The organism is Lysobacter soli, from assembly GCF_003382285.1.
In the GTDB taxonomy this organism is placed as follows: domain Bacteria; phylum Pseudomonadota; class Gammaproteobacteria; order Xanthomonadales; family Xanthomonadaceae; genus Lysobacter_J; species Lysobacter_J soli.
Genome location: NZ_QTJR01000003.1, coordinates 1 through 57,671, shown reverse-complemented (window position 1 = coordinate 57,671; position 57,671 = coordinate 1). Strand labels below are relative to the sequence as shown.

At 67.3% G+C, this 57,671-nt stretch carries 44 protein-coding genes and 1 pseudogene (1 of these 45 running past the window's edge); 31 read left to right on the top strand and 14 right to left on the bottom strand.

The window, feature by feature from the left end; translation table 11 throughout:
- Positions 1–70: the final stretch of a ferric iron uptake transcriptional regulator gene (fur, locus tag DX912_RS05765; RefSeq protein WP_115841544.1), read on the top strand. Its footprint begins 347 nt before the window's first position; 70 of the gene's 417 nt are visible here — the last part of the coding sequence; the start codon falls outside the window, past its left edge; it ends in the stop codon at positions 68–70.
- Between the two features lie 66 nt (positions 71–136).
- On the opposite strand, the gene recN is transcribed toward fur, so the two are convergent.
- Positions 137–1,804 (bottom strand): DNA repair protein RecN, encoded by a 1,668-nt coding sequence (recN, locus tag DX912_RS05760; RefSeq protein WP_115841543.1) that lies wholly within the window; start codon positions 1,802–1,804, stop codon positions 137–139.
- Positions 1,805–1,976: 172 nt separating this feature from the next.
- Between recN and hrcA the strand changes: the two genes are divergently transcribed.
- The 11 genes from hrcA to recJ all read left to right on the top strand — a co-directional run bounded on the left by hrcA (position 1,977) and on the right by recJ (position 16,207).
- The gene (gene hrcA, locus DX912_RS05755) at positions 1,977–3,029 is read left to right on the top strand and encodes a heat-inducible transcriptional repressor HrcA (RefSeq protein WP_115841542.1); all 1,053 of its coding nucleotides are present in this window, start codon (positions 1,977–1,979) and stop codon (positions 3,027–3,029) included.
- A 186-nt stretch (positions 3,030–3,215) separates the two neighbouring features.
- A complete protein-coding gene (gene grpE, locus DX912_RS05750) occupies positions 3,216–3,743 on the top strand; it encodes a nucleotide exchange factor GrpE (RefSeq protein ID WP_115841804.1) in 528 nt (175 codons plus the stop codon).
- Positions 3,744–3,867: 124 nt separating this feature from the next.
- On the top strand, positions 3,868–5,790 hold the full coding sequence (gene dnaK / locus DX912_RS05745; protein ID WP_115841541.1) for a molecular chaperone DnaK: 1,923 nt from the start codon (positions 3,868–3,870) through the stop codon (positions 5,788–5,790).
- Between the two features lie 122 nt (positions 5,791–5,912).
- On the top strand, positions 5,913–7,034 hold the full coding sequence (gene dnaJ, locus DX912_RS05740) for a molecular chaperone DnaJ (protein WP_115841540.1): 1,122 nt from the start codon (positions 5,913–5,915) through the stop codon (positions 7,032–7,034).
- Between the two features lie 119 nt (positions 7,035–7,153).
- Positions 7,154–7,879: a 4-hydroxy-tetrahydrodipicolinate reductase gene (gene dapB, locus DX912_RS05735; protein ID WP_115841539.1), complete on the top strand. Its 726-nt coding sequence runs from the start codon at positions 7,154–7,156 to the stop codon at positions 7,877–7,879.
- Between the two features lie 205 nt (positions 7,880–8,084).
- Positions 8,085–9,209 carry a glutamine-hydrolyzing carbamoyl-phosphate synthase small subunit gene (gene carA / locus DX912_RS05730; protein WP_115841538.1) on the top strand — a complete coding sequence of 375 codons (1,125 nt, stop codon included), beginning with the start codon at positions 8,085–8,087 and terminating at the stop codon, positions 9,207–9,209.
- On the top strand, positions 9,206–9,649 hold the full coding sequence (locus DX912_RS05725; protein WP_115841537.1) for a DUF6973 domain-containing protein: 444 nt from the start codon (positions 9,206–9,208) through the stop codon (positions 9,647–9,649). Before carA ends, DX912_RS05725 begins: the two co-directional genes overlap by 4 nt.
- Positions 9,650–9,657: 8 nt before the next feature.
- Positions 9,658–12,906, top strand: a complete 3,249-nt coding sequence (gene carB, locus DX912_RS05720; protein ID WP_115841536.1) for a carbamoyl-phosphate synthase large subunit — start codon at positions 9,658–9,660, stop codon at positions 12,904–12,906.
- 145 nt (positions 12,907–13,051) lie between these two features.
- The gene (gene greA, locus DX912_RS05715; protein WP_115841535.1) at positions 13,052–13,528 is read left to right on the top strand and encodes a transcription elongation factor GreA; all 477 of its coding nucleotides are present in this window, start codon (positions 13,052–13,054) and stop codon (positions 13,526–13,528) included.
- 10 nt (positions 13,529–13,538) lie between these two features.
- Entirely contained in the window at positions 13,539–14,492 is a 954-nt protein-coding gene (locus tag DX912_RS05710; protein WP_115841534.1) for a phosphoglycerate mutase, read from the top strand.
- Positions 14,489–16,207 carry a single-stranded-DNA-specific exonuclease RecJ gene (recJ, locus tag DX912_RS05705; RefSeq protein WP_115841533.1) on the top strand — a complete coding sequence of 573 codons (1,719 nt, stop codon included), beginning with the start codon at positions 14,489–14,491 and terminating at the stop codon, positions 16,205–16,207. Before DX912_RS05710 ends, recJ begins: the two co-directional genes overlap by 4 nt.
- 22 nt (positions 16,208–16,229) lie before the next feature.
- On the opposite strand, the gene DX912_RS05700 is transcribed toward recJ, so the two are convergent.
- Positions 16,230–20,150, bottom strand: a complete 3,921-nt coding sequence (locus tag DX912_RS05700; protein ID WP_181902723.1) for an ATP-binding protein — start codon at positions 20,148–20,150, stop codon at positions 16,230–16,232.
- Positions 20,151–20,207: 57 nt separating this feature from the next.
- Here DX912_RS05700 and DX912_RS05695 point away from each other — a divergent pair, with 57 nt between their 5' ends.
- From DX912_RS05695 to DX912_RS05665, 7 genes are all read left to right on the top strand, one after another.
- Positions 20,208–20,834: a response regulator gene (locus DX912_RS05695; protein WP_115841803.1), complete on the top strand. Its 627-nt coding sequence runs from the start codon at positions 20,208–20,210 to the stop codon at positions 20,832–20,834.
- 107 nt (positions 20,835–20,941) lie between these two features.
- Entirely contained in the window at positions 20,942–21,559 is a 618-nt protein-coding gene (locus DX912_RS05690) for a response regulator transcription factor (protein ID WP_115841531.1), read from the top strand.
- A gap of 296 nt (positions 21,560–21,855) precedes the next feature.
- A complete protein-coding gene (locus DX912_RS05685) occupies positions 21,856–22,494 on the top strand; it encodes a YkvA family protein (RefSeq protein WP_115841530.1) in 639 nt (212 codons plus the stop codon).
- 90 nt (positions 22,495–22,584) lie between these two features.
- Positions 22,585–23,713 (top strand): peptide chain release factor 2 gene (gene prfB / locus DX912_RS05680; protein ID WP_115841529.1). Its coding sequence is split into 2 segments (ribosomal slippage): positions 22,585–22,659 and positions 22,661–23,713, totalling 1,128 coding nucleotides; the frame shifts between segments, so codons are not numbered across the junction.
- A gap of 168 nt (positions 23,714–23,881) precedes the next feature.
- Entirely contained in the window at positions 23,882–25,405 is a 1,524-nt protein-coding gene (gene lysS / locus DX912_RS05675) for a lysine--tRNA ligase (protein ID WP_115841528.1), read from the top strand.
- Positions 25,406–25,656: 251 nt separating this feature from the next.
- Complete coding sequence (gene rpfG / locus DX912_RS05670) at positions 25,657–26,715, top strand: cyclic di-GMP phosphodiesterase response regulator RpfG (RefSeq protein WP_115841527.1); 1,059 nt, start codon at positions 25,657–25,659, stop codon at positions 26,713–26,715.
- Between the two features lie 6 nt (positions 26,716–26,721).
- Positions 26,722–28,893, top strand: coding sequence for a response regulator (locus tag DX912_RS05665; protein WP_115841526.1), 2,172 nt, complete (start codon positions 26,722–26,724; stop codon positions 28,891–28,893).
- A 107-nt stretch (positions 28,894–29,000) separates the two neighbouring features.
- Here the strand turns inward: DX912_RS05665 and DX912_RS05660 are convergent, their stop codons facing one another.
- Positions 29,001–29,876 carry a crotonase/enoyl-CoA hydratase family protein gene (locus DX912_RS05660; protein ID WP_115841802.1) on the bottom strand — a complete coding sequence of 292 codons (876 nt, stop codon included), beginning with the start codon at positions 29,874–29,876 and terminating at the stop codon, positions 29,001–29,003.
- 165 nt (positions 29,877–30,041) lie between these two features.
- The gene (locus DX912_RS05655; protein WP_115841801.1) at positions 30,042–31,721 is read right to left on the bottom strand and encodes a long-chain fatty acid--CoA ligase; all 1,680 of its coding nucleotides are present in this window, start codon (positions 31,719–31,721) and stop codon (positions 30,042–30,044) included.
- A gap of 219 nt (positions 31,722–31,940) precedes the next feature.
- Between DX912_RS05655 and DX912_RS05650 the strand changes: the two genes are divergently transcribed.
- Positions 31,941–32,351, top strand: coding sequence for a nuclear transport factor 2 family protein (locus DX912_RS05650; RefSeq protein ID WP_233433500.1), 411 nt, complete (start codon positions 31,941–31,943; stop codon positions 32,349–32,351).
- Between the two features lie 286 nt (positions 32,352–32,637).
- On the opposite strand, the gene acnA is transcribed toward DX912_RS05650, so the two are convergent.
- A complete protein-coding gene (acnA, locus tag DX912_RS05645) occupies positions 32,638–35,403 on the bottom strand; it encodes an aconitate hydratase AcnA (RefSeq protein WP_115841524.1) in 2,766 nt (921 codons plus the stop codon).
- A gap of 235 nt (positions 35,404–35,638) precedes the next feature.
- Here acnA and DX912_RS05640 point away from each other — a divergent pair, with 235 nt between their 5' ends.
- The 3 genes from DX912_RS05640 to acnB are packed head-to-tail and all read left to right on the top strand — an operon-like array spanning position 35,639 to position 38,989.
- On the top strand, positions 35,639–35,884 hold the full coding sequence (locus DX912_RS05640; RefSeq protein ID WP_115841523.1) for an AbrB/MazE/SpoVT family DNA-binding domain-containing protein: 246 nt from the start codon (positions 35,639–35,641) through the stop codon (positions 35,882–35,884).
- A 4-nt stretch (positions 35,885–35,888) separates the two neighbouring features.
- Positions 35,889–36,353 (top strand): type II toxin-antitoxin system VapC family toxin, encoded by a 465-nt coding sequence (locus DX912_RS05635; RefSeq protein WP_115841522.1) that lies wholly within the window; start codon positions 35,889–35,891, stop codon positions 36,351–36,353.
- 38 nt (positions 36,354–36,391) lie between these two features.
- Positions 36,392–38,989, top strand: a complete 2,598-nt coding sequence (gene acnB, locus DX912_RS05630; RefSeq protein ID WP_115841521.1) for a bifunctional aconitate hydratase 2/2-methylisocitrate dehydratase — start codon at positions 36,392–36,394, stop codon at positions 38,987–38,989.
- Positions 38,990–39,385: 396 nt separating this feature from the next.
- Here the strand turns inward: acnB and hflD are convergent, their stop codons facing one another.
- The 4 genes from hflD to DX912_RS05610 are packed head-to-tail and all read right to left on the bottom strand — an operon-like array spanning position 39,386 to position 42,112.
- Positions 39,386–39,988, bottom strand: coding sequence for a high frequency lysogenization protein HflD (gene hflD, locus DX912_RS05625; RefSeq protein ID WP_115841800.1), 603 nt, complete (start codon positions 39,986–39,988; stop codon positions 39,386–39,388).
- Positions 39,989–40,002: 14 nt separating this feature from the next.
- Positions 40,003–41,136 carry a tRNA 2-thiouridine(34) synthase MnmA gene (mnmA, locus tag DX912_RS05620; RefSeq protein ID WP_115841520.1) on the bottom strand — a complete coding sequence of 378 codons (1,134 nt, stop codon included), beginning with the start codon at positions 41,134–41,136 and terminating at the stop codon, positions 40,003–40,005.
- Positions 41,133–41,612: an NUDIX hydrolase gene (locus DX912_RS05615; RefSeq protein ID WP_115841519.1), complete on the bottom strand. Its 480-nt coding sequence runs from the start codon at positions 41,610–41,612 to the stop codon at positions 41,133–41,135. Before DX912_RS05615 ends, mnmA begins: the two co-directional genes overlap by 4 nt.
- A complete protein-coding gene (locus DX912_RS05610) occupies positions 41,612–42,112 on the bottom strand; it encodes a YbjN domain-containing protein (RefSeq protein ID WP_115841518.1) in 501 nt (166 codons plus the stop codon). The genes DX912_RS05615 and DX912_RS05610 overlap by 1 nt, the downstream gene beginning before the upstream one ends.
- 134 nt (positions 42,113–42,246) lie before the next feature.
- Between DX912_RS05610 and clpS the strand changes: the two genes are divergently transcribed.
- Both clpS and clpA read left to right on the top strand, forming a co-directional pair.
- Positions 42,247–42,567, top strand: coding sequence for an ATP-dependent Clp protease adapter ClpS (gene clpS / locus DX912_RS05605; protein WP_115841517.1), 321 nt, complete (start codon positions 42,247–42,249; stop codon positions 42,565–42,567).
- Between the two features lie 139 nt (positions 42,568–42,706).
- Positions 42,707–44,992: an ATP-dependent Clp protease ATP-binding subunit ClpA gene (gene clpA, locus DX912_RS05600; protein WP_115841516.1), complete on the top strand. Its 2,286-nt coding sequence runs from the start codon at positions 42,707–42,709 to the stop codon at positions 44,990–44,992.
- Between the two features lie 91 nt (positions 44,993–45,083).
- Here clpA and DX912_RS05595 read toward each other — a convergent pair whose 3' ends face one another.
- The 5 genes from DX912_RS05595 to trxB all read right to left on the bottom strand — a co-directional run bounded on the left by DX912_RS05595 (position 45,084) and on the right by trxB (position 49,814).
- Entirely contained in the window at positions 45,084–46,415 is a 1,332-nt protein-coding gene (locus DX912_RS05595) for an aminotransferase class V-fold PLP-dependent enzyme (protein WP_181902722.1), read from the bottom strand.
- 133 nt (positions 46,416–46,548) lie between these two features.
- Positions 46,549–46,767: a translation initiation factor IF-1 gene (infA, locus tag DX912_RS05590; RefSeq protein ID WP_031372296.1), complete on the bottom strand. Its 219-nt coding sequence runs from the start codon at positions 46,765–46,767 to the stop codon at positions 46,549–46,551.
- A gap of 98 nt (positions 46,768–46,865) precedes the next feature.
- A complete protein-coding gene (gene aat / locus DX912_RS05585; RefSeq protein WP_115841515.1) occupies positions 46,866–47,636 on the bottom strand; it encodes a leucyl/phenylalanyl-tRNA--protein transferase in 771 nt (256 codons plus the stop codon).
- Positions 47,633–48,790, bottom strand: a complete 1,158-nt coding sequence (locus DX912_RS05580) for a GNAT family N-acetyltransferase (RefSeq protein WP_115841514.1) — start codon at positions 48,788–48,790, stop codon at positions 47,633–47,635. Before DX912_RS05580 ends, aat begins: the two co-directional genes overlap by 4 nt.
- A 70-nt stretch (positions 48,791–48,860) precedes the next feature.
- Positions 48,861–49,814 (bottom strand): thioredoxin-disulfide reductase, encoded by a 954-nt coding sequence (gene trxB, locus DX912_RS05575; RefSeq protein WP_115841513.1) that lies wholly within the window; start codon positions 49,812–49,814, stop codon positions 48,861–48,863.
- A gap of 297 nt (positions 49,815–50,111) precedes the next feature.
- On the opposite strand from trxB, the gene DX912_RS05570 reads away from it, so the two are divergent.
- From DX912_RS05570 to DX912_RS05545, 6 genes and pseudogenes are all read left to right on the top strand, one after another.
- Positions 50,112–51,182 (top strand): alanine dehydrogenase, encoded by a 1,071-nt coding sequence (locus tag DX912_RS05570; protein ID WP_115841512.1) that lies wholly within the window; start codon positions 50,112–50,114, stop codon positions 51,180–51,182.
- 247 nt (positions 51,183–51,429) lie between these two features.
- The gene (locus tag DX912_RS05565; RefSeq protein WP_232338402.1) at positions 51,430–53,790 is read left to right on the top strand and encodes a DNA translocase FtsK; all 2,361 of its coding nucleotides are present in this window, start codon (positions 51,430–51,432) and stop codon (positions 53,788–53,790) included.
- 92 nt (positions 53,791–53,882) lie between these two features.
- Positions 53,883–54,509, top strand: coding sequence for an outer membrane lipoprotein periplasmic chaperone LolA (lolA, locus tag DX912_RS05560; protein ID WP_115841511.1), 627 nt, complete (start codon positions 53,883–53,885; stop codon positions 54,507–54,509).
- 95 nt (positions 54,510–54,604) lie between these two features.
- Positions 54,605–55,300, top strand: a complete 696-nt coding sequence (locus DX912_RS05555) for a hypothetical protein (protein ID WP_115841510.1) — start codon at positions 54,605–54,607, stop codon at positions 55,298–55,300.
- A 149-nt stretch (positions 55,301–55,449) separates the two neighbouring features.
- A complete protein-coding gene (locus DX912_RS05550; protein WP_115841797.1) occupies positions 55,450–56,769 on the top strand; it encodes a replication-associated recombination protein A in 1,320 nt (439 codons plus the stop codon).
- 434 nt (positions 56,770–57,203) lie between these two features.
- A pseudogene (locus tag DX912_RS05545) lies at positions 57,204–57,671 on the top strand (hypothetical protein); the annotation flags it as partial.

Sequence of the window (57,671 nt, the reverse complement as noted above, 5' to 3'; positions counted from 1 at the left end):
CGGCTACGAGATCGAGGAGCACTCGCTCGTCCTCTACGTGCGCCGGAAGAAGGGCGCGCCGGCGGTCTGACCTGCCGGGTTCCGCGAACGAAAAAGCCCGCCGATGGCGGGCTTTTTTTGTGGGCGATGAGCGCCGTTACACCACGTCGGCCAGCAACCGCTTTGCGGCCGCACGCGCCTCGCGCGTGAGTTCGACGCCGCCGAGCATGCGCGCCAGTTCCTCCTCGCGCTCCTTCGCCTTGAGCAACTGCACCGCGCTCTGCGTGACGCCTTCGCTCTTGGCCTTGCTCACGCGGTAATGCGCATGGCCCTGCGCCGCCACCTGCGGCAGATGGGTGACGCACAGCACCTGCCGGCTCGCTCCAAGCGCGCGCAGCTTCTGGCCGACGATCTCCGCCACGGCGCCACCGATGCCGGTATCGACCTCGTCGAAGACCATCGTCGCCACGGTATCGAGCCCCAGCGCCGCGACCTCGATCGCCAGCGAGATACGTGACAGTTCGCCGCCCGACGCCACCTTGCGCAGCGGACGCGCCGGCTGCCCCGGGTTCGCCGCCACCATGAATTCCACGCGCTCGGCGCCCTGCGGATCGGGGCGTTCGGATTCGAGCGGCTCCAGCTCGACGTCGAAGCGTCCGCCGCCCATGCCGAGTTCGCCGATCAGCGCGCTCGTGCTCGACGCCAGGTTCGCCGCGGCCTCGCGGCGCCGCGCGCTCAACACCTGCGCGACCTCACGCCACGCGGTGCGGGCCGTTTCGATCTCGCCATCGAGTTTTGCCAGTCGCACGCCCGCGCCACGCAGGACGTCCAGTTCGGTCGCGATGGCGTCGCGATGCGAGGCGAGTTGTTCTGGCGTGACGCGGTGCTTGCGCGCCAGCTCGTGCAGGCGGCCAAGGCGGTGTTCGAGCGCGTCGAAGGCCGACGGGTCCAGGTCCAGTTCGCTGCGCACGCGGTCGAGCAGGGCGAGCGCTTCGTCGATCTGGATGGTCGCCGCATCGAGCATGCCGTCGACTTCGGAAAGCCGCGGCTCGTGCTCGGCGACACGTGCAAGATCCGATCGCACGTGCTGGAGCGTGCGCGAAAGCGACGGGCCGTCCTCGCCGCCGAGTTGCGCGAACGCGCCGTCGCAGGCGGCGATCAGCCCCGCGGCGTGCGCGTGACGACGGTGATCGGACAGGAGGCGCGCGATGGCCTCGGGCGCGAGCTCCTCGCGATCGAGCTCGGCGTGCTGGTGTTCGAGCCAGTCGATGCGGTCGGAGACGTCGCCCTGCGCGAGCAGCGTTTCGCGTTCGGCCAGCAGCGCGCTCCAGCGGGCCGCGGCGGCTTCGACGGCGCGACGCTCGGCATCAGTGCGGCCGAACGCGTCGAGCAGCGCGAGCTGGCTCGGGCGCGAGAGGAGCGCCTGGTGTTCGTGCTGCCCGTGGATTTCGACGAGCAGCGCGGCCAGCTCGCCGAGCTGCCCCAGCGTGACCGGGCGGCCGTTGACCCAGGCGCGCGAGCCGCCGTCGGCTCGGATGACGCGACGGATCTGGCAGGCGTCGTCCTCGTCGAGTTCGTGCTCGCGCAGCCATGCGGCGGCGAGCGGGACATCGTCGAGGGTGAATTCGGCCGCCAGTTCGGCGCGATCGGCGCCGTGGCGCACGACGCCGCTGTCGGCGCGCAAGCCGGAGATCAGGCCCAGCGCGTCGACCAGCAGCGACTTGCCCGCGCCGGTTTCGCCGGAGATGACGGTCAGGCCGGGACCGAAGGCCAGTTCGGCTTCGGTGACGACGGCGAATTGCTTGAGGGACAGGTGGACGAGCATCGGAGCGCGATTGTGCCCTGTGTGGGTTGCGGCTTGATAGCGGTGGGGCGTCTCACGGGTGGAGATCGCGACCGGGGTTCCGCTTCGTGCGCTGGCGCCGCGTGCGGCTCCGGGCGGAGGGCTCCGTGCGTCCCGACTTGCGCCCCGTACCCAGCCGTCATATATCGCCGACATGAGCCGCAAACCCGCCGATCCCAGCCTCGACCCGCGCGCACGCCAGTTGTTGCGCACCTTGATCGGCCGCTACATCCGCAGCGGCGAGCCGATCGGGTCGCAGACGCTGGCGCGCCACGCGGGGCTGGACGTCAGCCCGGCGACGATCCGCAACATCCTCGCCGACCTGGAAGACGCCGGGCTGCTCAGCGCCCCGCATTCCTCGGCCGGGCGCGTGCCGACGCCGCAGGGCTACCGGCTCTTCGTCGACTCGCTGCTGCAGGTGCGCCCGTTGCCTGAAACCGACGTCGCGCGCCTTCGCGGCGAGCTGCCGGCGGGGTCGGGGACGCAGGCGCTGCTGGGCAGCGCGTCGGAGCTGCTGTCGGCGATGACCCATTTCGTCGGCGTGGTCAGCGTGCCCAAGCGCGAGCAGTTCGCCTTCCGGCGCATCGACTTCGTGCCGCTGGACGGCTCGCGCGTGCTGGCGATCCTGGTCTTCGCCGACAACGAGGTGCAGAACCGCATCGTGCTCACGCGCCGGCCGTTCGATGCCGGCGAACTGGAGCGCGTGGCGAACTACCTCAATGCACACTTCGCCGGGCGCACGGTGGCCGACATCCGCGCCACGCTGGTGCGGGAACTGCGCAGCGCGCAGGACGAGATGCAGCTGCTGCTGGCGCAGTCGGTCGAACTGGCCGAGCAGGCGCTCGCGCCCGGCGGCGACGACATGGTGCTGGCCGGCCAGACGCGCCTCATGGGCGTGCAGGAGCTGGCCGACCTGGACCGCCTGCGCGACCTGTTCGACACCTTCTCGCGCAAGCGGGAGATCCTCCAGCTGCTCGAACGCACCGTGCAGGCGCCGGGCGTGCGCATCTTCATCGGCGAGGAAACCGGCCTGGCCCCGCTGGAAGGCATGTCGCTGGTGACCGCCCCGTACGTGGCCTCCGGCTCGGGGACGGTGCTGGGCGTGCTGGGCGTCATCGGCCCCACGCGCATGGCCTACGACCGCGTGATCCCGGTGGTGCAGGCCGCGGCGGACGCGCTCGGTGCAGCGCTGAACCCGGACTCGTAACGGGCCACGCGTATCCCGTTGAGGAGGCCGCTGGCCGGCATCCGCCGGAGCGCTCGTGTTGGACATTGCCGTCTTGAATCCGGCAGGGGCGGGCCCCATTGCTGCCCTGACGCGCCTGTGAGCGCGGCTGCAAGACCTTGAATTCCAGCATGTTTGAGCGCCCATGGCGCAGGGATGGAGCACCGCATGACCGCTAGCACGCCTTCCGGCGAACCCAACCAGACCGCCGAAGCAGCCCCCAACACCGAGACCCCCGACGCGCTCGCCACGCAGCTCGAAGGCCTCCAGGCCGAGCTGACCCAGTTGCGCGAGGAGACGCTGCGCGAGCGCGCCGAGCTGGAAAACCAGCGCAAGCGCATGGCGCGCGACGTCGACATGGCGCGCAAGTTCGCCAACGAACGCCTGCTCGCCGAGCTGCTGCCGGTGATCGACAGCCTCGAAGCCGGCCTCGCCGTGCAGGCCGATACCGCCGCCCACCTGCGCGAGGGCATGGAGCTGACGTTGCGCCAGTTGCTGAAGGTGGTGTCGGAAAACGGCCTGACCATGGTCGACCCGGTCGGCCAGCCGTTCGACCCCGAACGCCACCAGGCCATGAGCATGGTCGATCCCGCCGGCCACGCGCCCGGCGACGTCGTGCAGGTCTACCAGAAGGGCTGGGTGCTGAACGATCGCCTCCTGCGCCCGGCGCTGGTCGTGGTGGCCAGGCACGACTGACGCCTTGAAGCGGGGCCGCGAGCCCCCCAGATAACGCACATCGGCGGCACGTGGCCGCCATCAACCTTCAAGCAGGCGGCCTCGCGCCGCCGCACAGTCAAAAGATCAGAGAGGGAGCAACACCATGGGCAAGATCATCGGTATCGACCTGGGCACGACCAATTCGTGCGTGGCGATCATGGAAGGCGGCAAGCCGCGCGTCATCGAGAACGCGGAAGGCGATCGCACCACCCCGTCCATCGTCGCCTTCACCAAGGACGGCGAAGTCCTCGTCGGCGCCAGCGCCAAGCGCCAGGCCGTCACCAATCCGAAGAACACCTTCTTCGCCGTCAAGCGCCTCATCGGGCGCAAGTTCACCGACGCCGAAGTCCAGAAGGACATCGGCCTGGTCCCGTACAAGATCACCCAGCACGAGAACGGCGACGCCTGGGTCGAGACCTCCGACGGCAAGAAGATGGCCCCGCAGCAGATCTCGGCCGAAGTGCTGGCCAAGATGAAGAAGACCGCCGAGGCCTACCTGGGCGAGACCGTCACCGAAGCCGTCATCACGGTGCCGGCGTACTTCAACGACAGCCAGCGCCAGGCGACCAAGGACGCCGGCAAGATCGCGGGCCTGGACGTCAAGCGCATCATCAACGAGCCGACCGCGGCCGCGCTGGCCTACGGCATGGACAAGAAGGGCGGCGACCGCAAGGTCGCGGTCTACGACCTCGGCGGCGGCACGTTCGACGTGTCGATCATCGAGATCGCCTCGGTCGACGGCGAAATGCAGGTGGAAGTGCTGTCCACCAACGGCGACACGTTCCTGGGCGGCGAAGACTTCGACAAGCGCGTCATCGATTACCTCGTCGAGGAATTCCAGAAGGACCAGGGCATCGACCTGCGCAAGGATCCGCTGGCCCTGCAGCGCCTGAAGGACGCCGCCGAGCGCGCCAAGATCGAACTGTCCAGCGCGCAGCAGACCGAAGTGAACCTGCCGTACGTGACGGCCGACGCCTCGGGCCCGAAGCACCTGAACATCAAGCTGACCCGCGCCAAGCTCGAGGCGCTGGTGGACGACCTGGTCAAGCGCACGATCGAACCGTGCCGCATCGCGCTGAACGACGCCGGCCTGCGCGCCAGCGAGATCAGCGAGGTGATCCTGGTCGGCGGCCAGACCCGCATGCCGAAGGTGCAGTCGGCCGTCGCCGAGTTCTTCGGCAAGGAACCGCGCAAGGACGTCAACCCCGACGAGGCCGTGGCGCTGGGCGCCGCGATCCAGGGCGGAGTGCTGGCCGGCGACGTCAAGGACGTCCTGCTGCTCGACGTGACCCCGCTGTCGCTGGGCATCGAAACCCTGGGCGGCGTCTTCACCAAGATCATCGAGAAGAACACCACCATCCCGACCAAGGCCTCGCAGGTGTTCTCCACCGCCGAGGACAACCAGTCGGCCGTTACCGTGCACGTGCTGCAGGGTGAGCGCGAGCAGGCCCGCTACAACAAGTCGCTGGCCCGCTTCGACCTGACCGGCATCGAGCCGGCGCCGCGCGGCATGCCGCAGGTGGAGGTGTCCTTCGACATCGACGCCAACGGCATCCTGCACGTGTCGGCCAAGGACAAGAAGACCAACAAGGAACAGAAGGTCGAGATCAAGGCCGGTTCGGGCCTGTCCGAGGAAGAGATCGCGAAGATGGTCTCCGACGCCGAGGCCCACCGCGAGGAAGACCAGAAGTTCCACGAGCTGGTGCAGGCCCGCAACCACGCCGACGCGCTGATCCACACCGCGCGCAGCGCCATCAAGGACAACGGCGACAAGGTGGCCGGCGACGTCATCGGTCGCACCGAAGGCGCGATCGCCGAACTCGAAACCGCGATGCGCGGCGACGACAAGGGCCAGATCGAGGCCAAGTCCAAGGCGCTGGAAGAGGCCGCGCAGTCGCTGTTCGCGGCGGCGTCGGCCGCTGGCCAGCCGGGCGGTCCGGACGCCGGTGCAGGCCCGTCGGGCGGCGCCAAGTCCGACGACGTGGTCGACGCCGAGTTCACCGAAGTCAAGGACGACAAGAAGTAAAGCCGGGATTCGGGAATGGGGATTCGGGATTCGGAAAAGCAGTTTCCGTGCCCGGATCCCTTTCCTGTGTCTGAGCCGCCGTTGTTTTCACGAATCCCGAATCACGAATCCCGAATCGCTCCATGAGCAAACGCGACTACTACGAAGTGCTGGGCGTGGCCCGCGACGCCAGCGACGAAGACCTGAAGAAGGCCTATCGCCGCTGCGCGATGAAGTTCCATCCGGACCGCAACCCTGGCGATGCCGCCGCGGAAGCTTCGTTCAAGGAGTGCAAGGAAGCCTACGAAGTCCTGTCTGACGGCAACCGCCGTCGCGCCTACGACCAGCACGGCCACGCCGCGTTCGAGCACGGCATGGGCGGTGGCGGCGGTCAGGGCTACGCCGATATGGGCGACATCTTTGGCGACATCTTCGGCAACATCTTCGGTGGCGGCGCCCAGCGCGGCCCGCGTCGCGGCGCCGACATCGGCTACGTGATGGAGCTGTCGCTCGAGGAAGCCGTCTTCGGCGCCGAGAAGACCATCGAGATCCCGACGCTCGACGAATGCGAGACCTGCGACGGCTCGGGTTCGGCCGACGGCAAGACCGAAACCTGCCAGACCTGCCATGGCCGCGGCCAGGTGCGTTTCCAGCGCGGCATCTTCTCGATGCAGCAGGCCTGCCCGCATTGCGGCGGTCGCGGCAAGACGATTCCCAACCCGTGCGCCGACTGCAACGGCCAGGGCCGTGTCGAACGCACCAAGACGCTGCAGGTGAAGATCCCCGCCGGCGTCGACAACGGCGATCGCATCCGCTTGGCGGGCGAGGGCGAAGCCGGCCCGGCCGGTTCGCCGCCGGGCGACCTGTACGTCGACGTGCGCGTGCGCGAGCACGAGATCTTCCAGCGCGACGGCGACGACCTGCACTGCGAAGTGCCGGTGCGCATCGGACAGGCGGCGCTCGGCGACACGATCCGCGTGCCGACGCTGGAAGGCGAAGTCGAACTGCGCATTCCCGCCGAAACGCAGACCGGAAAGCTGTTCCGCCTGCGCGACCGCGGCGTGAAGTCGGTCCGCAGCCGCAAGCCGGGCGATCTGTATTGCCGTGCCGTGGTGGAAACGCCGGTCAACCTCACCGCCGAGCAGCGCGAGTTGCTGGAGAAGTTCGAAGCGACCTTCGCCGGCGATGGCGCACGTCGTCATTCGCCGCGTGCGTCGACCTTCCTCGATGGCGTGAAGGGCTTCTGGGATCGGATGACGTCCTGACGCTCGCACGGATCGAAACACCTGAAAGCCGCGGCATCGTCCGCGGCTTTTTTGTCTGGAAGTTAGTGCCTGATGCCCGGGCGCTTGTCGCGACGCAGACCCGCCTTCAGACTGCCCGCATGAGCGATCACACTTCTCCGCAGACCCGAATCCTCGTTCACGGCGCATCCGGCCGCATGGGGCAGGCGCTGCTGCGCCTGGCGTCCGAACGCAACGACGTCGTGGTTGTCGCCGCCGTGCAGCGTTCGCAGCCGGCTCAGCGCGTGGTGGACGGCGTGGCGCATTTCGCCGCGTCCGAACTGCATGGCGCGCCGGCGTTCGACGTCGCCATCGATTTCAGCCTGCCGCAGGGCTTCGATCCCATCCTTGCACTGTGCGAGGAGCGCGGTGCGGCACTGGTATCGGGCACCACGGGTCTGGAAGCGCCACAGTTGTCCGCGCTGGAATCCGCATCGCAGCGCATCCCGCTGCTGTGGGCGGCGAACTTCAGCCTGGGCGTGGCGATCCTGAGCGAACTGGTCGAACGCGCCGCCCAGGCGCTGCCGGGCTGGGATTGCGACATCGTCGAATCGCACCACGTGCACAAGAAGGACGCGCCGTCGGGCACCGCGCTGGCGCTGGGCGCGAGTGCGGTGCTGGGCGGGGCGTCGCCTCGCTACGCCTCGCTCCGGGCCGGCGACATCGTCGGCGAGCATCTGGTGCAGTTCACCGCGCCGGGGGAGCGGATCGAACTGGTCCATCGCGCCACCAACCGCGACATCTTTGCCCGCGGCGCGCTCCACGCGGCCGCGAAGCTCGCCGGGCGCGCGCCGGGCCGCTACCGGCTGCGCGATCTGCTTGCCTGAACGCGGCAGGCGGAATCGGGCCGATTGCCCGCCTCGATGCACATGACGCTGGCGTTACCCGGCCCGGGCCGCTAGAATTCCGGCTCGCCTGAACCCCTTCCGTCGGACCGGTCCCGCACCGCGTCCGCGCTTTGCTGCAGCCCGGATTTATTGGCGACTGCGCGACGGGAAGGGTCAGCACCCCCCGGCAGCCAAGGCGATCCCCGTGACCCAACCCGCAATCCTCGCACTCGAAGACGGCACCCTCTTCGAGGGCGTTTCCGTAGGCGCGCCCGGCCTTTCCGTCGGCGAAGTCGTCTTCAACACGGCCATCACCGGCTACCAGGAAATCGTCACCGACCCGTCGTATGCGCGTCAGCTGGTGACCCTGACGTACCCGCACATCGGCAACACCGGCTGCACCGACCACGACGACGAAGCCGCTCGCTGCTTCGCCTCGGGCCTGATCGTGCGCAACGTGCCGCGCCGTCCCAGCAACTGGCGCAGCCAGGTCTCGCTGCCGGAATGGCTCAACGCTCGCGGCATCGTCGCCATCTCCGACATCGACACCCGCAAGCTCACGCGCATCCTGCGCGAGAAGGGCGCGCAGAACGGTGCGCTGATGGCGGGCGAGATCGATGTCGACAAGGCCTTCGAGGCCGCGCGCAAGTTCCCCGGCCTGAAGGGCATGGACCTGGCGAAGGAAGTCAGCGTGCGCGAGTCGTACGAATGGACCGACGGCCAGCTCGACCTGGACAACAACGCGTTCGTTTGCGCCGAGCCGAAGTTCCACGTCGTCGCGTACGACTACGGCGTCAAGTTCAACATCCTGCGCATGCTCGCCGAGCGCGGCTGCAAGCTCACGGTGGTTCCGGCACAGACGCCGGCATCGGACGTGTTCGCGCTCAAGCCCGACGGCGTGTTCCTGTCCAACGGCCCGGGCGACCCGGCGCCGTGCGATTACGCGATCGCGGCGATCAAGGAGTTCATCTCCGCGAAGATCCCGACGTTCGGCATCTGCCTGGGCCACCAGCTCCTGGCGCTCGCCGCCGGCGCGCAGACGGTGAAGATGGGTCACGGCCACCACGGCGCGAACCATCCGGTCCAGGACCTCGACACGGGCCGGGTGATGATCACCTCGCAGAACCACGGCTTCGCGGTCGACGAAGCGACGCTGCCGGCCAACGTGCGCGTGATCCACCGCTCGCTCTTCGACGGCACCAACCAGGGCATCGAACTCACCGATGCGCCGGCGTTCTCCTTCCAGGGACACCCGGAAGCGAGCCCCGGTCCGCACGACGTGGCGCCGCTGTTCGACCGGTTCGTGACCATGATGCAGCAGGCCAAGTGAGCCACGCGGCCACCAAGCCCGCCCGCAAGCGCCACTGGCGCAGGTTGTTCGTTGTTGCGGTCGTGCTGGGCGCCTACCCGGCGTTCGTGATGGTGGCCACGTACTCGCAGTTCTTCGCCGCCGGATTGCCCGGCGGTCGCAACGGCCCGGCCGATGCGTACCGCCACTCGCTCGCCAGCGCCATCGTCGCCTACACCTCGTCGCCGCGCTGCGTCGACCTGGTCACGGCGGTGATGGAACGCGGCGGGCAGGGCAACGCGGCGCGTGCGATGGATGCGCACAACAACCGGCTCGGCGCGCGCATCGGCGCGGCCGCCGACAGCTGGACCGCCATGCAGCAGGCCGTGCTTGCTGCCGTGAACGAAGGCGCGATCGACGCCCGATCGCCCGACCAGATCACCTGGCTCGCGCCCGACGCGTGGCAGGAACGACTTTACTGAGGACCCCCATGCCCAAGCGCACCGACATCAAAACCGTCCTGATCATCGGCGCCGGCCCGATCGTGATCGGCCAGGCCTGCGAGTTCGACTACTCCGGCGCGCAGGCGTGCAAGGCGCTGCGCGACGAGGGCTACCGCGTGGTGCTGGTCAACAGCAACCCGGCCACGATCATGACCGACCCGAACATGGCCGACGCCGTGTACATCGAGCCGATCAACTGGCAGACGGTCGAGAAGATCATCGCGAAGGAAAAGCCCGACGCGCTGCTGCCGACGATGGGCGGCCAGACCGCGCTCAACTGCGCGCTGGACCTCGCCGACAACGGCGTGCTGGAGAAGTACAACGTCGAACTGATCGGCGCCTCGCGCGAAGCCATCCGCATGGCCGAGGATCGCGAGCTGTTCCGCGTCGCGATGGCCGAGATCGGACTTGAATGCCCGAAGGCCGAAGTCGCCCGCAACTTCGAGCAGGCGATCGAGATCCAGGCGAAGGTCGGCTACCCGACCATCATCCGCCCCTCGTTCACCCTCGGCGGCACCGGCGGCGGCATCGCCTACAACAAGGAAGAGTTCGAGGAGATCGCCAAGCGCGGCCTGGAACTCTCGCCTGTGCACGAAATCCTCGTCGAGGAATCGGTGCTGGGCTGGAAGGAATTCGAGATGGAAGTGGTCCGCGACAAGGCGGACAACTGCATCATCGTCTGTTCCATCGAGAACTTCGACGCGATGGGCGTGCACACCGGCGACTCGATCACCGTCGCGCCGGCGCAGACGCTCACCGACAAGGAATACCAGCGCCTGCGCGATGCCTCTATCGCCGTGCTGCGCAAGATCGGCGTGGACACCGGCGGCTCGAACGTGCAGTTCGGCATCAACGCCAAGAACGGCCGCGTCGTCGTCATCGAAATGAACCCGCGCGTGTCGCGTTCGTCGGCGCTGGCGTCGAAGGCGACGGGCTTCCCGATCGCGAAGGTCGCTGCGAAGCTCGCCGTCGGCTACACGCTGGACGAACTGAAGAACGAGATCACCGGCGGCCTCACGCCGGCGTCGTTCGAGCCGAGCATCGACTACGTCGTCACCAAGATCCCGCGCTTCGCGTTCGAGAAGTTTCCGCAGGCCGACGCGCGCCTGACCACGCAGATGAAGTCCGTCGGCGAGGTGATGGCGATGGGCCGCACGTTCCAGGAATCGCTGCAGAAGGCGCTGCGCGGGCTGGAAACCGGCAAGGTCGGCCTCGATCCGACGGGCCTGGACCTGGCCAGCGAAGACGATCTGACGAAGCTGCGTCGCGAACTCAAGGAGCCGGGTCCGGAGCGCATGTTCCACATCGGCGACGCGTTCCGCGCGGGCATGAGCGTGGAAGACGTGCACGCGCTGTCGTTCGTCGACCCCTGGTTCCTCGACCAGATCGAGGAACTCATCGCCGCCGAGCAGGACGTCGCGGCGGCCGGGCTGTCGTCGCTCGACAAGACGCGCATGCGCGAACTCAAGCGCATGGGCTTCTCGGATGCGCGCATCGCGCAGCTGACCGGCACCGACGAGACCGCCGTGCGCACGCTGCGCCGCGCGTTCGGCGTGCGTCCGGTGTACAAGCGCGTGGACTCGTGCGCGGCGGAGTTCGCCACGACCACCGCGTACATGTACTCGACCTATGAAGACGAGTGCGAAGCCGAGCCGACCAACCGCAACAAGATCATCGTGCTCGGCGGCGGCCCGAACCGCATCGGCCAGGGCATCGAGTTCGACTACTGCTGCGTGCACGCGGCGCTGGCGCTGCGCGAGGACGGGTTCGAGACCATCATGGTCAACTGCAACCCGGAAACCGTCTCGACCGACTACGACACCTCCGATCGCCTGTACTTCGAGCCGCTGACGCTGGAAGACGTGCTGGAAATCTGCGATCTGGAGAAGCCCAAGGGCGTGATCGTGCAGTACGGCGGCCAGACGCCGCTGAAGCTGGCGCGCGCGCTGGAAGCCAACGGCGTGCCGATCATCGGCACCTCGCCGGACAGCATCGACCTGGCCGAAGACCGCGAGCGCTTCCAGAAGCTGGTGCAGGACCTGGGCCTGGCGCAGCCGCTGAACCGTACCGCTCGCAATCCGGAGGAAGCCATCGTGCTCGCCTCGCAGATCGGCTACCCGCTGGTCGTGCGCCCGAGCTACGTGCTGGGCGGCCGCGCGATGGAAATCGTCCACGCGGACGCCGACCTGCATCGCTACATGCGCGATGCGGTGAAGGTCTCCAACGACTCGCCGGTGCTGCTGGACCGCTTCCTCGACAACGCGGTGGAAGTCGACGTCGACGTCATCGCAGACAAGGACGGCAACGTACTGGTCGGCGGAGTGATGGAGCACATCGAGGAAGCCGGCGTGCACTCGGGCGACTCCTCGTGCTCGCTGCCGCCGTATTCGTTGAGCGCGGCCGTGCAGGACAAGCTGCGCGAGCAGGTCGTCGCGCTGGCCAAGTCGCTGAAGGTCGTGGGCCTGATGAACACGCAGTTCGCGATCACCTTCGACGACGAGGGCCGCGAAACCATCTACCTGATCGAAGTGAACCCGCGCGCCTCGCGCACCGTGCCGTTCGTGTCGAAGGCCACCGGCATGGCGCTGGCGAAGATTGCCGCGCGCTGCATGGTCGGCAAGACGCTGGCCGAGCAGGGCGCCGTGAAGGAAATCGTGCCGGAGTACTACTCGGTCAAGGAAGCGATCTTCCCGTTCGCCAAGTTCCAGGGCGTCGATCCGATCCTTGGGCCGGAAATGCGCTCGACGGGCGAAGTGATGGGCGTCGGCCGCAACTTTGGCGCCGCAATGGCGCGCGCGCAGGAAGCCGGCGGCATCAAGGCGCTGCCGGAAGGCGGGAAGGTGTTCGTGTCGGTGCGCGATCCGGACAAGAAGCGCGTGCTGCCGGTCGCGCAGGACCTGGTCAAGCGCGGCTACACGCTGGTGGCCACCGAAGGCACGCACAGGTTCTTCACCGAGAACGGGCTGGCCTGCGAGCGAATCAACAAGGTGACCGAAGGCCGTCCGCACATCGTCGACCTCATCAAGAACGGCGAGATCGCCTACATCGTGAACACCACCGAGGGTCGCCAGGCGATCAACGATTCGTTCTCGATCCGCCGCGAGGCGCTGCAGCATCGCGTCACGTACTCGACCACCGTGTCGGGCGCGCGTGCGCTGGTGAACTCGCTGGAATACCGCGGCACCGGCCCGGTCTGGTCGCTGCAGGAACTGCACGCCGAAGTGCAGGGCGCCTGAGCCCTGCCTTGGCCGCCCGGGACGCGAATCGCGCCCGGGTCGCCGGCGGGGCCGCCGGGCGGGTTCACCCCGGCGCCCATCTGATACAGAATCCGCATATCGCCACCGCCGGGCTCCCGCGCCCGGCGCACAGGAAGAACAAGCAATGCGAGCACCCATTACCCTTCAGGGCGCGCAGCGTCTGCGCGCCGAGCTGGAAGAATTGAAGTCGGTCAAGCGCCCGGCGGTGATCAACGCGATCGCCGAAGCGCGCGCGCACGGCGACCTCAAGGAAAACGCCGAGTACCACGCCGCCCGCGAACAGCAGGGCTTCATCGAAGGCCGCATCAAGCAGCTCGAATCCGAGCTGTCGCACGCGCAGGTCATCGACGTGGCCTCGCTCAATGCCGGCTCGCGCGTCGTCTTCGGCGCCACGGTCGAGCTGGCCGACACCGAGACCGACGAAGAGCGTCGCTACCAGATCGTCGGCGACCTGGAAGCGGACATCAAACTCGGCCTGATCGCCATTTCGTCGCCGGTCGCGCGTGCGCTCATCGGCAAGCACGAAGGCGACACGATCACCATCGACGCGCCTGGTGGCACGCGCGAATACGAGATCGTCGGCGTCAGCTACGCCGGCTGATTCCCTTTCGATGATCACCTTGCTGCTGCCGCCGCGCGAACGCTTCGGCGGCCAGCGCCTGTCTGCCGATACCGGTCGGGCGCTCGCGCGCGGCGATCGCAGCGAACGCAGCGGCGATCAGCTGTCGAACGTGCTCGACGTGCTGCCGCGTGGCTGGCCCGTCGCCGCGGCGGCGCGCCAGCGCGATGCCGGCGATGCGGCGAACGCCGCCTGGCTTCGTGCCGACCCGGCCTACGTTCGTCCCGACATCAACGGCGCGCGCCTGCTGTCCTATGGCGAAGCGCTCGGCCTGACCGCGCAGGACGCCGCGGCGCTGCTCAAGCCGCTCAAGCCGCTGTTCGGCGATGCGGGGTTTCCGATCGACGCGCCGGTGCCGACGCGCTGGTATCTGCAACTACCCCTCGGCGCGAAGCTGCCTGACTTCACTTCGCCGGAGCAGGCCCTCGGTGCAGACCTGTTCGACGAACTGCCGCAGGGGCCAGAAGGCCGCCGCTGGCGTGCGCTGCTGAGCGAGGCGCAGGTCGTCCTGCACAACCATCCGCTCAATGCGCAGCGCGCCGCTGCCGGGCTCGCCCCGGTCAATTCGCTGTGGTTCTGGGGCGCGGGTGCGCTGCCGGACCACGTGCGCTCGAACTACACGCACATCGTGAGCGACGACGAGAGCGTCACTGCGCTTGCTGCGTTGGCCGGCGTCGAGGTCGCGCCCAAAGCAGCGTCATGGAGCGGCCGCGTTGAAGAGGGCGATTCGTTGATCGACCTGCGCGATGCGCGCGATCTCGCGGTGCTTGAACGCAACTGGTTCGCGCCGCTCCTGGACGCGCTGGTGCGTGGCGAACTGAAGCAGCTGCGTTTCGATTTCGACGATGGCGCGCGCTACGACATCGCGCGCTCGCAGCGCTGGCGTTTCTGGCGCCGCCCGCTGATGTCGTTCGTCGGCGCCACTGCCGTCAACGGGGCCGCATGAAGCCAGTCGCACGACTGCGTCGCCGCGATTGCGTCGACCCCGGCCTCTGGCCCGACTCGATGCCATTGCTGCTGCGCCGGCTGTACGCGTCGCGCGGCGCGACGACGCTCGAACTCGCGCAGCCGCGCCTGGCGCAGCTGCATCCGCCTGAACTGCTCGGCGGCCTCGACGCGGCGACGGCGCTGCTCGCCACGGCGATCGCCGAAGACCGCCACATCGTCGTGGTCGGCGATTTCGACTGCGATGGCGCCACCGCCTGCGCCGTCGGCGTGCGCGGGCTGCGCATGTTCGGCGCGAAGCGCGTATCGCATGCCGTGCCCAATCGCATCGTGCATGGCTACGGCCTGTCGCCCGCGCTGGTGGACGAGCTCGCCGCGTTGCAGCCGGACCTGCTGGTCACGGTCGATCACGGCATCGCCTGCCATGCCGGCATCACGGCGGCGAAGGCGCGCGGCTGGCAGGTGCTGGTCACCGACCACCACCTGCCGGGCGAACACCTGCCGCCGGCTGACGCAATCGTCGATCCGAACCTGCGCGGCGACGCCTTCCCGAGCAAGTGCCTGGCCGGCGTCGGCGTGATGTTCTACGTGCTGCTCGCGCTGCGCCGGCATCTGCGCGAGCGCGGCGCTTTCGCCGGGAAGGAACCGGACCTGCAGGTGCTGCTGGATCTGGTGGCGGTCGGCACGGTTGCCGACGTCGTGCCGCTGGATGCGAACAATCGCGCGCTCGTGGCCGCGGGCCTGCGGCGCTTGCGAGCCGGGCAGGGCAGTGCCGGCCTGCGTGCGCTGATCGAGGTGTCGCAGCGCGATCCCGCCCGCCTTACGGCGACCGACATCGGCTACGCCGTCGGCCCGCGCCTCAATGCGGCGGGGCGCCTGGAAGACATGTCGCTGGGCATCGAATGCCTGCTCACCGACGACCTTGCACGCGCGCGTGACATCGCCGCGACGCTCAACGAGATCAACAGCGAACGCCGCGCCGTGCAGCAGCAGATGACGGACGACGCCGAACGCGCGCTCGCCCGCGTCGCGCTGGGCGACAGCGCACCGCCGGCGGCGATCTGCCTGTTCGACGCCGAATGGCATCCGGGCGTCGTCGGTCTCGTGGCGTCGAAGATGAAGGAGCGGCTGCATCGACCGGTCATCGCATTCGCACCAGCCGAGCCCGGCAGCGACTCGTTGCGCGGCTCGGCTCGTTCGATCCCGGGTTTCCACATCCGCGACGCGCTCGCCGATGTGCACGCGCGGCATCCGCACCTGATCGAGCGCTTCGGCGGCCATGCGATGGCGGCGGGACTGTCGCTGCGCATGGAGGCCTTTGCCGCATTCGCCGAGGCGTTTCGCGATTCCGCCGCCACGTTGCTGACGCCTGAGCTGCTGCAGGCGGAACTGCTGAGCGACGGCGAGCTGTCCGCCGACGACTTCTGCCGCGCCAGCGCCGAAGCGTTGCGCGACGGCGGGCCGTGGGGGCAGGGCTTCGCCGAACCGCAGTTCGATGGCGAGTTCGATGTGCTTGGTTGGCGCGTGGTCGGCGAGCGGCACCTCAAGCTCGAACTCGGCCTCGCCGGGCGTAGGCTAAACGCGATCGAGTTCGGCGGTTGGGGTGGCCTCGCGCCGCCGCCGCGCGTGCGCATCGCCTATCGCCTGGAAACCGACGATTACCGCGGCGGCGAAGCCGTGCAGCTGGTCGTCGTGCACCGCGAAGCCGTGGCCTGACGGTTCGCGATACGCCGGCGGTTCAATCGACGCCGGCCTTGCTCTTCGTCACGAACTCGCCGAGTTCGGACAACGTGCCATCCACGCGTCGCAGCAAGCGCGCGATCTCGTGCGGCGATACCAACGTTCCGGCTTCCGCGGTGCGCGTGGCGATGCGCAGGTCCGCCGCCAGGTTGCGGTAGCCGAACGTTCCAAGCGCGCCGGTGATCCGGTGCAGGGCACGGCCCATCCGCTCGGCGTCGCGTTCGTCGTTCGAACGTCGTAGGTCGTCCAGGTCGCCCGGCAGGTTTGCGAGCAGATCCTCTGCGACGAGGCACACCGTTTCGCGCGAGCCGAAGCTGCGGGTCAGCATCGCGAGGTCAAGCGGTTCGAGGGGCGGCTCCAGTGGCGGAGCAGGACGGGGCGACGCCGCGACCGCATCGATGGGAATGGCGTCAGGATCGACGACGTCCGCCTTATCGTCGAGGTCCACAGCGGGCTGGCGCGGAAGCCAGCGCTCGAGTTCGCGCATCATCTCGTCGAGTCCGATCGGCTTGCGCAGGTGGCCGTCCATGCCGGCCTCACGGCAGCGCGCTTCGTCTTCCGACAGTACGCCCGCGCTCAGCGCGACGATGGGGAGGCGTGCTCGTCCTTCGGCGGCCTCGGCGGTTCGGATCGCTCGCGCAAGCGCGAAGCCGTCCATCCCCGGCATCTGCAGGTCGGTGATGAGCAGATCGAAGTGCTCGGTCGCCAGCGCCGCGAGCGCCTGTTCGCCGCTCGACACCACGCGGCAGCGAAACCCGAGTTCGCCCAGTTGCCGCTGCACCAGCAGGCGGTTGGTGGAATGATCCTCGGCTACCAGGACGTGCCCGGCATGTGCCGACGTCGTCGTGCTTCGGGACGCTTCAGCGCGTGTGCCATCGTCCAGCGCCAGTGCGCACGCGCGTTGCACGTGCGTGGGAAGCAGCGGCTCGACGACGATGGCCGTGCGCGGAGCGTCGGGGCTGTCTTCGACCAGCGGGATGTAGCGCGCGGGCGAGGTCGAGGTGGGCGGAGCCTCCGAGAGGATCAGATCCGCCTTCGACGCGTCGGACACCACACACGCGCCGAACGCTTGCAGGGTCGAGGTGAGTGCGTCAGCAACATCGGCGTTGTCGCTGCGCACGAGCATGTTGCGTCCGGCGAGCGCGCGATCGGACGCGCTGTGCCTCGCGACCTCGACGTCCAGCGTCAGCGAAATGCGCGTGCCGACGCCCGGCGTGCTCTCCAGTTCAAGTGCAGCCTCCATGCGTTCGGCCAGGCGCCGGGAAATCGCCAGCCCCAGTCCGCTGCCGCCATACGTGCGTGTGGTGCTCGCGTCGGCCTGCTTGAACGGCTGGAACAGCTTGCCCTGTTCCGACTCCGGGATGCCGATGCCGGAGTCCGTAACGCTCAGACACAAGGTCTGCTCATCGTCGCCGTTGCCGAGCACTACCAGCGACACGGCCACATAGCCGCTGCTGGTGAACTTGATCGCGTTGCTCAGCAGGTTGAGCAGGATCTGCCGGAGCCGCGTCGGATCGGCCACCACCAGGCCAGCCAGCGTCGGATCGATATGGCAGAGGCAGCGCAGCTGCTTGCGACGGCTGAGGTCCAGCACCAGCTCGATTGAGTTCGACACGAGCACGCGCAGGTCGGTCTCGACCGGTTCCAGTTCGATCGCTCCCGCCTCGATGCGCGACATGTCGAGCACGTCGTCGAGGATCGTACGCAGCGCCTGCGCGTAATCCTCCACCAGGCCGATGAGGTAGCGCTGGTCGTCGTTGACCTCGCTGCGGGACAGGATCTCGATGATGCTGTTGATGCCGGCCATCGGTGTGCGGATCTCGTGGCTCATCGCGGCGAGGAAGTTGGCGCGTGCAAGCGCGGCGCTTTCGGCCGATCGCTTCGCCGCCTCCAGCGCGTCCGCCTGCCGGTGCGACGCGGTGACGTCGACCCAATAGCCGCTCCAGTGCACCAGTCCGTCGTCGAGCCGCCGCGCGACGGTGCTCATGCGGATCCAGCGATCGGGCGCGGGCGTTACGGTGCGGAAATCCAGTTCGATCGCGCCGAGGCTTGCGAAGGATGCCTCGAGTGCGTCCAGCAGGCGCGCGCGGTCGTCCTCGTGCACGAGCGATGCGAACGCCTCGCGCGGATGTTCGGAGAGTTCGGCGTGATCCTTCCCGAACAGCGCGAGCGTGTTGCCCGCGATGAAGGGCATCCGGTAAACGCCAGAGGCATCGCGCGTGAGCTTGAAGATCACGCCGGGCAGGTTGCGCGTGAGGTCGCGCATCAGGCTGTCGGTTTTCTCTCGGCGACGGATTTCCGTGCGCGTGCGCAGCCAGGCGAAGGCGAGCACCGCGAGCAGCAGCGCCGCCAGGGCCGAGCCGATGGCCACGGTCCGCCACTTCACGCCGCTGGAGACCTGCACTTCCAGCCATCCCGAGCGTATGCGCTGCTGGTCCTCGGCACTCAATGCCGCGAGCATGCGGTTGATCAGCGGTACCAGCGGCTGGTACTCGCCACGCACTGCGAACACGAGGTCTTCGTCGAATCCGGCGGGCGCGGCGAGCCGGAGCGTCGGATATTCCCCGCGTCGGAGGGGCCGGTCCGCGGAAATCAAGTCGCCGACGTACGCATCCGCTTCGCCGCGTTCGACCGCCTTCAGCCCGGCCGGAATGCTGGCGACCGGAACGACGATCGCGTTGGGCGCTTCGCGCATCACCCGCTTGGTGCGCGCAGGACCCAACACGGCGATGCGCTTTCCGTCCAGATCATCCAGCGCGCTGATCGGGCGGGCATTGGTGCGCATGACGATCACGAGGCTGACGCGGGTAAAGGCGGACGTGAGGGCCCAGTCAGGGCCATGGGGCGCTCCCGCCGGCAGCGGCACGAGATCCACTTCGCCACTACGCATGCGCTGGCGCAGGGCTTCGGTCGTACCCGGGAACTCCCTTCCCACTTCAAGGCCCAGCCTGTCGTGCATCATCTGGACGTACTCACCGGCGATGCCGCTCATGTGCCCGTCATCGCCTCGGAAACTGATGGGATCCCAATCGCTCGAGTATCCGATCCGCGGCGGCCGCAGCTGGGCCAGCCACAGCTCCTCGTCATGCGTCAGCGGAACGCGACCGGCGCGCAGGATCGGCAACGACGAGGCGCCGAGCCACTTGCCTTCGTATGCGAGCCGCCGTTGCGGCGTGATGCGGGCGAGCGCCTTGTCGATCATGCTCGCGAGGGGTTTTCGATCGTCGGGTACGGCGAAATGGAGGCTGTCGGCAGGCAGGTCGATCGGGCCGAGCACCGCGAGCGACGGCCACGCGTCGGTCGCGAGCGCGGCATGTGCGACGTAGGGGTTGCCTATGAAAACGTCGGCCTTGGCATGCAGGATGGCCTCGAAGCCTTCCTGCGCGTTAACGACTGCGGTGATATCCGCGCCGGGAAACCGGGCTCGCGCTGCGCGCTCGACCGAGGCGCCGCGTTCTACCGCGATGCGCGCCGACGCGAGCCGGTCGGGCGACAGCAGATCGCTGCGTGTCGCCGGCCCCACGGCGACGGGTGTCGCTTCGACGTAGGAGGCCGTGAATACCAGGCACGGCGTTCGCTCGGGTACGAGCGAGACGTTCATCAGCACGTCGACTTCGCGCCGACAGCCGCCTTCAAAGGCTTTCTCCCATGACGGATACGCATGCACTGCGATCCGCACACCTAGCTGTCGCGCGACGTCGTCGAGATATGTGGGCGCGAGGCCGGTCAGTGTTTCGTTTTCGTATCGCTCGAACGGTGGCCAGCCGCCGGTGTACGTCGCGACCGTGATCGTCGGATGCGTGCGCAGCCACTCGCGTTCTTCATCGGTGAGTTCGATAGACGCCGCATGCGCGAGATTTGCGATAAGCACAAGCAGCAGGCATGCGACACGACGGAACATCGCCAGCAGTGCATGCATGCGGGCACGGGGATATCCTATCCCCCCGGAAATTCCTGTCCCGGTGGGCGATCCCCCATGAACCTGCGAGTGTTCCTTGCCGACGATCATCCTGTCGTACTTCGCGGTGCGAGGGCGATCCTGGAAGCGAGCGGCATCGCGGTGGTGGGAGAAGCGCGTACCAGCGACGATCTGCTGGCGGCGTTGGAAAGCGAAAGCTGCGACGTCGTGGTGACGGACTTTGCGATGCCCAACAGCACGTCGCCCGATGGCGCTGAAATGATCAGGCAGTTGCGTGAACGCCATCCGCTGCTGCCGATCGTCGTGATGACGATGATCGGGAATGTCGGAATCCTCGACTCGCTGCTGCGTGCGGCCGTTCTGGGCGTCGTGGAAAAGACCGAGGACATGGAAATCCTCCCGATGGCCGTGAAGTCGGCGGCCAACCGCCGGGTGTTCATCTCGCCTGGCTTGCGGCGGCAGCTCGACGCGATGGGCAAGCGTCGTGGTCGCGGCACGTTAAGCGCGCGTGAAGCCGAGATCATCCGCCTGCTGGCGTCGGGGCTGACGGTAACAGAGATCGCGCAGCAGTTGGATCGAAGCTTGAAGACCATCAGTCGGCAGAAGATCGACGCCATGCGCAAGCTGGGCCTGGAGAACGAGGCGGAGCTGTATGCGTACGCGCGGGAGAACGGCCTGACCTGAGCGGCAGGCGTCGCGGCGTATGGCCTAGGCCAGTTCCGGATCAATCCGATGGCCGGTGAGGCCGGCGGAGCGCACACTGCGCGGGCTGTCGGAGGAACGGCTGGACCATGCATACACGTGTCGTAATCGCGGACGACCACCTGCCGGTGCTCGCATCCGTCGGCGCCGCGGTGGCGGCGACAGGCGCGACGGTGGTGGCGCGTGCGCGATCGCCCGATGAACTGCTCGCCGCGCTGCACGAACTGCCGTGCGACCTGCTGGTGTGCGACTACGCGATGCCGGTCGACGCGCAGGTCGATGGCATCGAAATGGTTCACGGGATCCGGTCGCAGTGGCCGGAGCTGCCGGTCATCATGCTGACGACGATGTCGAACGGGGTGATCCTGCGTGCCCTGCTCGAGTCGGGCGTGCGCGGCTTGGTCGACAAGGCCGCCCCCGCGCTGGAATTGCATGCCGCGATCCGTGCCGTCGAGCAGGGCGATACCGTCGTGAGCCCAAGCTTCACCGAGGCGATCGCCGGATACGCCGCGCATCTGGACGAGCCCGTGTTGTGGCGCGAAATTGCCCGGATGTTCGAACGCGGCCGTTCGACCAGTGAGATCGCGGCAATGCTCGGTGTGCCCGTTTCGTGCGTGGAGCGGCACAAGCTCGCATCCACCGTCGGAGGCGACGAGGACACTCCCAAGACGGAATCCCAGCGCCATCCATGCGAACCGCACCGCTGACGAGGAATTCCGACGGACAACCCGGCGCGACTCACTGCGCGTCCGGCGAGCGGCGTCGAAAGTGTCGCGGTGGTCACGGAGGCGTGCATCGAGGCCGTCCCGTTGCGTGCGGGGGAAGGCGAGAGAGTAGGACTCCCGCGCGCCGCTGCCGACCAGAGAAATCTGAGGAAAGTCGACTCGGCCCGCTTCGTTCAGGATCCTTCCCCGGAACGCACTTGGCGCCGCAGGCTTGACGCCGCCGAAACATTCCCGGACCTAGGCTGAACAGCCTTCCCCCAGCCCCGGGAGTCCGTGCCATGCCGCTGACGATCAACATCGATCTTTCGGACGAGGACCTGCAGCACTTTGCCGGCGTGGTCGAGTCGGCCCGAAAGGAAGCATCGGACAAGAGCAACGCCGAAGTCGTCGAAGCGGCGACGCAGCTCGCCACCAAGGCGAGCCAGAGCAACCCACCGCAGTTCGTCAAAGACCGTCTGTTGATGCTGGATTCCCTGATCGCGATGCTCCGGGACGAAGGTTGGGCACTGTCGGAGGCCGACGCGGCGAACGTGCGTTCCGCGCTGGCGTACTTCGTTTCCGCGGGCGACGCGATTCCCGACAACGTGCCGGTACTGGGCTTCATCGACGATGCGATCATGATCGAGCTCTGCGCGCGCGAACTGCGCCACGAGATCGAGGCCTACGACGACTTCTGCGACTTCCGCCAGCGCGAAGCCGAGCGCCGCAAGCTCGATCCCGCCAGCGTCGGTCGCGCGGACTGGCTGGAAGGACGCCGCGACGAACTCCAGGAACGCATGCACAAGCGCCGCAATCGCGATTTCCGCGGCGGCTTCGGCAGTGGGTTCGGGACCGGGTTCGGCGGCAGCAGCGGCTACGGCCCGGTGCGGCGCTATTCCGATACGGGCTGGCGTCCGGGCCCGTTCCGGTTCCGCTGAAGCGCTGGCGGCAATCGCCCGCCTGCGGACCAGCGGCGGGCGAGAGCGTTTGTTAGAATCGGCGGTTCACCACCGCGATTCGAACCGGACATGATCGAGCTCAATCCCGTCCGCCAGCGCATCGCCGACCTCACTGGTCGGCTGGATGCGCTCAGGGGGTATCTTTGACTACGACCGCAAGGTCGAACGTCTTGAAGAAGTAAACCGCGAACTGGAAAGCCCGGACGTCTGGAACGACGCCGAACGCGCCCAGTCGCTGGGCCGTGAGCGCTCCTCGCTGGACAAGGTGGTCGGCGGCATCCGCGACCTCACCGATGGCCTCGTCGGCGCGGGCGAACTGCTCGAACTGGCCGAGATGGAGAACGACGAAGGCACGGCGCAGGCCGTGGTGGACGACGTCGAGCGTTACGCGAAGGACGTCGAGAAGCTCGAATTCCAGCGCATGTTCTCCGGCAAGATGGATGGCACCAATGCGTTCGTCGACATCCAGGCCGGTGCCGGCGGCACCGAGGCGCAGGACTGGGCCGAAATCCTGCTGCGCATGTACCTGCGCTGGGCCGAGTCGCGCGGCTGGAAGGCCGAGCTGATGGAAGTCAGCGGCGGCGATGTCGCCGGCATCAAGTCCGCGACCTTCCGCGTCGAGGGCGATTTCGCCTACGGCTGGCTCAAGACCGAAACCGGCGTGCACCGCCTGGTGCGCAAGTCGCCTTTCGATTCGGACAACCGTCGGCACACGAGCTTCACTTCCGTGTTCGTTTCGCCGGAGGTTGACGACAAGATCGACATCGAGATCAATCCGGCGGACCTGAAGACCGACGTGTACCGCTCTTCGGGCGCGGGCGGCCAGCACGTGAACAAGACCGAGTCCGCGGTGCGCATCACGCACGTGCCGTCGGGAATCGTGGTGGCGTGCCAGACCGAGCGGAGCCAGCACGCCAACCGCGACCGCGCGATGAAGATGCTCGCGGCGAAGTTGTACGAGCTGGAAATCCAGAAGCGCAACGCCGAGCGCGATGCCGTGGAAGCGACCAAGTCCGACATCGGCTGGGGCAGCCAGATCCGCAACTACGTGCTCGACCAGAGCCGCATCAAGGATCTGCGCACGGGTATCGAACGCAGCGACACGCAGAAGGTCCTTGATGGCGACCTGGACGAATTCGTCGAGGCGAGCCTGAAATCCGGCCTGGAGGCCGGTTCGAAACGCGCCGACGCGGTCTGATCGCGCCGATCCGACCTAGATCGCCATGCCCGCGAAAGCGGGCATCCAGCGACTTTTGCATTTGAACGCGGGAGCCAAGACACTGGGGCCCCGCTGTCGACGGGATGATGGCGCGCCGCACGCCGTCCCCGAACACCTCCGCTCCATTCCTTCCGATTTTTCCGACCGATGACCGACCAGACGCCCGCCACCGCCACGCCCGCCGACGAGAACTTCCTGATCGCCGAGCGTCGCGCCAAACTCACGGCGCTGCGCGGCGAAGGCGGCATCGCCTTTCCGAACGACTTCCGTCGCGACCAATACGCCGGCGATCTGCAGACGCAGTTCGCCGACGCCGAAACTTGGACCGCCGAGGCGCTCGAGGCCAAGGGCCAGCGCGTCGCAATCGCCGGCCGCATCCTGCTCAAGCGCGTGATGGGCAAGGCCAGCTTCGTGCAGATCCAGGACGAGTCCGGACGCATCCAGCTGTTCCTGCAGGCGAACGTGCTCGGCGAGGTATACGACGCGTTCAAGGGCTGGGACGTCGGCGACATCGTCGGCGCGCAGGGCACGCTCACGCGCACCAAGACGGGCGAGCTGTCGGTGAAGGTCGACGTGCTGCGCCTGCTGACCAAGTCGCTGCGTCCGCTGCCGGACAAGTTCCATGGCCTGGCGGACGTCGAGCAGCGCTATCGCCAGCGTTATGTCGACCTGATCGTCTCGCCCGAGGCGCGCGAGGTGTTCGTCAAGCGAAGCAAGATCATCCGCGCTATGCGTGCGTGGCTGGACGCCCGCCGTTTCCTGGAAGTGGAAACGCCGATGATGCATTACATCCCCGGCGGCGCCGCGGCCAAGCCGTTCGTTACGCACCACAACGCGCTGGACCTGGAACTGTTCCTGCGCGTGGCGCCGGAGCTGTATCTCAAGCGCCTGGTCGTCGGCGGCCTGGAGCGCGTGTACGAGATCAACCGCAACTTCCGCAACGAAGGCGTGTCCACGCGGCACAACCCGGAATTCACGATGCTCGAACTGTACGAGGCCTACGCCACGTACACCGAGATCATGGACCTGACCGAAGGCCTGATCCGCGACGTCGCCGTGCAGGTGCTGGGCACCACCCAGATGCATTGGGACGGCGCCGACATCGACCTTGGCCCGGCGTTCCGCCGCTGGCGCCTGGACGAGGCGGTGCGTCACTACAACCCGGAGATTTCCGCTGCCGACTGCACCGATCGCGATGCCCTCGTGCGCCATTGCGAACGCCTGAAGGTGCCGGTGAAGGCCGGCTACGGCTGGGGCAAGCTGCTCCTGGAAATCTTCGAGAAGACCGCCGAGCACCAGCTCGTGCAGCCGACCTTCATCACCCATTACCCGGTCGAGGTCTCGCCGCTGGCGCGTGAAAGCGACAGCGAGAAGGGCATCACCGACCGCTTCGAGTTGTTCGTTAACGGCAAGGAGCTGGCCAATGGCTTCTCCGAGCTGAACGATCCGGAAGACCAGGCCGAGCGCTTCCGCGCGCAGGTCGCGGCGAAGGAGGGCGGGGACGACGAGGCGATGCACTTCGACGCCGACTACATCCGCGCCCTGGAAGTCGGCCTGCCACCCACGGGCGGCCTGGGCATCGGCATCGACCGCCTGGTGATGCTGATGACCGGTTCGGCCTCGATCCGCGACGTGCTGCTGTTCCCCTACATGCGTCCGGAAGCCGGTTGAGACAGGCGGGCGGGGGGGGCGGCGTCCCATGTGCGTCGGGCGCGGGACCGGGACGCATGGCTGGACTGCGGATCGGTGGCCCGGCTCGTTGAGCGACGACACATCGTGGTGAAGCGCAGCTAAAGCTGACGCACACCTCAGCCGATTCCCATATCAAGTCGGGTCGTTTCCCGGCTGCGGGCGCCGCCGGCCCGGGGTATGCTCCTCTCACTGGCCACCACAGGGGGTGGCGGCTCCTACGGAACCCGGATGTGAACGTCGTCATCGTCGATGACCAAACCTCAGCGCGCACGATGCTGCGCCACATCATCGAGGACATCTCGTCCGAGCTGCATGTGTCCGATTTCGGTGACCCCGAGGCCGCACTGGGCTGGTGCGAATCCAACCAGCCCGACCTGCTCCTGCTGGACTACCGCATGCCGGCGCTGGACGGGCTGGAGTTCGCCCGCCGCTTCCGCCGCCTCCCGCTTCACCGCGACATCCCGATCATCCTGGTGACGGTGGTCGGCGACGAGCCGATCCGCCAGGCCGCCCTGGAAGCCGGCGTCATCGACTTCCTGGTCAAACCGGTCCGTCCGCGCGAACTGCGCGCCCGCTGCCGCAACCTCCTGCAGCTGCGCCAGCAGTCTGAGAACGTGAAGCAACGGGCACTTTCGCTCGAGCAGCGTCTGCTTTCGAGCATGCACGAGGTGGAAGAGCGCGAGCGCGAAACGCTCTCGCGACTGGCGCGCGCCATCGAGTATCGCGACGCGGGTACCAGCGCCTACCTGGAACGCATGGCGCACATCGCCGGACTGATCGCCGAGCAGTTGGGCATGTTCGAGGACGAAGTCCGCGTCATCGAAATGGCCGCGCCGCTGCACGATATCGGCAAGATCGCCATTCCCGATGCGGTGCTGATGAAGGCCGGTCCGCTGTCGGAAGACGAGACCGCGGTGATGCGGCGTCATCCGCGCATCGGCTATGAACTGCTCAGCGGCAGCCAGAACCGCTTCATCCAGGCCGGCGCGCTGATCGCGCTGCGCCATCACGAACGCTACGACGGCAGTGGGTATCCCGATGGCCTGCGCGGGGAGGAAATCCCGTTGGAAGCCAGGATCGTCGCGGTTGCCGACGTATTCGATGCGCTGATCTCGCCCCGCCCGTACAAGAAGGCTTGGGACGTGGACGCGGCGCTGGGTTATCTCTACGCGCAGCGCGGTCGGTTGTTCGATCCGCGCTGCGTCGACGCGCTGATCCGCAGCCGCGAGCGGCTTGAGGACATCTGCAACCGGTTCTCTACGGTATCAGCGCGTCCCGGCCTGGAGTGAGCCGCGATGTTGAACCTGCTGCGCCATCTGAAAAAGGAACTTTCGCGGCGCCCGGACAGTGAGCATGGTCAGGCCTTCGTGCGCCTGGCGGTGCTTTCCGTCGTGCTGGTCTACATGCTCGTGCGCGGCGCAACTGGTGCATTGCCGTCGAAGGAATACGTCAACGTCCTGAAGATGGTGGAAACCGGCTTCGTGGTCGGTGCGTTCCTGATCGCCTGGATCCTGTGGCGGCCGCGCAAGTCGCACCTGCGCCGCATCATCGGCATGATCTCCGACTACGGCCTGATGGCCGCGGCGATGATCCACATCGGCGAGCCGCTGGCCTGGGTCTACGTGATCCTGATGTGGGTCACGATCGGCAACGGCCTGCGCTTCGGCAACGGTTACCTCTATGGTGCCGTGGCGATGGCATTCGCCAGTTTCGGCGCGGTGGTCGCGTCCAACGAATACTGGCTCTCCAACCGTGTACTGGGCGTGGGCCTGTTGCTTGGCCTGGTCGCCATTCCCTTGTATCTGTCCGGCCTGCTGCGGGCGCTCACCACTGCGACCGACGAGGCGCGCCGCGCCAACGAAGCCAAGAGCCGCTTCCTGGCGAACATGAGCCACGAGTTCCGCACGCCGCTCAACGGCTTGGCGGGCATGTCGGAGCTGCTGGCGACGACGAAGCTCGACAACGAGCAGCGCGAGTGCCTGAGCACGATCCAGGCATCCACGCGCAGCCTGCTGTCGCTGGTCGAAGACGTGCTGGACATCTCCGCGATCGAAGCGGGCAAGCTGAAGCTCGATCGCGTCGATTTCACCCCGCGCGAGCTGATGGATGCCATCAGCCTGATCCTTCAGCCGCAGGTGCGCGCCAAGCAACTGCAGTACGAGGTCACGATCGGGCGCGACGTGCCCGAGGTCCTGCGCGGCGACGTCGGCCATGTGCGCCAGATCCTGATCAATCTCGCCGGCAACGCGGTGAAGTTCACCGATCAGGGCGCGGTGCGCATGGATGTGGGCGTCGCCGATGCGACCGCTGAACGTGTGCGCCTGCGCTTCGTCGTGACCGATACCGGCATCGGCGTTCCTGCCGCGATGCGCCAGCGTCTGTTCAAGCCTTTCGAACAGGCCGACGTGAGCCTGGCGCGCCGCTATGGCGGCACGGGTCTGGGCACCACCATCGCGAAGGGGCTCGCCGAAGGCATGGGCGGCAGCATCGGCTACGAGCCCGTGGAAGGTGGCGGCAGCCGCTTCTGGGTCGAGCTTCCGTTCGAGCGCGCCGAGATCATTCCGCAGGCCGAAGAGCAGGCGGTGCCGGAGCAGGGGCAGCCCGAGACCGCGCCGAACGTCATCGCCTTCTCCGACCCGTTCCTGCGCCACCGCGCACGGGTGCGCAGCCTGTCGATCATCGTCGCCGACGATCACATCGCCAATCGCATGGTGTTGCAGCGCCTGCTGCAGAAGGCGGGGCATCGCGTGCTCTGCGTCGAAGGTGGCGAGGAAGTGCTCAACGCACTGACCACGTCGGACTACGACGCGGTCATCACCGACCTGCACATGCCCGACGTCAGCGGCCTGGACCTGCTGCGCCAGCTGCGCGTCATGGAAGCTGGCAGTGGTCGACGCACGCCTGTGCTGATCCTCTCCGCCGACGTCACGACCGAGTCGATCCAGGCCTGCGAACAGGCCGGCGCACGGGCGTTCCTGTCCAAGCCCGTGTCGACCACGCGCCTGCTCGACACGCTGGCCGACATCGCCGCGAACCAGCGCGTCGCCACGACGGTGGTCGCACCCGCGCGCAGCGCCGCGGTGGCCACCGACAGCCACTTCGACCCCTCGGTGCTGGACGAACTGGGCGCGCTCGGCATGGGCGCCGGCTTCGAGCGCGAGTTCATCGCGCAGTGCCTGATCGACGCCGAAAAGTGCCTGCAACAGATCGAAGCCTGCGCGCAGCGCGTCGACTGGGAGCGCACACGCGACCAGGCGCACGCGCTCAAGGGCGTGGCGAGCAACCTGGGGTTGATCAAGCTGGCCGCCATCAGCGGCGAATTGATGCGCCTGCCGGACTGGCAGCTGGCGCGCGACTGGTCCTCCCACCTGGCCCGTTTGAGGGAACGTCTGACACAGGGCAGGGCGGCGCTCGAAGCCCGCGAACGGCAGCGTGCCGCGCGCGGCGAAGGCGAGCGCTCCCCCTGATCCCGGGCCGGAGGTTCGGCCCGTTCGTCCCCATGCTGCCTGCCCCGTGATGCCGGTGTTGCCTGCCGGGCCAGAGTGTTCCGGTCAACCGGTTTCCCTGGCAGCCGTCAGGCGGCCGCTTCCGTTCCCGAACGACGCTCCTGTGCCTTCACGATGCGCTCCATCGTCCGCAGCGCCTTGTCGCCCAGCGCAAGCGCCGTGTCGACCCATACCTCGGTGATGCCCATCAGCTCGTCGTAGCCGACCGGCTGGCCGATACCCCGAACGGCGTTCATCGCGAGGTGCGCGTGCGGGGCGCGCTGCTGGCGACGGATCACGTCATTGACGGCGGCTTCGCCTTCGCCCTTCGGCACGAGGATGTCGACCACGCCCATGCGGTGCCATTCCTCGGCCGGCGCGATCGTGCCTTCCAAGATCAGGCGCTCGGCGAGCTGCGGCGTAACGCGCTTGCACAGGAACGAGTACGCGCCCATGCCCGGGAAGAGACCGAACAGCACCTCCGGCAAGCCCATCTCGGCGCCTTCCTCGGCGACGATGGTGTGGCACGACAGTGCGAGCTCCAGGCCGCCGCCCAGCGCATCGCCCTGGATGAGCGCGATGGTGCGCACGTCGCCACCCAGGCCGGTATGGAAGTGGTGCACGCCTTCGACGCAACGACGCGCATAGGCGAGCAGATGTTCGCGATCGTTCGCGCGGATCAGTTGCGAGAACAGTTGCAGGTCGCCGCCGAGGTTGAACGCATGCGGCGCGGAGGATGCGAGCACGACATGGCGAAGGCGCCCGCACTGGCGCTGGTTCTCGCGCAGCGTGATCGAGTTGAGGAAGCTCCACATGTCGTCCATGAGTTCCGTGCGGAAGCACGGACGCGCGCCCTGGGTGTGGTCGTTGTGCATGTACATCCAGTGCGTGTCACCCGCGGGGTCGGATTCGACGCGCAGGGTCGGGTAGGCGCGCGTGCGGTGCAGTTTCTCGATCGTGCTCATGTTGCGGTCCTCGGCATCGCCGCCCGCAGGCAGGGTGTGGGCAGCGAGCGGCAGGGGAGTTTTGCCCACGGGGCGATGCTACACCGCGAAAACTCGACAAAAGAGAAAGCCCCTCCGCGAGGGGAGGGGCTTTCATGAAGCGTCCGACAAACGGGCAGGATGGGTTCAGCGTGCTGCCGGTGCGTCCCGCAGTTCGCGGCGCAGGATCTTGCCGACGTTCGTCTTCGGAAGCTCGGTCCGGAATTCGACGTAGCGCGGATGCTTGTAGCCGGTGAGGTTCTCGCGTGCGTGCGCCTTGACCTGCTCGGCGGTCAGCGCCGGGTCCTTCTTGACGATGACGACCTTGACCGCCTCGCCGGACTTCTCGTCCGGAACGCCGACGGCAGCGACTTCGAGCACGCCCGGCATCATCGCGATGACGTCCTCGACCTCGTTCGGGTACACGTTGAAACCCGACACCAGGATCATGTCCTTCTTGCGGTCGACGATGTAGAAGAAGCCCTTCTCGTCCATGCGCGCCATGTCGCCGGTATGCAGCCAGCCGTCGGCGTCGATCGCCGCGGCGGTGTCTTCCGGCCGCTTCCAGTAGCCCTTCATGATCTGCGGGCCACGCAGGCACAGTTCGCCCACTTCGCCCTGCGGCAGCGCGTTGCCGGCTTCGTCCTTGACGCAGGCGTCGGTGGACGGGATCGGCAGGCCGATGGCGCCGTTGTAGTCGGCCAGGTCCATCGGGTTGATGCACGCCGCCGGCGCCGATTCGGTCAGGCCGTAGGCTTCCACCAACGTCGAGCCGGTGACCTGCTTCCAACGTTCGGCCACCGAGCGCTGCACGGCCATGCCGCCGCCCAGCGTCAAGTGCAAACCGGAGAAGTCCACTTCGTCGAAGCCCGGCGTGTTGAGCAGGCCGTTGAAGAGCGTGTTGACGCCGGTGATGGCGGTGAAACGGGTGCTCTTGAGCTCCTTGACGAACGCCTTCATGTCGCGCGGGTTGGTGATCATGTGGTTCAAGCCGCCGAACTTCATGAAGACCAGGCCGTTCGCCGTCAGCGCGAAGATGTGGTACAGCGGCAGCGCGGTGATGATTACCTCTTCGCCCATGCGCACGTTCGTGCCGACCCACGCGGCCGCCTGCTGCATGTTGGCGACCATGTTGCGGTGGGTGAGCATCGCGCCCTTCGCCACGCCCGTGGTGCCGCCGGTGTACTGCAGGAAGGCGATGTCGTTCGGTTCGATGTCGACCGTCGGCAGCGTGTGCCGCTGGCCCAGCGCCAGTGCGTCGCGGAAGCGGATCGCGCCGGGCAGGTCGTACTCCGGCACCATCTTCTTGACGTACTTCAGGACGAAATTGACGATCGCGCCCTTCGGGAAGCCGAGCATGTCGCCCAGGCCCGTCGTGATCACCTGCTTGACCTGCGTATCGGCGATCACTTCCTGCACGGTGTGCGCGAAGTTGTCGAGCACGAAGATCACGCTCGCGCCCGAATCCACCAGCTGGTGCTTCAGCTCGCGCGCGGTGTACATCGGATTGGTGTTGACCACCGTCAGTCCTGCGCGCAGCACCCCGAACGTGGCGATCGGGTACTGCAGGCAGTTGGGCATCATGATCGCGACGCGATCGCCCTTCTTGAGCTTCAGCTCACCCAGCAGGTACGCGGCGAACTGCGCGCTGAGCTGGTCGATTTCGGCGTAGGTGAGGGTCTTGCCGAGGTTGGCGAACGCAGGGCGGTCGCGGTAATTCTCGATGGCGCTTTCCAGCACGGCGACGACGGACGGAAACTCATCCACATCGATTTCGGCCGGAACCCGCTCGGGGTACTGTGCCAGCCACGGACGTTCGAAACTCATCGCGATCCCCTCTCCATCGCTGTTGATCAGGTCCGTCGGTCGCATTCCATGGATGCTCCACCGTACGGTTTCTCTGGATTGGAGCATGGGGCGCGAGGACTGGCAAGGCGCGGTGCGGCGTGGTTTTGGCGCCGACGCTCCATGGCAGGATGGAGTGGTCGTGCGATGCGAAGGGGAACGATTGGAATGTGGAAGGGACGGGTTTTCTTAGGCGTGGTCGTGGCTGCGTGCCTGGCGCTCCTGACGGTCGCCTGCGGGCGCACTCCGCCGGAGGAGCGCCTGCGGGAAACGATGGGCGAACTGCAGGCCGCGATCGAGCAGAAGGACACCGCGGCGCTGGACGAGGTGCTGGCCGAGGATTTCGTCGGGCCTACCGGGCTGGATCGCAATGGTGCGCGCCGCCTGGCGCAGCTGATGTTCCTTCGCCATGGCGCGATCGGCGCGAACGTGGGGCCGATCTCGATCGACATGACGCCCGGACATGCGACGGCGAAATTCAACGTCGCGCTGACCGGCAGTTCTGGGCAGTTGCTGCCCGATACGGCAAGGCTGTACGACGTCACGACCGGATGGCGCGAGGTCGATGGCCAGTGGCGGATGACGAGCGTGGAGTGGGTCGGGCGGTTGTAGCGTTTGGCTGCGTCTACACGCCGACCAGCCCGAGGCGCGGGCTGATCATTGGAGCGGGCGGCGTCGGCGTCGAAACTCCGCCGACCCTCACCCCAACCCCTCTCCCGATGGGAGAGGGGCTTCAAACAAAGGCGTGGGTTACAACCCCTTCTTGGCTGCCAGCTGGCGCAGCACGTAATGCAGGATTCCGCCGTGGTGGGTAAGGAAGGACGGCTGCGCGGCACTGCCGCGCGTCCTTCTGAACGCCCGCCGCGTGAGCGGCGGGCCGGCTTCCGCCGTTCCGGAGTTACAGCGACTTCTTGGCTGCCAGCTGACGCAGCACGTAATGCAGGATGCCGCCGTGGCGGAAGTACTCGACTTCCTTCGGCGTCAGCAGCATCACCTTTACTTCGAACGAAACCGTGCTGCCGTCCTTGCGCTTGGCAGTGACGGTGGCGCGCTTGGATTCGCCATCCTGCAGGCCGGTGACGCTGAAGGTTTCCGAGCCGTCCAGCCCCAGCGTCTGCGCGTTCTCGCCTTCCTTGAACAGCAGCGGCAGTACGCCCATGCCGACCAGGTTGGAACGGTGGATGCGCTCGAAGCTCTCGGCGATCACGGCCTTGACGCCCAACAGGTTGGTGCCCTTGGCGGCCCAGTCGCGCGAGGAACCGGTGCCGTATTCCTTGCCGGCCAGCACCACCAGCGGCACGCCGTCGGCCTTGTACTTCATCGCCGCGTCGTAGATCGACAGCTTTTCCGGCGCCGCGCCGTCCTTGCCGAAGTACAGCGTGTTGCCGCCTTCCTCGCCGCCGAACATCAGGTTCTTGATGCGGATGTTGGCGAACGTGCCGCGGACCATCACATCGTCGTTGCCGCGACGGCTGCCGTAGCTGTTGAAATCCGCCGGCTGCACGCCGCGCGAGATCAGGAAGCGACCCGCCGGCGAATCCTTCTTGATATTGCCCGCCGGCGAGATGTGGTCGGTGGTGATCGAGTCGCCGAACAGCCCCAGCACGCGCGCGCCATGGATGTCGTCGATCGTGCCGACCTGCATGCTCATGCCGTCGAAATAGGGCGGGTTCTTGATGTAGGTCGAAGCTTCGTCCCACGCGAACGACTCGCCTTCCGGCGAAGCGATCGTGTTCCAGCGCGTGTCGCCCTTGAACACGTCGGCGTAGTTCTGCGCGAACAGCTCCGGCCCGACGGTGGCGGCGATGACGTCGCCGATTTCCTTGTTCGTCGGCCAGATGTCGCGCAGGAACACGTCCTGCCCGTCGGCGCCCTTGCCGAGCGGTTCGCGGCTCAGGTCGATGTCGACCGTGCCGGCGATCGCGTACGCCACCACCAGCGGCGGCGAGGCGAGGTAGTTCATCTTCACTTCGGGATGCACGCGGCCTTCGAAGTTGCGGTTGCCCGACAGCACGGAGGCGACGACGAGGTCGCCCGCGGCGATCCCGGCGCTGACTTCGGTCGGCAGCGGGCCGGAATTGCCGATGCATGTCGTGCAGCCGTAGCCGACCACGAAGAAGCCGAGCTTCTCCAGATCGTCGAGTACGCCGGCCTTGCGCAGGTAATCGGTGACCACGAGCGAGCCCGGCCCGAGCGAGGTCTTCACCCACGGCTTCGCCTTCAGGCCGAGCTTCGCCGCATTGCGCGCGAGCAGGCCCGCGCCCAGCATCACCGCCGGATTGGACGTGTTGGTGCACGAGGTGATCGCGGCGATCACCACCGCGCCGTCCTTCAGCCGCACGTTTTCGTCCTTGATGCGGATGTCGGCCATGCCCTTGTGCAGCGATTCGTTGCCGACCGCCGCCCCGCCGCCTTCGGCAACGAAATTGGCCACGTCGGGAGAGCGCTTGTCGCGACCCGCCGTCAGCGGGCCGAGGTTGTCGCGGTAGTTCTGCTTCACGTCGACCAGCAGCACGCGATCCTGTGGGCGCTTCGGGCCGGCGAGCGAGGGCTTCACGTCGCCCAGGTCGAGTTCGAGCGTCGTCGAGTACGCCGCTTCCGGCGCGCCCGGTTCGTGCCACAGGCCCTGCGCCTTCGCGTAGGCCTCGACCAGCGCGATCTGCGCGTCGCTGCGGCCCGACAGGCGCAGGTAATTGAGCGATTCGGCGTCGATGGGGAAGATGCCGCAGGTCGCGCCGTATTCGGGCGCCATGTTGGCGATCGTCGCGCGATCGGCCAGCGGCAGGTGCTGCAAGCCGTCGCCGAAGAACTCGACGAACTTGCCGACCACGCCCAGCTTGCGCAGCATCTGCGTGACGGTGAGCACCAGGTCGGTCGCGGTCGTGCCTTCCGGCAGCGCGCCGGTGAGCTTGAAGCCGACCACCTGCGGAATCAGCATCGACGAGGGTTGCCCGAGCATCGCCGCTTCGGCCTCGATGCCGCCCACGCCCCAGCCCAGCACGCCGATGCCGTTGATCATCGTCGTGTGGCTGTCGGTGCCGAAGACGGTGTCGGGGAAGGCGAGCTGCTCGCCGTCGACGTCGCGTTCGACCACCACGCGCGCCAGGTTCTCCAGGTTCACCTGGTGGACGATGCCGGTGTTCGGCGGCACGACCTTGAAGTTGTCGAACGCCTTCTGGCCCCAGCGCAGGAAGCTGTAGCGCTCCATGTTGCGCTGGAATTCGATCTTGCCGTTGAGGTCAAGCGCGTCGGGCGTGCCGAACACGTCGACCTGCACGGAATGGTCGATCACCAGTTCGGACGGGATCAGCGGATTGATCTGGCGCGGATTGCCGCCGAGCTTCGTCACCGCATCGCGCATCGCCGCCAGGTCGACCACGCAGGGCACGCCGGTGAAGTCCTGGAGCACCACACGCGCGGGCATGAAGGCGATTTCGGTATCCGGCTCGGCCTTGCAGTCCCACTTCGCGACCGCCTCGATGTGCTCGGGCCCGACCGTCACGCCGCCGTCCTCATGGCGCAACAGATTCTCCAGCAGGATCTTCATGGAATACGGCAGGCGGCCGATATCGAACCGTTCGCCCAGTGCCGGCAGGCTGAAGTAGGTGAGCGAACGTCCGCCCACGTCGAGCGTGCGGCGGGTCTGGAAGGAGTCTTGGGACACGGGGGCCTCCTGGCGGCTGGGCTGAATGGCGAGTCTGGCTCGGAGAGGGGACAAGACCCGGTCGATTATCCGCTGCGCGCGTTAACACGCCGACCGGACGATGGTCTTACATCCTGAACAGGGCTCCTATTGTGCGCTTGCGTTGCCATGTTGAATTGAGTATGGGCGAGAAGGTATGTATCATTCATGCATACCGAATCCGTCGGTACGCAACCATCAAGCCGGGAGGTCGACCGTGGAAGCCATCGTGGCCGAGCGTGGCCAGATCACGCTGCCCAAGGCCGTGCGCGACGCACTGGGCCTGACCAAGGGCACCCATCTGAAGGTGGAACTGGAAGGCGGGCGCATCATCCTGCGCAAGAACGTCGACGATGCGATTTCGCGTGCCCGCGGCCGGTTCAAGCTGCCCGAAGGCGTGACCACCGACGACGTCATGCGCGAACTGCGCGGGCGCGCCCCGGGCGACCCGGTGGACGTCTGACGCGATGACCACCGCGGCCAGCAACACCATCGCGATCGACACGTCCGTCCTGATCGACCTGCTCGGCGAAGACGCCGGCATGGCCGACGCCGCGGAGCAGTGCGTCCGCGACGCGCTGGCGCAGGGCCCGGTCGTGCTGTGCGACGTGGTGGTCAGCGAGATCACCGCCGGCCTCGGCCACGGCACCGACATCATGGACGTCGTCGAGGAGATGGGCATGCGCTACCTGCCCGTGGAGCGCCGCTCGGCGATCCGCGCCGGCGAGATGCAGCGCCGCTTCAACCAGCGTCGCGCCGCGGGGCAGGGCAGCCCGCTCTCGCCGCGAACCGTCCCTGACTTCATCGTCGGCGCCCATGCGCTGCTGCAGTGCGCCGGCCTCATCACCCGCGATGCCGGGTTTTTCCGCGACTACTTCAAGGGCCTGAAGATCATCGTGCCCAAGACGTTGGCGGGCACGCCGGCCGCTTGAACCAAACACTCGAACTGACGCTTTTCCTGGAGAGAACCATGTTGGAAGCCTATCGCCACCACGTTGCCGAGCGCGCCGCGCTGGGCATCCCCCCGCTGCCGCTCACCGCGCAGCAGACCGCCGACGTCATCGAACTGCTGAAGGCACCGCCGGCGGGCGAGGAAGGCTTCCTGCTCGACCTCATCACGAACCGCGTGCCGGCCGGCGTGGACGATGCCGCGAAGGTGAAGGCGTCCTACCTCGCTGCCGTCGCCTTCGGCACCGAGAAGAACGCGCTGATCTCGCGCGCCCGCGCCACCGAGCTGCTGGGCACGATGCTCGGCGGCTACAACATCCACCCGCTGGTGGAACTGCTGGACGACGCCGAGGTCGGCACCGTCGCAGCCAACGCGCTCAAGCACACGCTGCTGATGTTCGACGCGTTCCACGACGTGCAGGAAAAGGCCGAGAAGGGCAACGCCAACGCCAAGGCCGTGCTGCAGAGCTGGGCCGACGCCGAGTGGTTCACCAGCCGTCCGGAAGTGCCGGAGTCGATGACCATCACGGTGTTCAAGGTGACCGGCGAGACCAACACCGACGACCTGTCGCCGGCCCCCGACGCGACCACGCGCCCGGACATCCCGCTGCACGCGCTGGCGATGCTGAAGAACAAGCGCGACGGCATCGAGCCGGAAGAAGACGGCAAGCGGGGCCCGGTCGCCTTCATCGAATCGCTGAAGGCCAAGGGCTACCTGGTCGCCTACGTCGGCGACGTCGTCGGCACCGGTTCCAGCCGCAAGTCCGCCACCAACTCGGTGCTGTGGTTCACCGGCGAGGACATCCCCTTCATCCCGAACAAGCGCTTCGGCGGCGTGTGCCTGGGTTCGAAGATCGCGCCGATCTTCTACAACACCATGGAAGACGCCGGCGCGCTGCCGATCGAACTCGACGTGTCGCAGATGCACATGGGCGACGTGGTCGAGCTGCGTCCGTACGAGGGCCGTGCGCTGAAGAACGGTGAAGTCATCGCCGAGTTCTCGGTGAAGTCGGACGTGCTGTTCGACGAAGTCCGCGCCGGCGGCCGCATCCCGCTGATCGTCGGCCGCGGCCTGACCGCCAAGGCGCGCGAAGCGCTGGGCTTGGCGCCGTCGACGCTGTTCCGCCTTCCGCAGAACCCCGCCGACACCGGCAAGGGCTACTCGCTGGCGCAGAAGATGGTCGGTCGCGCCTGCGGCCTGCCCGAAGTTAACGGTACGCAGCAAGGCATCCGCCCGGGCACGTACTGCGAGCCGAAGATGACCTCGGTCGGTTCACAGGACACCACCGGCCCGATGACCCGCGACGAGCTGAAGGACCTGGCGTGCCTGGGCTTCTCGGCCGACCTGGTCATGCAGTCGTTCTGCCACACCGCCGCCTACCCGAAGCCGGTGGACGTGAAGACGCACCACGAGCTGCCCGCCTTCATCAGCAACCGTGGCGGCATCGCGCTGCGCCCGGGCGACGGCGTGATCCACAGCTGGCTCAACCGCATGCTGCTGCCCGACACCGTCGGCACCGGCGGCGACTCGCACACGCGCTTCCCGGTGGGCATCTCGTTCCCGGCCGGCTCGGGCCTGGTCGCGTTCGCGGCGGCCACCGGCGTCATGCCGCTGGACATGCCGGAATCGGTGCTGGTGCGCTTCAAGGGTGAGATGCAGCCGGGCGTCACGCTGCGCGACCTGGTCAACGCGATCCCGCTGGCCGCGATCAAGCAGGGCCTGCTCACCGTCGCCAAGCAGGGCAAGAAGAACATCTTCTCCGGCCGCATCCTCGAAATCGAAGGCCTGCCGCACCTGAAGGTCGAACAGGCGTTCGAGCTGTCCGACGCCTCGGCCGAGCGTTCGGCCGCCGGCTGCACGGTGAAGCTAGACAAGGAGCCGATCATCGAATACCTCACCAGCAACATCACGCTGCTGAAGTGGATGATCGCCGAGGGCTACGCCGATCCGCGCTCGCTGGCCCGCCGCATCAAGGCGATGGAAGCGTGGCTGGCCAACCCCCAGCTGCTGGAAGGCGACGCCGATGCCGAGTACGCCGCGGTCATCGAGATCGACCTGAACCAGATCGTCGAGCCGATCCTCGCCTGCCCGAACGATCCGGACGACGTGAAGACGCTGTCCGACGTCGCGGGCGCGAAGATCGACGAAGTGTTCATCGGTTCGTGCATGACCAACATCGGCCACTTCCGCGCCGCCGCGAAGCTGCTGGAAGGCAAGCGCGACATCCCGACGCGCCTATGGGTCGCCCCGCCGACCAAGATGGACGCCTCCGAGCTGACGAAGGAAGGCCACTACGGCACCTTCGGCACGGCCGGCGCGCGCATGGAAATGCCGGGCTGCTCGCTGTGCATGGGCAACCAGGCGCAGGCGCGCGAGGGCGCGACGGTGTTCTCCACCTCGACCCGCAACTTCCCGAACCGCCTGGGCCGCAACACCAACGTGTACCTGGGTTCGGCCGAGCTGGCCGCCATCTGCTCGCGCCTGGGCCGCATCCCGACGCGCGAGGAATACATGGCCGACATCGGCGTGATCAATGCGAAGGGCGCCGAGATCTACCGCTACATGAACTTCGACCAGATCGAGGATTACCGCCAGGTAGCGGAGACGGTCGCGGCCTGATCGGCGACGGCTTCATGCGACAAACGAAAAACCCCGGCTTCGGCCGGGGTTTTTGTTCTGGCATTGGGTAGCCGGCGGAAGCGGCGAATGACGCACCGCGCAACAACCTGCGCCCGGCGTCGCAGTCCGCGAACAAACCGCGACTTCTGGCCGCCGGTTCCGATCCACTGCGTGACAACAGTCAAGGACTTGCGTCCTGTGCCGCTATCTCATAGGCGGCACGCAGGGGGAAGCGACATGAGAACGGACAAGCCGGCCCGGTCAGACCGGGTGGAGCAGGCAATGCGCTGGACGATACTCGCGGCATTGGGGGCCGCGGTCTGGTGGGCGGTGGCGGCGGGCGCGGTCACGGGCTGACCGGGAACGCACATCGCGATCAGCGCACCGCCGGGGATATCAGCCTTCCAGGTGGTCCCGAACGGCGGCCAGCAGGTCGCGGCGACGCAGCAGGAAATCCCAGAGGCTGCCGCCGCACTGGCGCCAGAGCACGGCCGATCGCACGGCCGCGAGAAGGATCGCGCGCACTTCCGACACCACGTTCGCCTGGCCCAAGTAGTGCGGGTTGCCCTGCACGAGCACGCGCGGACGCAGGTGGCTGAGCGTTTCGGCGTAGAGCGAACCCAGCGCCGCCATCACGTCCGGATGCGTGCTTCCCATGCGCTCGGCATTGCCGGCCTGCGCGCGGATGCCCGACTGCACGCGGCGGCCCATGTCGTCGTCGCGCACGAAACGGCGTTCCAGCTGCATCACCGCCAGCACCAGCCGGGGCAGCTGTTCGTCGCGTTGCGAGCTGCCGAAGTAGTCGCGCAACAACGTCAGGCCCGGGCGCAGCGCCTCGACGTCGCCGTAGACGGCCCTCGGCGAGGGCGCATCGATGCGGAACACCGAATCCATCGCGGTGGTGAGGATGGCGGCGTTGGCCTGTCCGGTGTCCGCCACGCGACGTACCTGGGCCAGGGCCTGCACGAGGCCGGCGAGGGCGAGGACGCGCGTGGACATCGACGTGTTCTGGGTCATGCAGCTCGAGCCTTCAATCGTTCTTCCAGGGGCGCGTCAGTGGCGGCGATCACCGCGCCGCCCAGGCAGACATCGCCGTCGTAAAGCACCAGGGATTGTCCGGGCGTGACCGCGCGCTGCGCGCGGGCGAACCGCACCGACAGCGTGCCGTCATCGCGGACATCGACCTCGCAGGCTTCGTCGGCCTGCCGGTAGCGCGTCTGCGCCGTGCACTCGAACCGCTTCGCCGGCGGGCTGCCCGCGATCCAGTGCGCCGCTTCCGACCACAGCGCCTGCGAATGCAGCCACGGGCTATCGCTGCCCTGGTCGACGTACAGCACGTTCTCGCCGACGTCCTTGCCTACTACGTACCACGGCGCCGCTTCGAAGCCGCGAACACCGCCGATGTTCAGTCCTTCGCGCTGGCCCAGCGTGAAATAGAACACGCCCGGATGCCGCCCGATGACCTGGCCGTCGGGCGTACGCATCTCGCCTTCGCGCGCGGGCAGGTAGCGGCCGAGGAACTCGCGGAAGTCGCGCTCGCCGATGAAGCAGATGCCGGTGGAATCCTTCTTCGCCGCCGTCGGCAGGCCGGCGTCGAGCGCCATCTGGCGCACGTCGCGCTTGAGCAGCCGGCCGAGCGGGAACTTCGTCGCCGACAGCTGCGCCTGCCCGAGCTGGTGCAGGAAGTAGCTCTGGTCCTTGCTCCTATCCACTGCACGCAGCAGCAGATGACGGCCGTCGCGCGCCTCGACGCGGGCGTAATGCCCGGTCGCGATGAACTCCGCGCCCAGCGCGCGCGCCGCGTCGAGGAAATGCTTGAACTTGATCTCGCGGTTGCACAGCACGTCCGGGTTCGGCGTGCGGCCCGCGGCGTATTCGGCGAGGAAGTGCTCGAACACACCCTTCCAGTATTCGCCGGAGAAATCGCGGAAATGGATCGGAATGCCGAGCCGGCCGCTCACTGCGACGGCGTCGCGGCGATCGTCCTCGGCGCGGCAGTCGCCGGAACCATCGTCGTCCCAGTTCTGCATGAACAAGCCGGCGATCGGCTCGTCCTCGTCGCGCAGGCGCAGCGCGGCAACGGAGGAATCGACGCCTCCGGACATGCCGACTACCGTACGGACTGCAGTGCGCGGTGCCGTGCTCATGCGATGTGCTGCGTGATGTCCAGGGAATGCCGCTTGCCGCCGAGGAAGTCGGCCGCGACGCGCCAGACCAGCGGACTGCGGTGGCGTTCGTGCGCGGCCTGCAGTTCGCTCGGCGTCATCCACACGGCGCGCACGATGCCCTCATCGAGCGTTCGTGAAGGATCGTGCGCCACCGGCTCGGCGGCGAAGGCGAAACGCAGGTAATGGCGGCCGCCGCTTCCGTCCGGATTGACCGGCGCCTTCCACTGGTACGCCCCGACGAAGGCGGTCAGGCGCACGTCCCAGCCGGTTTCCTCGCGCGTTTCGCGCAGCGCGGCTTCGATCAGCGTCTCGTCCGGCTCCAGGTGTCCGGCCGGCTGGTTCAGGACGAGCCTCCCACCCACCGTCTCCTCGACCATCAGCAGCCGGCCGCCATCGACCACCACCGTGGCCACGGTGACGTCGGGCTGCCAGAACCGGCCTTGACGGTAGGTCATCAGAACTCGTCCTTGCCGGTCAGCTCGTTTTCCATCTGGTCTGCGGTGCGCAGGACGAAGTCGAGCGCGTCGGACAGATCGGCCTGGCTCGCGTCGGAGGCCAGCTTCACCACGAATACCGCCATGTCGCCCTGTTTGACCCACGCGCCGAGCTTGCTGGCGTGGCTGTCCTCGAGCAGCTTGTTGGCGACTTCCGCCGGAAACTGCGTGCCGCTCGCGCGATACGCCGGCGCCCAGACCTCGCGCACCTTCATGTCGCCGAAACTTTCGACGGCGGAGATCACGAACGCCAGCTGCGAGCGGCCGTTGTCCATGTCGAAGGCGAGCTTGTAGTCGCCGTCGTCGTCGACTTCGTACTGATACTTCAGGGCGTCGAGCTGCCGCGCGATGGCCGGATCGGCGGAACGGTCCGTTTCACGCGTGGACGTCGTGTCGGCGGCGAAGGCGGTCATCGAAACCGACAGCGACGCCAGGGCGGCGGCGAGGGCGTGAAATCGCATGTAACGGTCCTTGGCGTGGAAGAGGGTGCGAGCGATCGACGACCGCAGGAATCAGGGCATTGTGCCGGCCGCCGGGCTCGGGCGTCCACGCGGGCGGGCGATGCGGCATTCCAGCGCGGCCTATAATCCCGCCCATGGCCAAACAGACCGAACACGAGCACCAGCACGGCGTACTGGTGGAGACGGGGAAGCCGGAAATCGCCCGGCCACCGCTGTATTCCGTCCTGCTGCTGAACGACGATTACACGCCGATGGACTTCGTCGTCGAGGTTCTCATGCGTTTTTTCGCGATGAACGCCGAAAAGGCGACCCAGATCATGCTGCACGTGCATACCCGGGGGCGTGGCGTCTGCGGCGTTTTCACCCGCGAGGTCGCAGAATCGAAAGTGGCGCAGGTGAACGAATTTTCAAGACTCAACCAACATCCCTTGCTGTGCACGATGGAAAAGGCCTAAAAGTCCTGCTCAGTACGTCCTGAGCGATAAGGGCGGAACCCGCGGGGTCCACCCCGGATCCCGAAGCCTGGCGAGCATGGAATTCCCCATGTGCGTCCCCATCTAGGACGGCAGTAGCTTTCCGGAGGCTTACGCCACCATGTTCAGCAAGGATCTCGAATACAGCATCGGCCAGTGCTACAAGCGCGCCCGCGAGGCGCGTCACGAGTACATGACGGTCGAACACCTGCTGTTGGCGCTGCTCGACAACCCATCGGCCGAAGCCGTGCTCAAGGCATGCGGCGTGGATTTCCAGCGCCTGCGCACCGACCTGGAGCAGGCCATCGCCACCTCGGTGTCGGTGTTGCCCGAGGACGTCGACCGCGACACGCAGCCCACGCTGGGCTTCCAGCGAGTGCTGCAGCGCGCGGTCTACCACGTGCAGTCCAGCGGCAAGAAGGAGGTCACCGGCGCGAACGTGCTGGTGGCGATCTTCGGCGAGAAGGACAGCCACGCGGTCTACTTCCTCAACCAGCAGGACGTCGCCCGCCTGGACGTGGTCAATTACATCTCGCATGGCATCGCCAAGCACGGCGGCCAGGAACCCACGCGCTCCTCGCAGGAAGACGGCGAATCGCAGTCGGGCGAAGGCGGCGAGGGCGAAGGCAAGGGCGACGCCCTGGCGGAGTTCGCGGTGAACCTCAACCAGCTCGCGCGCGACGGCAAGATCGACCCGCTGGTCGGTCGCGCCGACGAAGTGGAGCGCACCATCCAGGTGCTGTGCCGCCGCCGCAAGAACAATCCGCTGTACGTTGGCGAGGCCGGCGTCGGCAAAACGGCGATCGCCGAAGGCCTGGCCAAGCGCATCGTCGACGGCGACGTGCCCGACGTGCTGATGGACGCCACCATCTATTCGCTCGACCTGGGCGCGCTGGTGGCCGGTACCAAGTACCGGGGCGACTTCGAGAAGCGCCTGAAGGCGGTCCTGACGCAGCTGAAGAAGCTGCCCGAGGCCGTGCTCTTCATCGACGAGATCCACACCATCATCGGTGCGGGTTCGGCGAGCGGCGGCACGATGGACGCCTCCAACCTCATCAAGCCGGCGCTGGCGTCGGGCGAACTGCGCTGCATCGGCTCGACCACGTTCCAGGAATACCGCGGCATCTTCGAGAAGGACCGCGCCCTGGCGCGTCGCTTCCAGAAGATCGACATCGTCGAGCCGACGGTGGGCGAGGCCTATGAAATCCTGCAAGGCCTGAAGCCGAAGTACGAGGCGCACCATGGCGTGACCTACGCCGATGACGCGCTGCAGGCCGCGGTGGACCTATCGGTGAAGCACATCGGCGACCGCCTGCTGCCCGACAAGGCCATCGACGTCATCGACGAGGCCGGCGCTCGCCAGCGCCTGCTGGCCGATGACGTGCGCAAGTCGCTGATCGACGTCGAGGAGATCGAGACGATCGTCGCCAAGATGGCGCGCATCCCGACCAAGCAGGTCTCGGCGTCCGACAAGGACGTGCTCAAGAACCTCGAGCGCAACCTGAAGATGGTGATCTTCGGCCAGGATCCGGCGATCGATACGCTGACCTCGGCGATCAAGCTCGCGCGATCAGGCCTGGGCAATCCGGACAAGCCGATCGGCAACTTCCTGTTCGCCGGCCCGACCGGCGTGGGCAAGACCGAGGTGACCAAGCAGCTCGCGCTGCAGCTGGGCATCGAACTGGTCCGCTTCGACATGTCCGAGTACATGGAGCCGCACTCGGTCAGCCGCCTGATCGGCGCGCCTCCGGGCTATGTCGGTTTCGACCAGGGCGGCCTGCTGACGGAGAAGATCGTCAAGACGCCGCACTGCGTGCTGCTGCTGGACGAGGTCGAAAAGGCGCATCCGGACATCTTCAACATCCTGTTGCAGGTCATGGATCGCGGCATCCTCACCGACACCAACGGTCGCGAGGCGAACTTCAAGAACGTGATCTTGGTGATGACGACCAATGCCGGTGCCGCGCAAGCCTCGCGCCGGACGATCGGCTTCACGCGCCAGGACCATTCGACCGATGCGATGGAAGTGATCCGCCGCAGCTTCACGCCGGAATTCCGCAACCGCCTCGACGCGGTCGTGCAGTTCCAGGCGCTGGGCTTCGACCACATCCTCCGCGTGGTGGACAAGTTCCTGATCGAGCTGGAGACCCAGTTGCACGAGAAGGACGTGTCGCTGTCGGCCACGCCGACCGCACGCGACTGGCTGGCGCAGCATGGCTTCGATCCGCTCATGGGCGCCCGTCCGATGGCCCGCGTGATCCAGGACAAGATCAAGCGCCCGCTGGCCGACGAACTGCTGTTCGGCAAGCTGGTCAACGGCGGCAAGGTCAGTATCGACGTCAAGGACGACGAGCTGGTCGTCACCGCGCAGGCCGAGCCGGAGAAGCTGTTGCCGGCGACGGTCTGATCGCAGCGGGGCAGTAATGCAAACGCCGGGCGGCTTCGAGTCGCCCGGCGTTTTCTTTTGACGGGCTCCTTCGGTTGACGGGCTCGTTCCGTCAGCTCTTCGCCACTTCGCGAAGCGCCGCCAGCGCCTGGTCGACCTGGTCGGGCGAGTTCATCAGCCCGCCGGCGAGGCGCGCGTAACTCACGGCGTACGGGCTGCTGCTCGCCAGCACCTTGCGCGTCAGCATCGCCGCGACGACCTGGTCCGGCGTCTTGCCCTTCAGTTCGAAGCAACAGATGCCGGCAGACAGGCCCGGATCGCGCGGCGTGTGCAGTGTGAGCCCCGGAATGCCGGCGAGTCCGTCCTTGATGCGCCCGTTGAGTTCCGCGACGCGCGCCGCCACGCGCGGCCGCTGCAGTTGCTGCTGCAGAGCGAAGGCGCTCGCCAGCGCCCAGTGGTGTTCGTACGCGTGGAATCCGCCGGGCGTAACGCGCGCGGCGACGTTGGGGCCGCGCGGCGGGCGGTCGTCCTTCCACGCCTCGTAGAGTTCGAGGTCGGAGAAAGACGGAATCGTCGGCCGCAACCGCTCCCAGTTCTCCGCCGACGCCCACACCAGGCCGGTGCCGCGCGGGCCAAGGATCCACTTGTGCGTGCCCGCGCAGAAGTAGTCGACACCCAGTTCCGCGGCCGCCGCATCGATGCAGCCGAAGCCGTGTACGCCATCCATCACGATCCGCACGCGCTGGTCCTCGCCGCGTTTGGCGTTGATCTCGGCCACGGCGTCGGCGATCTGCCGAACCGGCGCACGCAATCCCGTGCTCGACTGCACCCAGGTGATGCCGAGGACGCGCGTCTTCGGGCCGATGCCCTCTCGCACGGCGGCGACGATGCCCTCGACCGTGGCGTCTGCCGATCGCTCGAACAGGCGGATCTTCCGCACGCTGGCGCCGTTGCGCATCGCCGACAGGCGGATCGCCTCGTGGTGGACGACGTGGTCGTGCACGGTGGTCAGGATCTCGTCGCCGGGCTGTAACTGCAGGCCGTGGTAGACCAGCGCCAGCCCCATCGTCGTGCTGCCGGTCAGTGCGATGTCGTCGGCGCGCCCACCGAGGTAGGGCGCCGCGGCTTCGCGGACCTTCCGTTCGAGGTTCTGTTCGTCCGACCCGAACATGCCGTGCTCGACCGTGAGAAGGGGGTTCTCGTCGAGCGTGCGGCGGAAGGCGTCGATCGCCTGGCGGACCGGTTCGGGATGCGACGCAATGAAGAACCCGGAGAAGTGCAGGTACGCCGGATCGAGGCGGAACAACCCGCGCACCGCCTCCCAGTCGTCCAGCCGCGGCAGGGGCGGTGTGTTGGCGGCCAGGGCGGCGAGCAATCCGGCGGGCGCCGCGGCGGCGGCGAACAACACGCCTTGTGCGGCGAGGAACGCACGACGACTGGGCATGGCAGGACCCCGAAGCGACCGGTGGCGGTCCATGGGGACAACGCGCGACACGCCGGGCGACGGACACCCGAAAACGAAGAAAGCGGCCAGTGGCCGCTTTCCTTTCAAGCACTTGCCGCAACTATCGAAGCGATTACTTCATGCGGTAGGTGATGCGACCCTTGGTCAGGTCGTACGGGGTCATTTCGACCTTCACCTTGTCGCCGGTCAGGATGCGGATGTAGTTCTTCCGCATGCGGCCGGAGATGTGGGCAATGATCTCGTGCCCGTTTTCGAGGCGCACCCGGAACATGGTGTTCGGAAGGGTTTCCGCCACCGTGCCCTCGAATTCGATCACGTCGTCTTTTGCCATGTGCTTCCTGGAGAGTGGGTCGTGAGCCGCATCCGGGAGCGGAGCGGCAACGAAGCCCCGCATTTTGCCATGCCGGTGGCGTTCGTGCAAAAAATCGGTTAAGGATCGTGGCAAGCGGGCCCTGCGGCCCTTGCCGGCTCTGCCAGCCGTGTTGCGGGCCAGCAGCCCACGCGCCCGGACCACGAGCCCACGATACCGGGCTCGGCGGTCAGTTCCGCGACAGCGGCGAGGAACCGCGGCCGCGTCCACAGCTCCGCGCCGAGGCTGAGCAGGTGGTCGTTCTCGACCTGCGCGTCGATGAGCGGAAAGCCCCAGCTGCCCAGGTGCGCCGCCAGCGCGGCGAGCGCGACCTTCGAGCCGCCGGACTCGGCACTGAACATGCTCTCGCCGAAGAACATCCGGCCGATCGCCAAGCCGTAGATCCCGCCGACCAACCGATCGCCGTCGAATACCTCGAACGAATGCGCGTGACCGAGCTCATGCATCCGCTCGTAGGCGGCGCGCATCTCGCGCGTGATCCACGTGCCCCGCTGGCCGGGGCGAGGCGTCTCGGCGCAGGCGCGGATGACCTCGGCGAACGCCGTGTCGGCCCGGACCTCCCACGTCGAACGACGCAGGCCACGGCGGAATTTGGAGCCCAACCGCACACCGTCGGTGGCGAACATCGTGCGCGGGTCGGGGCTCCACCACAAGATCGGCTGGCCCTGCGAATACCAGGGGAAGATCCCGTGGCGATAGGCGTTGAGCAGCCGCGGCGGACTCAGGTCGCCGCCGATGGCCAGCAGCCCGTCGGGCTGGCGCAAGGCCTGGTCGACCGGCGGAAACGGTGCATCGGGTTCGGGCGGCAGCGGCGCGGGGAGGGTGCTCACGCCGGCGATGATGGCGCATCGGTGCCCGCATCGGCCGACTTGAACGGCGAATGCGCGGCGAGCGTGCGGGCGTAGGCGCGGATCGACGCGGCTTCCTGCGAACACCACTCGCGCAGCGCGTCGCGGAAGCCTTCGTGCGCGATCCAGTGACGACTACGCACGAACGTCGGCAGGAAGCCGCGCGCGAGCTTGTGTTCGCCCTGCGCGCCGGGCTCGAAACGGGTCAGGCCTTCGCGCAGGCAGTACTCGATGCCCTGGTAGTAGCAGGTTTCGAAGTGCAACCCCGGTACGGTTTCGGTCGCGCCCCAGTAGCGGCCGTAGAGCGTGTCGCCGCCGCGCAGGCAGAGCGCGCCGGCGATCGGCGCGCCGTCGCGCATCGCCAGCATGATCACCAGCGACGTCGGCATCTCGCGCGCGAGGTGCTGCAGGAACTCCAGCGTGATCGCCGGGTGGTTGCCGTATTCGGCGAACGTCTGCAGGTAGAAGTCGTGCATCGCCGACAGGTCGTCCGCACTGGCCCGCGTGCCATCGACCACGCGGAACGCGATGCCGGCACGTGCAACCTTCGCGCGTTCCTGGCGGATGTTCTTGCGGTGCTTGTGGTCGAACGCGGCGAGGTAGTCGTCGAACCCGCGCCAGCCGCGATCGTTGCGCCAGTGGTATTGCACGTCGATGCGCGACAGCCAGTCGCCGCCGAAGTCGGCGTCGTCATGGTCCGTGTGGAAGTTGACGTGGACCGACGACAGCTCGTTGCTTCCGCACAGCGCGGCCATCGTCTCGACGAGCAGGCGCCGCCGATCCCGCGTCTTCGCCAGCAGGCGCGGCCCGGTCACGGGCGAGTAGGGCACGGCACCGAGCCACTTCGGGAAGTAATCGAGGCCGGCGCGCGCATAGGCGTGCGCCCAGGCGTGGTCGAACACGAACTCGCCGTGCGAGTTGTCCTTCAGGTACGCCGGCGCGGCGGCGATAAGTTCGTCGCCTTCCCAGAGCGTCAGGTGTTGCGGGCGCCAGCCCCACTTCTCGCGCAGGCAGCCGTGCCGTTCCAGCCCTTGCAGGAAGGCGTGCGCGACGAAGGGATTGCGGCCGTCGTGCAGCCCGTCCCACTGCGAGGGCGAAACCTGCGCGAGCGAGTCGAGGATGCGGGCGGTGGGCATCGGTGCGTCGAAGCGGGAATTCCGTGACACGAATGACGCGGCAACACCGCGTCATCCGCGCGTGCGTTCCTCAGCCCTCCTTGTCGAGGAACTTCTCGGCATCGAGCGCGGCCATGCAGCCGAAGCCCGCCGACGTGATCGCCTGGCGGTACACCTGGTCGGCGACGTCGCCGGCAGCGAACACGCCCGGCACCGACGTCTGCGTCGCATTGCCGTCCAGGCCCGTCTTGATGACGAGGTAGCCGTTCTTCATTTCCAGCTGGCCTTCGAACAGCGAGGTGTTCGGCGTGTGGCCGATCGCGACGAACAGGCCGTGGATCGCGATGTCCCTGGTCGAACCGTCCTGCACCGACTTCACGCGCACGCCGGTGACGCCCGCATCGTTGCCGAGCACTTCGTCGACCTGATGGTGCCACACCGGCTCGATCTTGCCGGACTGGATCTTCGAGAAGAGCTTGTCCTGCATGATCTTCTCGGCACGCAGCGTGTCGCGGCGATGCACGAGGTAGACCTTGCGCGCAATGTTCGACAGGTACAGCGCCTCTTCGACCGCGGTGTTGCCGCCGCCGATCACCGCCACGTCCTGCTCCTTGTAGAAGAAGCCGTCGCAGGTCGCGCACGCGGACACACCGCGGCCCTTGAACAGGTCTTCCGACGGCAGGCCGAGGTACTTCGCCGTCGCGCCGGTGGCGATGATCAGCGCGTCGCAGGTGTATTCGCCGCTGTCGCCGACCAGTCGGAACGGACGCGAGGACGTGTCCACGGTGTGGACGTGGTCGAACACGACTTCGGTGTCGAAGCGCTCGGCGTGCGCCTGCATGCGCGCCATCAGGTCCGGGCCCATCAGGCCGTGCGCGTCGCCGGGCCAGTTGTCGACCTCGGTCGTCGTCATCAGCTGGCCGCCCATCTGCAGGCCGGTGATCACCAGGGGCTTCAGGTTCGCGCGCGCCGCATAGACGGCGGCCGTCCAGCCGGCCGGGCCGGAGCCGAGGATGATGACTTTGGAGTGCTTCGATGGGCTCATGGGTATAATTGCGTGCTGTTTGGATGCGCTGCGCGCGAAAGGGTTCGTTGCATGAACCGCCATACGCAGGCGTGTGCAACGAATGCAGGAGTCATAGCTTGGCGGCGCGGTCCCCCTAAAACAAGGCACTGAACCGGGCCTGCCGCGCGACGCAATGTTGCACTGCGCCGTGAGGCCGCCGACGCGACGGACGACAATAGGCACGCGCGCCGCCGATGCGGCGTTTTTTTCGTCACCACATCCCCCCAATGAGCCGCGCAACCACGCGCGGCTTTTCAACGATCGAAGGTAAGAGACATGCGGATCGGCGTTCCCAAGGAAACCAAGACCCTCGAAGGGCGCGTCGCGCTCGTTCCGGCCGCTGCCGGCGATTTGGTCAAGCGCGGCCATGAGGTCTGGATCGAAAAGGATGCCGGCATCAAGTCGGGCTTCAAGGACGAGCAGTACACGCAGCTGGGCGTGAAGATCGCGCCCGACGCCGCGGCGCTCTACGAGAAGGGCGAGCTGATCGTGAAGGTCAAGGAGCCGATCGCCGGCGACCTGTTGCACCTGCGCAAGGATCACCTGCTGTTCTGCTATCTGCACCTGGCGGCCGAGCCGAAGCTCACGCGCGAACTGCTCGACATCGGACTGACCGGCGTCGCGTTCGAAACCGTCGAACTGCCCAACGGCGACCTGCCGCTGCTGGCGCCGATGTCGGTCATCGCCGGCAAGATCGCCGTGCAGGTTGGCACGCACCTGCTGCACCAGCCGCAGGGCGGCAAGGGCAAGCTGCTCGGCGGCCTGCCGTCGACCGAACGTGGCAAGGTCGTCGTGTTCGGCGCGGGCAAGGCGGGCAGCGCCTCGGCGCAGCTGGCGGCCGCGGGCGGCTCGAACGTCGTGGTGTTCGAAATGCGCCAGGACCGCATGGACGAAATGATGCGCCTGGGCAACAACGTCACCGCGCTGTACCCGTATGCGGACGTCGTCGCGCGCGAAGTCGCCTCGGCCGACCTCGTCGTCGGTGCGGTGCTGGTCACCGGCGCCAAGGCGCCGCACGTGATGAACCGCGAAATGCTCAAGGGCATGGAAGCGGGCAGCGTGCTGGTGGACATCTCGATCGACCAGGGCGGCTGCTTCGAGACCTCGCGTCCGACCACGTGGAAGGAACCGACCTACGTCGAAGAGGGCGTCACCCACTTCTGCGTGACCAATATGCCGGGCGCCGTGCCGCAGACCAGCTCGCAGGCGATCTGCGCGGCGATCCTGCCGTGGGTCAACAAGCTGGCCTCGGGCAGCGACTGGCGCAACAACCCGGCGCTGGTCCGCGGCATCAACGTCGAGGGCGGCAGAATCGTCCACCCGGCGCTGCAGGACATGAAGGTCTAAGCCACCTTCGGCAGGAACGACGCGGGGAGCGCCGGGCGACTGGCGCTCCCCGTTTCTTTGCGGGCTCGCGGAACGGCTGGCTGGGATAGGCTGTTGTTCGCTCCCGGAGCCCTCGCCGGGATGACGGCAGGCGAAGTGCGATCCTGAAGGCGAACTTCGTTCCAGAAGGGTTGGAAAATCGCCTTTCGTGCCGACTTCTGTCGTATATTCAACAAGTAACGCAATCCATTTGAGGCAGAACATCACGGTGGCGCAAGCGTCCGCAGCCAGTCGAAAGAAGCTCAAGGCCGAGAAGCTGCCGCCGTCGCCGCGCAAGCAGCGGCTGGTGCGCGACATCGCGCTGATCCTGATCGCGCCGCTACTGCTGTACCTGCTGGCGAGCCTGGTGACGTTTTCGCCGCAGGATCCGGGCTGGTCGCATTCGGGCAGCGTGACCGCGCCGCTGCACAACGTCGGCGGACGCGTCGGCGCGTGGACAGCCGACGTCCTGCTTTACCTGTGCGGTTACGTCGCCTTCCTGTTGCCGATCATGCTTGGTGCCATCGCGTGGATCGCCCTGTTCGGCATGGACAGCGACGGCGACGGCGAGGCGGATTTCGGCCCCGCGCTGCGGCTGGTCGGCATCGTCGGATTCCTCGTCGCCGCGACGGGACTGCTGGAACTTCGCGTCGGCACCGCCGAGGCCTTCTCCGCGCGCGCTGGCGGCATCCTCGGCCAGCTGGTCGGCAAGTCGCTCTACAGCGGCTTTGGCCCGGTCGGCGGAAACCTGTTCCTGCTCGCGCTGCTGCTGGTGTCGGTGACCCTGGCCACGGGACTGTCGTGGTTCGCGGTGATGGACAAGATCGGCCAGTGGGTACTGGCGTTCGGGCCGACCCTGAGCACCTTGTTCCGCAAGGGCGAGAAGCAGGCGACCGAGTGGCAGCAGACGCGCGCGATGCGCGAGGAACGCGAGGAAGCGCGCAAGGTCGATACCGAGCTGCGGGCCAAACGCGCGCCGGTGAAGATCGAGCCGCCGCCGCCGGCCGCCGCCGTGGTCGAGAAGAGCGAACGCGCCAAGCGCGAGACGCAGATCCCGCTGTTCCACACCGGTGACGGCACGGGCATTCCGCCGCTGGCCCTGCTCGACGATCCCAAGCCGCAGCCGAAGGGTTACGACGAGCAGACGCTGGAAACCCTCTCGCGCCAGATCGAATTCAAGCTCAAGGATTTCCGCATCGACGCGCAGGTCGTCGGCGCGTATCCGGGCCCGGTCATCACGCGCTTCGAGATCGAGCCCGCGCCGGGCGTGAAGGTCAGCCAGATTTCCACGCTCGACAAGGACATCGCGCGCGGCCTGTCGGTCAAGTCGGTCCGCGTGGTCGACGTGATCCCCGGCAAGTCGGTGATCGGCCTGGAAACGCCGAACACCTCGCGCGAGATGATCTTCCTCTCCGAGCTGCTGCGCTCGAAGGAATACGACAAGTCCACCAGCCCGCTGACGCTGGCGCTGGGCAAGGACATTGCCGGCCGCCCGACGGTCGCCGACCTGGCGCGCATGCCGCACCTGCTGGTCGCCGGTACGACCGGTTCGGGCAAGTCCGTCGCGGTCAACGCGATGGTGCTGTCGCTGCTGTACAAGGCCTCCGCGAAGGACCTGCGGATGCTGATGATCGACCCGAAGATGCTGGAGCTCTCGGTCTACCAGGGCATTCCGCACCTGCTCGCGCCGGTTGTCACCGACATGAAGGAAGCGGCGAACGGCCTGCGCTGGTGCGTGGCCGAGATGGAGCGCCGCTACAAGCTGATGTCGAGCGTGGGCGTGCGAAACCTCGCCGGTTTCAACAAGAAGGTGAAGGACGCCATCGACGCCGGCCAGCCGATGATGGATCCGCTGTTCAAGCCGAACGCCGAGCTCGGCGAGACGCCGCGACCGCTGGAAACGCTGCCGTTCATCGTCATCTTCATCGACGAATTCGCCGACATGATGATGATCGTCGGCAAGAAGGTCGAAGAACTCATCGCGCGTTTGGCGCAGAAGGCGCGTGCGGCCGGCATCCACCTGATCCTGGCGACGCAGCGCCCGTCGGTGGACGTCATCACCGGCCTGATCAAGGCCAACATCCCCACGCGCATCGCGTTCCAGGTGTCGAGCAAGATCGACTCGCGCACCATCCTCGACCAGTCCGGCGCCGAAACGCTGCTCGGCCACGGCGACATGCTGTACCTGCCGCCGGGCACCGCGATGCCCGAACGCGTCCACGGTGCGTTCGTGTCGGACGAGGAAGTGCATCGTGTCGTGGAGCACCTCAAGCAGATCGGCGGCGGCCCGGATTACATCGAAGGCGTGCTCGACGAAGTACAGACGATGGGCGACGGCGTGGTGGTCGGCGCGACCGGCCTGCCGGAAACCGGCGGCGGTGGCGGCGACGAATCCGACCCGCTGTACGACGAAGCCGTGCGCATCGTCACCGAGACCCGCCGCGCGTCGATCTCCGGCGTGCAGCGCCGCCTGAAGATCGGCTACAACCGCGCCGCGCGCCTGATCGAGGCGATGGAAGCCGCCGGCGTCGTGACCCCGCCGGAGCACAACGGCGACCGCTCGGTGCTGGCGCCGCCGCCGCCGAAATGAACCGTGCCGCGGCACCATGCCGCGGCGTGCAGGCCTGTTCAGACAACCGCCGGCACACTCGCCGGCAACACGTGGATACCCGGAGTTCTCGCATGCGTGCAGTTCGTTTCATCGGCGCCGTCCTGGCGCTCGCGTTGGCCTCGACCACGGCCTTCGCCGGTGCGCGCGACGACCTCAACACCTTCACCAAAGGCCTCAAGGGCCTCAGCGGCGAATTCAGCCAGCAGGTCTTCGACCCGCAGGGCAAGTTGAAGGAAACCTCCACCGGCACGCTCGCGCTGGCGACGCCGCGCCTGTTCCGCTGGCAGTACGTGAAGCCGTATCCGCAGCTGATCGTCGCCGACGGCAAGAAGGTCTGGGTGTTCGATCCGGACCTGCAGCAGGCCACGGTCCGCCCGCAGGGCGTGGAGGAACAGAACAGCCCGCTCGCTGCGCTGATCGATCCGGCGAAGCTCGACGCACAGTTCATCGTCAAGGAACTGGGCATGGACAAGGGCCTGGAATGGTTGTCGCTGGCGCCGAAGAACGAGTCGGACGCGGCGTTCCGCAGCGCGCGGCTGGGTTTCGGCGGCAGCGGGCTGGTGAAGATGCAGGTCGTCGACAACCTGGGCCAGCGCACCGAGATCGAATTCACCGGCTGGAAGCGCAATCCCGCCTTTGCCGCCGATACCTTCCGCTACACGCCGCCCAAGGGCGTGGACGTGATCGGCGGCGAGTAAGCCGTCCAGCTGGGCGCGACGCAAAAGGCCTGCTTCGGCAGGCCTTTTCGTTTTCGTGAGGGCAGGGCCGGATCCGCCGGCCGCCGGAGCGTCCCGTGGTCCGCCGTCCCGCGCTGTTGATCGGCCTGTGCCTGCTTTCGGCACCGGCCCTGTCGAACGAACCCGCTGCGACCGCCGCCGCGCCGGCGCGTGCGCTGGCGTCCGCACCGGCGCCGCGCGCGATGGACCGCGCCGCGCTGGAGAAGGCGATCGCCGGGACGGTCGTGGCCGCACTGTCCGAGCGCTTCGGCGGCCGCGCGATCGAGGCGAAATTCGACGACGTCCAGGCGCAGCCGCTCGATGCGCAACAGCGGCTCATCCGCGGCGAAGGCGGCATGCGCTTCGCCGGCGAGACCGGCTGGATCGGCTTCCGTTTCACCAGTCGCTACGACGACTTCCTCGGCCAGGCCGGATGGCCCGAGCTGGAACTCGGTGTCGGCGGCGAGGGTCGCCTCATTCCCAACGACGGCATCGCCTTGCAGCAACTCGAAGACCGCATGGCCGATACGCTGCAGCGCGAACTCGGCATGACGTCGGTGCGCATGCAGCTCGACCGCGTCGAAACGGTCGAGATGGCCGCGCATTACCTGGGCATGGAAGCGCGCGGCCTGGCGGATTTTGGCCGCGACGGCAGCAGCGAGGTGCGCGTGCACGCGCTGTACGACCGCCGCGACGGCGCATGGCTGCAGATGGACTACCAGCTGGGGCCGGAGGACGCGGGCAAGCCGCAGCTCACCGCATCCTCGCGCTGAACCCGCTTCCGCGTGCGATCCGCGATGACAGAGCCCCGAAGCCGGGCTTGGTATCGTGTGCGCAGCTTCCCGCGAGACCGCACGTGGCCCGCCGCACGACTTCTTCGTCCTCCCTGACCGACGACCTGCTTCACGTCGACAACCGCGGCATGCAGCCGCTCGCCGAACGCATGCGCCCGCGCACGCTCGACGAGATGGTCGGGCAGAAGCGGTTGCTGTCGCCACGCTCGGCGCTGCGTCGCGCGATCGAATCCGGCCGCGTGCATTCGATGATCCTGTGGGGGCCGCCGGGCTGCGGAAAGACCACGCTCGCGCTGCTGCTGGCGAAGTACGCCGACGCCGATTTCCGCGCGATCTCCGCCGTGCTCTCCGGCCTGCCGGAGGTGCGGCAGGTGCTGGCCGAAGCCGCGCAGCGCTTCGCCGAGGGCCATCGCACGGTGCTGTTCGTCGACGAGGTGCATCGTTTCAACAAGGCGCAACAGGACGCGTTCCTGCCGCACATCGAACGGGGCACGATCCTGTTCGTCGGCGCGACGACGGAAAACCCCTCGTTCGAACTCAACTCCGCCTTGCTCTCGCGCTGCCGCGTGCACGTGATGGAAGCGGTGTCGGCCGACGACATCCGCATCGCGCTGCGGCAGGCGCTGGACGACGAGGAGCGCGGTCTCGGCGGGCGCGGGCTGAAGGTCGAGGACGCGCTGCTCGGCGAGATCGCGCAAGCCGCCGACGGCGACGTGCGCCGCGCGCTGACACTGCTGGAAATCGCGGCGGAACTGGCGGAAGGCGAGGAGGGCGAGATCACCGCGACGACGCTCGCGCAGGTGCTCGCCGATCGCACGCGCCGCTTCGACAAGGGCGGCGAGCAGTTCTACGACCAGATCTCCGCACTGCACAAATCCGTGCGCAGCTCCAATCCCGACGCCGCGCTGTACTGGTTCGCGCGGATGCTCGATGGGGGTTGCGACCGTGCGTACCTTGCGCGACGCCTCACGCGCATGGCGGTGGAAGACATCGGCCTGGCCGATCCGCGCGCGATGCCGATGGCGCTGGAAGCGTGGGACACGTTCGAGCGCCTCGGCAGTCCGGAGGGCGAACTCGCGCTCGCGCAGGTCGTGGTGTACCTGGCGACGACGGCGAAGTCGAACGCGGTGTACGCCGCCTACAACGCTGCTCGCGCCGACGTGCAGCAGTACGGCACGCAGGACGTGCCGCTGCACCTACGCAATGCGCCGACGAAGTTGATGAAGCAGCTCGGCTATTCGAAGGGCTATCAGTACGACCACGATGCCGAAGGCGGCATCGCGCTCGACCAGACCGGATTTCCCGATGCGATGGGCGAACGCGTGTACTACCGCCCGGTCGAACGCGGGCTGGAGATCAGGTTGAAGGAAAAACTCGATCGCCTTCGTGCGCTGCGCGACGACGCCCGGCGTGATGGCAATGTGAGTGGCGACGACGAAGGAACCTGAGCGTTTTCCGCGTGTTGCCTGCCCGCAACGTGGAGTTGGCTTCAACATTCACGCATAAGTCATTGAGCCGCAACAGCGACGGTACCGTTGAAGTGTCGCGGTAATGTCCCGCGTTTCGGCGCTGAAACGCGCGGCTGAATGGCAACGAATGCGCTGCGTGCCTCGACGCATCAAGGCCTTGCAGTACACATCTGAGGCGCGGGGCGCTCAGTAGCCGAAAGACGCATTCCAGTTTTGCAACGAGACGATCCGGTTCGCTCCGCTTCAGCGGCGCGGCGCGAAAGGCGTGTGTGCGATTCAGGACGATTAACCCGCGTGATCAACGCGTTGCCGCGCCTGAACGAAGGTTGGCACCGGCCATGCGTGTAGTTCCTTGCGTCGTTTACCGGTGCCTCCCCCGGGTGCCAGCCGACGTCACGTAAAGGAGAACAACAATGCGCATTCGTACCAGCTTGATGGCAACAGCAGTGCTCATTGCCCTGGGGCTCGGCGGCCAGGCGATGGCACAACAGACCAACGGCAATGGTGGCGACGGTGACGATACGTTCACCGCGTCGGACAACTCCGATAACTCCGACAACTCCGACAGCAGCACAGGCGACAACCGCGAGAACGACGGCTGGGCCGGCGCCGACAACGGAGCCGCGGCCGCGAACAACGGCGGCACCGCGACCAGCACCTACACCGACTCCTCCACCTTCAGCTCCACTTCCAGCACGATCGTCGCATCGACCGTGCTCGAAGGCGCGGTATACGACGTTCGCACATACGGCATCGGCAATGTCGCCACCAATGGCGGCAATGCCAATGGCGGATCGGGCGGCGCCGGAGGCGACGGCTACGGTGGCGACGGCTACGGCGGCGAAGGCGGCGGTGGCGACGGCTACGGCGGCGACGGCGGC

Coding starts and splice junctions, on each gene's coding strand:
- recN (WP_115841543.1), bottom strand. CDS start 1,804: ATGCTCGTCCACCTGTCCCTCAAGCAATTCGCCGTCGTCACCGAAGCC.
- hrcA (WP_115841542.1), top strand. CDS start 1,977: ATGAGCCGCAAACCCGCCGATCCCAGCCTCGACCCGCGCGCACGCCAG.
- grpE (WP_115841804.1), top strand. CDS start 3,216: ATGACCGCTAGCACGCCTTCCGGCGAACCCAACCAGACCGCCGAAGCA.
- dnaK (WP_115841541.1), top strand. CDS start 3,868: ATGGGCAAGATCATCGGTATCGACCTGGGCACGACCAATTCGTGCGTG.
- dnaJ (WP_115841540.1), top strand. CDS start 5,913: ATGAGCAAACGCGACTACTACGAAGTGCTGGGCGTGGCCCGCGACGCC.
- dapB (WP_115841539.1), top strand. CDS start 7,154: ATGAGCGATCACACTTCTCCGCAGACCCGAATCCTCGTTCACGGCGCA.
- carB (WP_115841536.1), top strand. CDS start 9,658: ATGCCCAAGCGCACCGACATCAAAACCGTCCTGATCATCGGCGCCGGC.
- greA (WP_115841535.1), top strand. CDS start 13,052: ATGCGAGCACCCATTACCCTTCAGGGCGCGCAGCGTCTGCGCGCCGAG.
- DX912_RS05710 (WP_115841534.1), top strand. CDS start 13,539: ATGATCACCTTGCTGCTGCCGCCGCGCGAACGCTTCGGCGGCCAGCGC.
- recJ (WP_115841533.1), top strand. CDS start 14,489: ATGAAGCCAGTCGCACGACTGCGTCGCCGCGATTGCGTCGACCCCGGC.
- DX912_RS05700 (WP_181902723.1), bottom strand. CDS start 20,150: ATGCATGCACTGCTGGCGATGTTCCGTCGTGTCGCATGCCTGCTGCTT.
- DX912_RS05695 (WP_115841803.1), top strand. CDS start 20,208: ATGAACCTGCGAGTGTTCCTTGCCGACGATCATCCTGTCGTACTTCGC.
- DX912_RS05690 (WP_115841531.1), top strand. CDS start 20,942: ATGCATACACGTGTCGTAATCGCGGACGACCACCTGCCGGTGCTCGCA.
- DX912_RS05685 (WP_115841530.1), top strand. CDS start 21,856: ATGCCGCTGACGATCAACATCGATCTTTCGGACGAGGACCTGCAGCAC.
- lysS (WP_115841528.1), top strand. CDS start 23,882: ATGACCGACCAGACGCCCGCCACCGCCACGCCCGCCGACGAGAACTTC.
- DX912_RS05665 (WP_115841526.1), top strand. CDS start 26,722: ATGTTGAACCTGCTGCGCCATCTGAAAAAGGAACTTTCGCGGCGCCCG.
- DX912_RS05660 (WP_115841802.1), bottom strand. CDS start 29,876: ATGAGCACGATCGAGAAACTGCACCGCACGCGCGCCTACCCGACCCTG.
- DX912_RS05655 (WP_115841801.1), bottom strand. CDS start 31,721: ATGAGTTTCGAACGTCCGTGGCTGGCACAGTACCCCGAGCGGGTTCCG.
- DX912_RS05635 (WP_115841522.1), top strand. CDS start 35,889: ATGACCACCGCGGCCAGCAACACCATCGCGATCGACACGTCCGTCCTG.
- acnB (WP_115841521.1), top strand. CDS start 36,392: ATGTTGGAAGCCTATCGCCACCACGTTGCCGAGCGCGCCGCGCTGGGC.
- hflD (WP_115841800.1), bottom strand. CDS start 39,988: ATGTCCACGCGCGTCCTCGCCCTCGCCGGCCTCGTGCAGGCCCTGGCC.
- mnmA (WP_115841520.1), bottom strand. CDS start 41,136: ATGAGCACGGCACCGCGCACTGCAGTCCGTACGGTAGTCGGCATGTCC.
- DX912_RS05615 (WP_115841519.1), bottom strand. CDS start 41,612: ATGACCTACCGTCAAGGCCGGTTCTGGCAGCCCGACGTCACCGTGGCC.
- DX912_RS05610 (WP_115841518.1), bottom strand. CDS start 42,112: ATGCGATTTCACGCCCTCGCCGCCGCCCTGGCGTCGCTGTCGGTTTCG.
- clpS (WP_115841517.1), top strand. CDS start 42,247: ATGGCCAAACAGACCGAACACGAGCACCAGCACGGCGTACTGGTGGAG.
- clpA (WP_115841516.1), top strand. CDS start 42,707: ATGTTCAGCAAGGATCTCGAATACAGCATCGGCCAGTGCTACAAGCGC.
- DX912_RS05595 (WP_181902722.1), bottom strand. CDS start 46,415: ATGCCCAGTCGTCGTGCGTTCCTCGCCGCACAAGGCGTGTTGTTCGCC.
- infA (WP_031372296.1), bottom strand. CDS start 46,767: ATGGCAAAAGACGACGTGATCGAATTCGAGGGCACGGTGGCGGAAACC.
- DX912_RS05580 (WP_115841514.1), bottom strand. CDS start 48,790: ATGCCCACCGCCCGCATCCTCGACTCGCTCGCGCAGGTTTCGCCCTCG.
- trxB (WP_115841513.1), bottom strand. CDS start 49,814: ATGAGCCCATCGAAGCACTCCAAAGTCATCATCCTCGGCTCCGGCCCG.
- DX912_RS05570 (WP_115841512.1), top strand. CDS start 50,112: ATGCGGATCGGCGTTCCCAAGGAAACCAAGACCCTCGAAGGGCGCGTC.
- lolA (WP_115841511.1), top strand. CDS start 53,883: ATGCGTGCAGTTCGTTTCATCGGCGCCGTCCTGGCGCTCGCGTTGGCC.
- DX912_RS05550 (WP_115841797.1), top strand. CDS start 55,450: ATGCAGCCGCTCGCCGAACGCATGCGCCCGCGCACGCTCGACGAGATG.